At 54.8% G+C, this 56,695-nt stretch carries 52 protein-coding genes and 3 pseudogenes (2 of these 55 only partly in view); 33 read left to right on the forward strand and 22 right to left on the reverse strand.

The annotated features are described in order from the left end of the window. Positions 1 to 3,494, reverse strand: partial view of a pyruvate:ferredoxin (flavodoxin) oxidoreductase gene (gene nifJ, locus ABGB15_RS10130; RefSeq protein ID WP_215722136.1) — the 5' portion only. It extends 31 nt beyond the left edge of the window; the window shows 3,494 of its 3,525 coding nt (coding positions 1-3,494); the start codon lies at positions 3,492 to 3,494; its stop codon lies beyond the left edge, outside the window. 89 nt (positions 3,495 to 3,583) lie between these two features. Then, a pseudogene (locus ABGB15_RS10135) lies at positions 3,584 to 3,781 on the reverse strand (hypothetical protein); the annotation flags it as partial. A gap of 240 nt (positions 3,782 to 4,021) precedes the next feature. Here ABGB15_RS10135 and ABGB15_RS10140 point away from each other — a divergent pair. From ABGB15_RS10140 to ABGB15_RS10150, 3 genes are all read left to right on the forward strand, one after another. Further along, positions 4,022 to 4,390, forward strand: a complete 369-nt coding sequence (locus ABGB15_RS10140) for a hypothetical protein (RefSeq protein ID WP_215722135.1) — start codon at positions 4,022 to 4,024, stop codon at positions 4,388 to 4,390. Continuing rightward, complete coding sequence (locus ABGB15_RS10145; RefSeq protein ID WP_215722134.1) at positions 4,390 to 4,896, forward strand: YbjP/YqhG family protein; 507 nt, start codon at positions 4,390 to 4,392, stop codon at positions 4,894 to 4,896. The genes ABGB15_RS10140 and ABGB15_RS10145 overlap by 1 nt, the downstream gene beginning before the upstream one ends. A 362-nt stretch (positions 4,897 to 5,258) precedes the next feature. Beyond that, positions 5,259 to 5,525 carry a DUF333 domain-containing protein gene (locus ABGB15_RS10150; protein WP_215722133.1) on the forward strand — a complete coding sequence of 89 codons (267 nt, stop codon included), beginning with the start codon at positions 5,259 to 5,261 and terminating at the stop codon, positions 5,523 to 5,525. On the opposite strand, the pseudogene hslJ reads toward ABGB15_RS10150, so the two are convergent. The 4 genes and pseudogenes from hslJ to ABGB15_RS10170 form a co-directional block, all read right to left on the reverse strand. Beyond that, positions 5,526 to 5,962: pseudogene (hslJ, locus tag ABGB15_RS10155) on the reverse strand (heat shock protein HslJ). Between the two features lie 127 nt (positions 5,963 to 6,089). Beyond that, positions 6,090 to 6,218 carry a DUF2474 domain-containing protein gene (locus ABGB15_RS10160; RefSeq protein WP_152081209.1) on the reverse strand — a complete coding sequence of 43 codons (129 nt, stop codon included), beginning with the start codon at positions 6,216 to 6,218 and terminating at the stop codon, positions 6,090 to 6,092. Further along, positions 6,218 to 7,228 carry a cytochrome d ubiquinol oxidase subunit II gene (gene cydB / locus ABGB15_RS10165; RefSeq protein WP_215722132.1) on the reverse strand — a complete coding sequence of 337 codons (1,011 nt, stop codon included), beginning with the start codon at positions 7,226 to 7,228 and terminating at the stop codon, positions 6,218 to 6,220. Before cydB ends, ABGB15_RS10160 begins: the two co-directional genes overlap by 1 nt. Continuing rightward, positions 7,228 to 8,628, reverse strand: a complete 1,401-nt coding sequence (locus tag ABGB15_RS10170; RefSeq protein ID WP_215722131.1) for a cytochrome ubiquinol oxidase subunit I — start codon at positions 8,626 to 8,628, stop codon at positions 7,228 to 7,230. The genes cydB and ABGB15_RS10170 overlap by 1 nt, the downstream gene beginning before the upstream one ends. 409 nt (positions 8,629 to 9,037) lie before the next feature. Between ABGB15_RS10170 and ABGB15_RS10175 the strand changes: the two genes are divergently transcribed. The 7 genes from ABGB15_RS10175 (at position 9,038) to patD (ending at position 16,344) form a co-directional block, all read left to right on the forward strand. Beyond that, entirely contained in the window at positions 9,038 to 9,226 is a 189-nt protein-coding gene (locus ABGB15_RS10175; protein WP_152081206.1) for a cold-shock protein, read from the forward strand. 80 nt (positions 9,227 to 9,306) lie between these two features. Beyond that, the gene (locus tag ABGB15_RS10180; RefSeq protein WP_152081205.1) at positions 9,307 to 10,719 is read left to right on the forward strand and encodes a PLP-dependent aminotransferase family protein; all 1,413 of its coding nucleotides are present in this window, start codon (positions 9,307 to 9,309) and stop codon (positions 10,717 to 10,719) included. Between the two features lie 258 nt (positions 10,720 to 10,977). Further along, on the forward strand, positions 10,978 to 12,123 hold the full coding sequence (gene ydcS / locus ABGB15_RS10185; protein WP_215722130.1) for a putative ABC transporter substrate-binding protein YdcS: 1,146 nt from the start codon (positions 10,978 to 10,980) through the stop codon (positions 12,121 to 12,123). Between the two features lie 16 nt (positions 12,124 to 12,139). Next, positions 12,140 to 13,153, forward strand: coding sequence for an ABC transporter ATP-binding protein (locus tag ABGB15_RS10190; RefSeq protein ID WP_215722129.1), 1,014 nt, complete (start codon positions 12,140 to 12,142; stop codon positions 13,151 to 13,153). Between the two features lies 1 nt (position 13,154). Further along, positions 13,155 to 14,099 carry an ABC transporter permease gene (locus tag ABGB15_RS10195; RefSeq protein ID WP_215722128.1) on the forward strand — a complete coding sequence of 315 codons (945 nt, stop codon included), beginning with the start codon at positions 13,155 to 13,157 and terminating at the stop codon, positions 14,097 to 14,099. Next, positions 14,089 to 14,895, forward strand: a complete 807-nt coding sequence (locus ABGB15_RS10200; RefSeq protein WP_215722127.1) for an ABC transporter permease — start codon at positions 14,089 to 14,091, stop codon at positions 14,893 to 14,895. Before ABGB15_RS10195 ends, ABGB15_RS10200 begins: the two co-directional genes overlap by 11 nt. A 24-nt stretch (positions 14,896 to 14,919) precedes the next feature. Beyond that, positions 14,920 to 16,344 carry an aminobutyraldehyde dehydrogenase gene (gene patD / locus ABGB15_RS10205; RefSeq protein WP_215722126.1) on the forward strand — a complete coding sequence of 475 codons (1,425 nt, stop codon included), beginning with the start codon at positions 14,920 to 14,922 and terminating at the stop codon, positions 16,342 to 16,344. Between the two features lie 41 nt (positions 16,345 to 16,385). On the opposite strand, the gene ABGB15_RS10210 is transcribed toward patD, so the two are convergent. From ABGB15_RS10210 to ABGB15_RS10220, 3 genes are read right to left on the reverse strand one after another with little or no spacing between them, the layout of a single operon-like run. After that, positions 16,386 to 16,568: a DUF1869 domain-containing protein gene (locus ABGB15_RS10210; protein WP_063449914.1), complete on the reverse strand. Its 183-nt coding sequence runs from the start codon at positions 16,566 to 16,568 to the stop codon at positions 16,386 to 16,388. A 3-nt stretch (positions 16,569 to 16,571) separates the two neighbouring features. Then, the gene (locus ABGB15_RS10215) at positions 16,572 to 16,925 is read right to left on the reverse strand and encodes a DUF1971 domain-containing protein (protein WP_152081199.1); all 354 of its coding nucleotides are present in this window, start codon (positions 16,923 to 16,925) and stop codon (positions 16,572 to 16,574) included. Positions 16,926 to 16,952: 27 nt separating this feature from the next. Further along, positions 16,953 to 17,279 carry a DUF1971 domain-containing protein gene (locus ABGB15_RS10220; protein ID WP_152081198.1) on the reverse strand — a complete coding sequence of 109 codons (327 nt, stop codon included), beginning with the start codon at positions 17,277 to 17,279 and terminating at the stop codon, positions 16,953 to 16,955. A 243-nt stretch (positions 17,280 to 17,522) separates the two neighbouring features. Between ABGB15_RS10220 and ABGB15_RS10225 the strand changes: the two genes are divergently transcribed. Both ABGB15_RS10225 and ABGB15_RS10230 read left to right on the forward strand, forming a co-directional pair. Next, positions 17,523 to 17,696 (forward strand): GhoT/OrtT family toxin, encoded by a 174-nt coding sequence (locus ABGB15_RS10225; protein ID WP_152081197.1) that lies wholly within the window; start codon positions 17,523 to 17,525, stop codon positions 17,694 to 17,696. Between the two features lie 86 nt (positions 17,697 to 17,782). Beyond that, positions 17,783 to 18,541 carry an alpha/beta fold hydrolase gene (locus ABGB15_RS10230; protein WP_215722125.1) on the forward strand — a complete coding sequence of 253 codons (759 nt, stop codon included), beginning with the start codon at positions 17,783 to 17,785 and terminating at the stop codon, positions 18,539 to 18,541. A 29-nt stretch (positions 18,542 to 18,570) separates the two neighbouring features. Here the strand turns inward: ABGB15_RS10230 and ABGB15_RS10235 are convergent, their stop codons facing one another. From ABGB15_RS10235 to ABGB15_RS10245, 3 genes are read right to left on the reverse strand one after another with little or no spacing between them, the layout of a single operon-like run. Next, positions 18,571 to 20,742, reverse strand: a complete 2,172-nt coding sequence (locus tag ABGB15_RS10235; RefSeq protein WP_215722124.1) for a virulence factor SrfC family protein — start codon at positions 20,740 to 20,742, stop codon at positions 18,571 to 18,573. Further along, entirely contained in the window at positions 20,739 to 23,720 is a 2,982-nt protein-coding gene (locus ABGB15_RS10240) for a virulence factor SrfB (RefSeq protein ID WP_215722123.1), read from the reverse strand. Before ABGB15_RS10240 ends, ABGB15_RS10235 begins: the two co-directional genes overlap by 4 nt. A 4-nt stretch (positions 23,721 to 23,724) precedes the next feature. Then, positions 23,725 to 25,044: an SrfA family protein gene (locus tag ABGB15_RS10245; protein ID WP_215722122.1), complete on the reverse strand. Its 1,320-nt coding sequence runs from the start codon at positions 25,042 to 25,044 to the stop codon at positions 23,725 to 23,727. Positions 25,045 to 25,326: 282 nt separating this feature from the next. Here ABGB15_RS10245 and ABGB15_RS10250 point away from each other — a divergent pair, with 282 nt between their 5' ends. Together ABGB15_RS10250 and ABGB15_RS10255 are read left to right on the forward strand one after the other, a co-directional pair. Next, positions 25,327 to 26,925 carry an ABC transporter substrate-binding protein gene (locus ABGB15_RS10250; protein ID WP_215722121.1) on the forward strand — a complete coding sequence of 533 codons (1,599 nt, stop codon included), beginning with the start codon at positions 25,327 to 25,329 and terminating at the stop codon, positions 26,923 to 26,925. Positions 26,926 to 26,978: 53 nt separating this feature from the next. After that, a complete protein-coding gene (locus tag ABGB15_RS10255) occupies positions 26,979 to 27,212 on the forward strand; it encodes a YdcY family protein (RefSeq protein ID WP_152081191.1) in 234 nt (77 codons plus the stop codon). Between the two features lie 3 nt (positions 27,213 to 27,215). Here the strand turns inward: ABGB15_RS10255 and ABGB15_RS10260 are convergent, their stop codons facing one another. Beyond that, the gene (locus ABGB15_RS10260) at positions 27,216 to 27,665 is read right to left on the reverse strand and encodes a DMT family transporter (RefSeq protein WP_152081190.1); all 450 of its coding nucleotides are present in this window, start codon (positions 27,663 to 27,665) and stop codon (positions 27,216 to 27,218) included. Further along, positions 27,662 to 28,180: a GNAT family N-acetyltransferase gene (locus ABGB15_RS10265; protein ID WP_215722120.1), complete on the reverse strand. Its 519-nt coding sequence runs from the start codon at positions 28,178 to 28,180 to the stop codon at positions 27,662 to 27,664. Before ABGB15_RS10265 ends, ABGB15_RS10260 begins: the two co-directional genes overlap by 4 nt. Before the next feature lie 150 nt (positions 28,181 to 28,330). Here ABGB15_RS10265 and ABGB15_RS10270 point away from each other — a divergent pair, with 150 nt between their 5' ends. The 3 genes from ABGB15_RS10270 (at position 28,331) to ABGB15_RS10280 (ending at position 30,933) form a co-directional block, all read left to right on the forward strand. Further along, the gene (locus ABGB15_RS10270; protein WP_215722119.1) at positions 28,331 to 28,906 is read left to right on the forward strand and encodes an XRE family transcriptional regulator; all 576 of its coding nucleotides are present in this window, start codon (positions 28,331 to 28,333) and stop codon (positions 28,904 to 28,906) included. 66 nt (positions 28,907 to 28,972) lie between these two features. Next, positions 28,973 to 30,010, forward strand: coding sequence for an NADP-dependent oxidoreductase (locus ABGB15_RS10275; RefSeq protein WP_215722118.1), 1,038 nt, complete (start codon positions 28,973 to 28,975; stop codon positions 30,008 to 30,010). A gap of 254 nt (positions 30,011 to 30,264) precedes the next feature. After that, complete coding sequence (locus ABGB15_RS10280) at positions 30,265 to 30,933, forward strand: GntR family transcriptional regulator (protein WP_152081186.1); 669 nt, start codon at positions 30,265 to 30,267, stop codon at positions 30,931 to 30,933. Between the two features lie 131 nt (positions 30,934 to 31,064). Here ABGB15_RS10280 and pqqU read toward each other — a convergent pair whose 3' ends face one another. Further along, complete coding sequence (gene pqqU, locus ABGB15_RS10285; RefSeq protein WP_215722117.1) at positions 31,065 to 33,179, reverse strand: TonB-dependent receptor PqqU; 2,115 nt, start codon at positions 33,177 to 33,179, stop codon at positions 31,065 to 31,067. 243 nt (positions 33,180 to 33,422) lie between these two features. Here pqqU and ABGB15_RS10290 point away from each other — a divergent pair, with 243 nt between their 5' ends. Next, positions 33,423 to 34,484: a YncE family protein gene (locus ABGB15_RS10290; RefSeq protein WP_215722116.1), complete on the forward strand. Its 1,062-nt coding sequence runs from the start codon at positions 33,423 to 33,425 to the stop codon at positions 34,482 to 34,484. A gap of 93 nt (positions 34,485 to 34,577) precedes the next feature. Here the strand turns inward: ABGB15_RS10290 and ansP are convergent, their stop codons facing one another. Together ansP and ABGB15_RS10300 are read right to left on the reverse strand one after the other, a co-directional pair. After that, positions 34,578 to 36,074, reverse strand: coding sequence for an L-asparagine permease (ansP, locus tag ABGB15_RS10295; RefSeq protein ID WP_152081183.1), 1,497 nt, complete (start codon positions 36,072 to 36,074; stop codon positions 34,578 to 34,580). Positions 36,075 to 36,446: 372 nt separating this feature from the next. Beyond that, the gene (locus tag ABGB15_RS10300) at positions 36,447 to 37,337 is read right to left on the reverse strand and encodes a LysR family transcriptional regulator (protein ID WP_152081182.1); all 891 of its coding nucleotides are present in this window, start codon (positions 37,335 to 37,337) and stop codon (positions 36,447 to 36,449) included. A 113-nt stretch (positions 37,338 to 37,450) separates the two neighbouring features. On the opposite strand from ABGB15_RS10300, the gene ABGB15_RS10305 reads away from it, so the two are divergent. After that, positions 37,451 to 37,849: a cupin domain-containing protein gene (locus tag ABGB15_RS10305; protein WP_152081181.1), complete on the forward strand. Its 399-nt coding sequence runs from the start codon at positions 37,451 to 37,453 to the stop codon at positions 37,847 to 37,849. Here the strand turns inward: ABGB15_RS10305 and ABGB15_RS10310 are convergent. Beyond that, entirely contained in the window at positions 37,846 to 39,381 is a 1,536-nt protein-coding gene (locus tag ABGB15_RS10310) for a PAS domain-containing methyl-accepting chemotaxis protein (RefSeq protein WP_215722115.1), read from the reverse strand. The genes ABGB15_RS10305 and ABGB15_RS10310 overlap by 4 nt on opposite strands. Before the next feature lie 432 nt (positions 39,382 to 39,813). On the opposite strand from ABGB15_RS10310, the gene ABGB15_RS10315 reads away from it, so the two are divergent. The 9 genes and pseudogenes from ABGB15_RS10315 to pptA all read left to right on the forward strand — a co-directional run bounded on the left by ABGB15_RS10315 (position 39,814) and on the right by pptA (position 48,249). Beyond that, complete coding sequence (locus tag ABGB15_RS10315) at positions 39,814 to 40,815, forward strand: LLM class flavin-dependent oxidoreductase (protein ID WP_215722114.1); 1,002 nt, start codon at positions 39,814 to 39,816, stop codon at positions 40,813 to 40,815. Beyond that, complete coding sequence (locus tag ABGB15_RS10320) at positions 40,812 to 41,933, forward strand: amidohydrolase (RefSeq protein WP_215722113.1); 1,122 nt, start codon at positions 40,812 to 40,814, stop codon at positions 41,931 to 41,933. Before ABGB15_RS10315 ends, ABGB15_RS10320 begins: the two co-directional genes overlap by 4 nt. Before the next feature lie 16 nt (positions 41,934 to 41,949). Next, positions 41,950 to 44,213, forward strand: a pseudogene (locus ABGB15_RS10325) (NtaA/DmoA family FMN-dependent monooxygenase). A gap of 9 nt (positions 44,214 to 44,222) precedes the next feature. Continuing rightward, positions 44,223 to 44,732: a GNAT family N-acetyltransferase gene (locus tag ABGB15_RS10330; protein WP_215722110.1), complete on the forward strand. Its 510-nt coding sequence runs from the start codon at positions 44,223 to 44,225 to the stop codon at positions 44,730 to 44,732. A gap of 9 nt (positions 44,733 to 44,741) precedes the next feature. Beyond that, positions 44,742 to 45,668, forward strand: coding sequence for an amino acid ABC transporter permease (locus ABGB15_RS10335; protein ID WP_215722109.1), 927 nt, complete (start codon positions 44,742 to 44,744; stop codon positions 45,666 to 45,668). Further along, positions 45,652 to 46,425 (forward strand): amino acid ABC transporter ATP-binding protein, encoded by a 774-nt coding sequence (locus ABGB15_RS10340; protein ID WP_215722108.1) that lies wholly within the window; start codon positions 45,652 to 45,654, stop codon positions 46,423 to 46,425. Before ABGB15_RS10335 ends, ABGB15_RS10340 begins: the two co-directional genes overlap by 17 nt. A 9-nt stretch (positions 46,426 to 46,434) precedes the next feature. Further along, positions 46,435 to 47,322, forward strand: a complete 888-nt coding sequence (locus ABGB15_RS10345; RefSeq protein ID WP_152081172.1) for an ABC transporter substrate-binding protein — start codon at positions 46,435 to 46,437, stop codon at positions 47,320 to 47,322. Positions 47,323 to 47,363: 41 nt separating this feature from the next. Beyond that, complete coding sequence (locus ABGB15_RS10350; protein WP_215722107.1) at positions 47,364 to 47,981, forward strand: glutathione S-transferase family protein; 618 nt, start codon at positions 47,364 to 47,366, stop codon at positions 47,979 to 47,981. Between the two features lie 37 nt (positions 47,982 to 48,018). Further along, complete coding sequence (gene pptA / locus ABGB15_RS10355; protein WP_152081170.1) at positions 48,019 to 48,249, forward strand: tautomerase PptA; 231 nt, start codon at positions 48,019 to 48,021, stop codon at positions 48,247 to 48,249. Positions 48,250 to 48,291: 42 nt separating this feature from the next. On the opposite strand, the gene ABGB15_RS10360 is transcribed toward pptA, so the two are convergent. Next, positions 48,292 to 48,591: a helix-turn-helix transcriptional regulator gene (locus ABGB15_RS10360; protein ID WP_152081169.1), complete on the reverse strand. Its 300-nt coding sequence runs from the start codon at positions 48,589 to 48,591 to the stop codon at positions 48,292 to 48,294. Between the two features lie 160 nt (positions 48,592 to 48,751). On the opposite strand from ABGB15_RS10360, the gene fusA reads away from it, so the two are divergent. Then, positions 48,752 to 50,851: an elongation factor G gene (gene fusA / locus ABGB15_RS10365; RefSeq protein ID WP_215722106.1), complete on the forward strand. Its 2,100-nt coding sequence runs from the start codon at positions 48,752 to 48,754 to the stop codon at positions 50,849 to 50,851. 42 nt (positions 50,852 to 50,893) lie between these two features. On the opposite strand, the gene ABGB15_RS10370 is transcribed toward fusA, so the two are convergent. The 3 genes from ABGB15_RS10370 to ABGB15_RS10380 form a co-directional block, all read right to left on the reverse strand. After that, positions 50,894 to 51,346 carry a DUF3828 domain-containing protein gene (locus tag ABGB15_RS10370; protein ID WP_215722105.1) on the reverse strand — a complete coding sequence of 151 codons (453 nt, stop codon included), beginning with the start codon at positions 51,344 to 51,346 and terminating at the stop codon, positions 50,894 to 50,896. A gap of 1 nt (position 51,347) precedes the next feature. Next, positions 51,348 to 51,707 carry a CHAP domain-containing protein gene (locus ABGB15_RS10375; protein ID WP_215722104.1) on the reverse strand — a complete coding sequence of 120 codons (360 nt, stop codon included), beginning with the start codon at positions 51,705 to 51,707 and terminating at the stop codon, positions 51,348 to 51,350. A gap of 125 nt (positions 51,708 to 51,832) precedes the next feature. Then, on the reverse strand, positions 51,833 to 52,405 hold the full coding sequence (locus tag ABGB15_RS10380) for a flavin reductase family protein (protein WP_215722103.1): 573 nt from the start codon (positions 52,403 to 52,405) through the stop codon (positions 51,833 to 51,835). A 136-nt stretch (positions 52,406 to 52,541) separates the two neighbouring features. Here ABGB15_RS10380 and ABGB15_RS10385 point away from each other — a divergent pair, with 136 nt between their 5' ends. The 4 genes from ABGB15_RS10385 to nhoA form a co-directional block, all read left to right on the forward strand. Beyond that, positions 52,542 to 53,234, forward strand: coding sequence for an ABC transporter ATP-binding protein (locus ABGB15_RS10385; RefSeq protein WP_215722102.1), 693 nt, complete (start codon positions 52,542 to 52,544; stop codon positions 53,232 to 53,234). Beyond that, complete coding sequence (locus ABGB15_RS10390) at positions 53,231 to 54,199, forward strand: ABC transporter substrate-binding protein (protein WP_215722101.1); 969 nt, start codon at positions 53,231 to 53,233, stop codon at positions 54,197 to 54,199. Before ABGB15_RS10385 ends, ABGB15_RS10390 begins: the two co-directional genes overlap by 4 nt. Positions 54,200 to 54,238: 39 nt before the next feature. Beyond that, positions 54,239 to 55,894 (forward strand): iron ABC transporter permease, encoded by a 1,656-nt coding sequence (locus ABGB15_RS10395; RefSeq protein WP_215722100.1) that lies wholly within the window; start codon positions 54,239 to 54,241, stop codon positions 55,892 to 55,894. 72 nt (positions 55,895 to 55,966) lie between these two features. Next, positions 55,967 to 56,695 carry the 5' portion of an N-hydroxyarylamine O-acetyltransferase gene (gene nhoA, locus ABGB15_RS10400; RefSeq protein ID WP_152081161.1) on the forward strand. 117 nt of this gene lie beyond the right edge of the window, so only the first 729 of its 846 coding nucleotides appear in the window; its start codon is at positions 55,967 to 55,969; its stop codon lies off the right edge, out of view.

The following is a 56,695-nucleotide window of genomic DNA, read 5'->3' on the forward strand; positions in this document are numbered from 1 at the left end:
GCCAGCTGCGCCAGAAAGTCATAACGCTTTTGCAGGTCGGCTGCCGCATCTTTCCACAACTGTTCTGCCACCTCAGGCTGCTGAGCGTTGAGACGACGGAAGCGTTGCTCCTGCATCAACGTCTCGGCAAGCGCATCTGACGGCGGACGTGAATCCAGCGCAAGCGGCAATTTTCCTTCATCCGCACGACGTGGATCGAACCGGTAGAGAGGCCAGAAGCCGGTGGCGGTCAACTGACGCATCTGATCGTGGCTGAGGGCCAGGTCATAGCCGTGCTCCTCGCAAGGGCTGTAGGCGATGATCAGCGACGGGCCAGGATACGCCTCTGCTTCCTGAATCGCTTTCACCGTCTGGTTGAGCTGTGCCCCCAGTGAAATCTGAGCGACATACACGTGTCCATACATCATCATGCTGACACCGAGATCTTTACGTGCCTTGCGTTTACCGTGTTCACCAAATTTGGTGACAGCACCTAAAGGTGTCGCTTTCGATGCCTGGCCGCCCGTATTGGAATAACACTGCGTATCCAGCACCAGAATATTGACGTTTTCGGTCAGGCTCAGCACGTGATCCAGCCCGCCGAAACCAATATCGTAGGCCCAGCCATCACCCCCAATCAGCCAGATGGATTTCTCGACCAGCGCGTCGGCGTCTCTCAGCAGCTGTTCTGCACCGTCAACGCCCTGAAGGGCATTGCGCAGTTCAGCCACTTGCTCACGGCGAACATCCGGTGTTGCCTCTGCATGCAGCGCGTCATTCAGTTCAGCCGGGATCTTATCGACAAACTGTTCAAGAAGGCGCATCACGCGCGCGCGATGCTGATCGACGGTCAGGCGGAAGCCCAGACCAAACTCGGCATTATCTTCAAACAGCGAATTAGCCCACGCCGGACCGCGCCCGTTGGCGTCCGTCGTATAAGGGGTTGAAGGGAGGTTACCGCCATAAATAGACGAACAACCGGTCGCGTTCGCAATCAGCATACGGTCGCCGTAAAGCTGCGTCAGCAGTTTAATATACGGCGTTTCGCCACAGCCGGAGCAGGCACCAGAGTATTCAAACAGCGGCGTAATCAACTGTGATGTACGAATATCAATACGCTCCAGCTTGCTGCGGTCGATTTCCGGCAGGTTCAGGAAGAAGTCATAATTCACTTTCTCTTCTTCGACATGCTCCAGACGCGACATCATATTGATGGCTTTGATTTCCGGGTTCTGACGATCCTTCGCCGGGCAGACTTCAACACACAGATTACAGCCGGTACAGTCCTCTGGCGCGACCTGCAGAACATATTTCTGGCCGCGCATATCGCGGGATTTCACATCCAGTGAGTGCAGGCTGGCCGGTGCCGCTTCCATCTCTTCCGGCGAAACCACTTTGGCACGAATAGCCGAGTGAGGACAGGCCGCCACGCAGTGGTTGCACTGGGTACACAGCTCTTCTTTCCAGATGGGGATCGCTTCGGCGATGTTGCGTTTTTCCCAACGGGTCGTGCCCATTGGCCAGGTGCCGTCCGGCGGCAGCGCAGAGACGGGCAGGGCGTCACCCAGTCCGGCGAGCATGGCTGCCGTAACAGTTTTAACGAAATCAGGTGCCGCATCAGAAACAACAGGAGGACGGTTCGGGCTGGTGGCGTTAACCGGCTGCAGCGGAACGTTGAACAGCGATTCGCGAGCCAGCGCCAGCGCCTGCCAGTTACGCTCGACCAACTCCTGGCCTTTGCTGCTGTAGCTTTTTGCAATGGCACCTTGCAATTCCATTTGCGCGCTGTCGCCCGGCAGAATATTGGTCAGATGGAAGAAAGCCATCTGCATAACGGTATTGATACGCGCCGCCAGGCCACATTCACGGGCAATCTTCGCGGCATTGATCACAAAGAACCGTGCTTGTTTCTGGTTCAGCACCGCCTGTACTTCCTGCGGTAGCCGCGCCCACACTTCATCTGCACTGTATGGTGTGTTTAGCAGGAAAATACCACCAGGCTTCAGGCGCTCTGCCATCTGGTATTTATCGATAAACTGCAGCTGGTGACAGCCAACGAAATCCGCCTGTGAAATAAGATAGGCTGAGCGGATAGGCTGCTCGCTGACGCGCAGATGGGAAACGGTCAGTCCGCCTGCTTTTTTGGAGTCGTAGACGAAGTAACCCTGCGCATACCACGGCGTTGAGTTCCCGATGATCTTGATATTGTTCTTGGTTGCCGAGACGCTGCCGTCGCTGCCTAAACCATAGAAGAGCGCTTCTAGTTTTGCGTTCGATGGCAGGGTATTTTCCGGCAGGGCCAGGGAAAGATGGGTGACGTCATCATAAATGCCGACCGTAAAACGCGGCTTCGGTTTTGCTGCACTCAGCTCGTTAAATACGGCCAGCACGCAGTCCGGGCCAAATTCTTTAGAGGACAAACCATAGCGCCCGCCAATGACACGCGGCAGCGTTTCGCGCTCGCCGTTATTGAACGCTTCCGCCAGGGCGGTCATCACGTCCAGATAGAGCGGCTCGGCGTGAGCGCCGGGCTCTTTGGTACGATCGAGTACCGCCACGGTGCGCGCGCTTTCCGGCAGGGCAGAGAGTAAGTGCTTTGCGGAGAAGGGGCGGTAGAGACGGACTTTAAGCACGCCTACTTTTTCCCCGCGCGTCAGAAGTGCATCCACGACTTCCTCACAGGTGCCGATCGCGGAGCCCATCAGCACGATGACGCGCTCCGCCTGCGGATGACCGTAATATTCAAACGGCTTATATTCCCGGCCCGTCGCCGCCGCAAAATCGTTCATCGCCTGTTCGACGTGGTCATAAACCGCGTTATACCACGGGTTTGTCGCCTCGCGGGACTGGAAGTAGGTGTCAGGGTTAGCAGAGGTCCCGCGGATCACCGGGTGCTCCGGATTCAGCGCACGGGCACGATGGGCATCGATGTCCGCCTGGGGCAGCAAATTCAGAAGGGTGTCGTCTGCCAGCGGAACGATTTTATTGATCTCGTGAGAGGTGCGGAAACCATCAAAGAAATGAATAAACGGTACGCGACTCTTAAGGGTTGCGATGTGCGAAATCAGCGCGAAGTCTTGTGCTTCCTGTACGCTGCTGGCGCAGAGCATGGCGCAACCGGTCTGGCGCACGGCCATCACGTCGGAATGATCGCCAAAAATGGAGAGAGCGTGCGTGGCTACGGTACGGGCAGCAACGTGCAAAACAAAGGGCGTTAACTGACCTGCCAGTTTGTAGAGCGTCGGGATCATCAACAGTAATCCCTGAGAAGAGGTAAACGACGTTGATAATGCGCCAGTCTGCAGCGCGCCATGCACAGCGGCGATCGCCCCGGCCTCCGACTGCATTTCAACGACGCGGGGGACATCGCCCCAGACGTTTTTAAGCCCGTTCCCGGCCCAGGCATCCGCCTGTTCAGCCATCGTGGAACTTGGCGTGATCGGGTAGATGGCGATAACTTCGCTGGTTCGAAACGCGACAGACGCGACCGCACCATTACCGTCAATAGTTTGCATAGGACAACACCCTTACATTGCGCAAAAAAGAGGGACCCGTGAAACGGCGACGAGCCCTGATAATTATTCCCTTATTATAGGACGCGCCCCTATTCCATTGAAGTTATAAGGCTTTCGAGTGCACAAATTGATCCAGGGGGCAGAGCCTCAGGCAAGTTTTGGTTGATGATATCCACCTGATTTTTACCCATTTCTCCGATCCACTTGCTGTAGACCTCATAAATCATTTTCGCGGTTGCATGGCCCATCTGACCTGCAATAAACGATGGGTTCGCCCCGGCAGTGAGCGATCAGTAAACCGCGCACAGGCATGCTGGCGGTTCAAAAAGGTTGATGACGTGCTGGAGCGATTTATAGCATCAATGGAGCAGGCGCGAAAAGAAGGACATTGAGGGGAGCAGGCAATGAACCGGGCGCACGCAATTCTGTGGCCAGCGCCAGCGATATTTCAGCATTTTTTACCCCACAATTTATTGACGGGTAACGTAATAATTCTGTTCCTTATTACTTACTTAATGGAACTAAGAATGAGTTGGAATAAAGACCTTGCTGTTTCGTATCTCCGTTCACACGCTCTGGGGCACTCTCATAGTGAATGTGCTAAGTTTACCCGCCTGGCCATTCTGGCTGGCGGGGTTAAGGTACCGAACACAGATTACGCAAAAGATTATGGGGCGGAATTATTACGTGCTGGATTCAGTGAACTGCCGCCTGGTTCAACTTTAATTTCTGGCGATGTGGCTGTGATACAGCCTTACCCCGGTGGAAATGGCATAGGTCACATGACCATGTATGACGGCACGCAGTGGATTTCTGACTTTGTTCAAAAAAGCATGTATCCGGGTCCTGGATACCGCAAAATGCAACCATCCTTTAAAATTTACAGGATGCATTAATGAAAAGGATATTTTTATCAGTCGTTATGTTGCTGGTGGGATGTCGTTCGGCTGTCAATCAAGATCAGAGTGCGCAAGACGCTACCGAATCATTTTATAAATCCTATCTTTCCGCATTCAGCAGCGATGAAGCCAGGCCTTACCCTGCCGACGAACTGCGTAAATATGTTTCTGCTGATACTATTGCTCGCATTAGTGCCATTCAGGAAATCTATGAACAAGAGTTAATAGGGTCTGATTATTTTACGTATACCCAGGATTACTCTCGCGAATGGATACCTGCGTTACGAGTGGAAAACGCAAGACCATTTTTAAACGGTGAAGTAGTCCAGGTCATTGAGGGGGCAGGTGACGGTAGAAGCATACATCTTGAAGTATTTCTTCGTTGTGAAGATGGTGCATGGAAGATATACAGGGTTCGTGATGTAACCAATCACTACGAGCACCCTATATTCAATGCCGGAGCAATCGCCCAGGCAAAAGCCGCAGCAGAAAGCGGGCTGTAAACAGTCAACACTCATTAAGCCCTGGAAACCTCCGGGGCTTTTATTGATCTCAATCAGGCGTATGCTGCGCGAGCGGTTTTGCTCCAGGCACCATTCTCCGGAACTGAACGGCGCGGGCTGTAAAGTATGTGTCCGGCTACGATCCATTCATCGTTAATCCACTTCGTGACCTGCTGCGGGTTAACTTCAATGTTCGCTTTTGTCTCCTGGGTATTCTCGCCATCAATGAGTAGATCAAACTTTGAGTGGAAAAATTGCGAGAAATTGTTTCCGGAGCGCATAAATACGCACTTCCGCTCTCGACGACACGGGAGGTGATGCCTATTATGCATAGGTTTCGTATTCATTAGGGGGGTTAAAGCATGCGTTCAGCGTTTTGGGTAGGATGTGCCGCGTTATTGTTATCGGCCTGCAGCAATGAACCTGTTCAGCAGGCGACTGCTGCGCACGTTACGCCAGGTATGAAAGCGGCGATGTCCAGTTCAGGACAGGCCAACTGCGCGATGATTGGTGGTTCCCTGTCTGTCGCCCGTCAACTTGACGGCTCTGCCATCGGAATGTGCGCCTTACCCAATGGCAAACGGTGCAATGAGCAGTCGCTTGCCGTGGGTTCATGCGGTAGCTACTGATTACTTGACGCGCTTAAACATCAGCGTTTTCTCTGCTGTTGCCAGCGTTAACTGGTCTTCCGTCAGGTCGACCTGCGCGCCTTTGCGCAGCATGTCGCCGATGGTCTGATCCAGTTCGTTCAACTGTGGATCAGTACATAATTTTCGGGTCATCGTCAGCGTTTTGACCTTCAGCTCGCCTTCGGACAATTTCCCCTGTCCGTTAAAGCGGTTGCACATCATGCCTGAGACGGCGATGTTGTTAACCAGGCTAATATCGGGCTGAGCGCTAAACGAATCTCAGGCTGCGTTGTCACGGCCTTAACGGCTTTGCCGTCGACATTTTCCAGAACAAAGCGATGATTCTGTAACTGGTCAGGCTGAACAGAGGCCTTACCCGGATTGACGCAGCCAGTCAGTGCAAGGCTAATGAGACATAACGCAACATACTTTTTCATTTTTCTTCTCTAACTATCAATACTGTGAATCTATTTTCAGTGTAACGATACGCTCCGGTGAGTTAATGGGGTTTATCCGAAAGTGCGAGAAGAGACCGGGCTGCAGCGCTGCGCCCGGTACGCACGTTTAGTGAGATTTAAAGCCTGCCGCCGTCATTAGCATTCGGAAGAACATGCTCACGCAGGCCAGCGCCAGTACGCTCCCACCCCAGATGATGGCCAGCCACATCAGTCGTTTCCAGACAGGTTGTTGCATCAGTGATAACCCTCCCCATGCTGTACTTTTCCGCGAAATACGTAGTAGCTCCAGAAGGTGTAGACCAGAATCACGGGAATGATCAACAGCGCGCCCACCAGCATAAAGCCCTGGCTTTGTGCTGGTGCAGCCGCCTGCCAGAGGGTGATCGACGGCGGAATAATATGCGGCCAGATGCTGATCCCAAGCCCGCTGAAGCCAAGGAAAATCAACCCTAACGTGAGAAGGAAAGGCCGGTTATGGCTGTCGGCGCTGTTCAGGCAGCGCCACTGAAAGACGCTAAAAATGACGACGAACAGCGGGACGGGCAACAGGAAAAACAGATTTGGTAGCGTAAACCAGCGCGCGGCAATGGCTGCATGGGTCATCGGTGTCCAGGCGCTAATCACCGCGATGATGGCCAGCAGAACAATGAGCAGGCGTTTCGATACCTGACGCATACGCTGCTGCAGCGCGTTTTCGCTTTTCATCACCAGCCACGTCGCGCCTAATAGCGCATACGCTACGACAAGGCCGACGCCGCAAAAGAGATTAAACGGGGTAAACCAGTCAAATGGCTCACCACTATAATGGCGGCCAGTGACGGCGAATCCGTTAATCACTGCACCAACCGTTATGCCCTGAGTGAAGGTTGCCAGAATTGAACCGCCAGTAAAGGCCTTATCCCAGAATGGGCGATGAGCCGGGGTCGCTTTAAAACGAAATTCAAAGGCGACTCCGCGGAAAATAAGCCCGATCAGCATTAATGTCAGTGGGATGGTGAGCGCATCAATAATAACCGCATACGCCAGTGGAAAGGCACCGAACAGTGCCGCTCCGCCCAGCACCAGCCAGGTTTCGTTACCGTCCCAGACAGGCGCGACGCTGTTCACCATCACATCACGGTCGTCGGGGTTTTGCGTGGCCGGGAACAGAATGCCAATCCCCAGATCAAAACCATCCATCACGATATACATCAGCGTGGCGAAGACGATAATGACGAACCAGATAAGGGAAAGATCGATGCCCATTATGGCTGCTCCTTGTATTCAGTGGTGACGGCGGAAAGCGGGCGCGCCGGGCGGCCATCGGACTCCGTAGCGAAGGTTTCATGCGGCTGAGGACCTTTCCTGATGAGCCGCACCATATAGCTGTATCCCACACCGAATACCGAGGTGTAGACCACGAAGAAGGCCAGTAAACTCACGCTCATATGCAGATCGCCATGCGCGGAAACCGCGTCTTTTGTGCGCTGTAATCCATAAACCACCCACGGCTGGCGGCCCACTTCGGTTGTGATCCATCCGGCCAGAATGGCAATCAGCCCGGACGGCCCCATCACCAGGGCGAACCACAGGAAGGGGCGTGAGGAATACACCCGTTTTCTGTAGCGCAGCCAGACGCCCACTACGCCCAGCAACAGCATCAACATCCCTGAACCGGCCATAATGCGAAACGACCAGAAGACGATAGTGGCGTTAGGCCGATCTTCTTTCGGAAACGCTTTGAGTGCCGGAACCTGTTTTTCAAGGCTGTGGGTCAGGATCAGGCTACCCAGTGCGGGGATCTTCAGCCCAAAACGGGTACGCTCTTGTTCCATATCCGGCCAGCCAAACAGCAGCAGCGGCGTCGGTTCACCAGGTGGATTTTCCCAGTGACCTTCAATGGCGGCGATTTTTGCTGGCTGGTGTTTTAAGGTATTTAGCCCGTGCATGTCCCCGACCAGCGCCTGAATAGGGGCCACGATCAGGGTCATCCAGAGTGCCATGGAGAACATGGCACGAATGGCGGGTGTGTTGTTGCCACGCAGCAGGTGCCAGGCCGCCGATGCGCCGACAAACAACGCGCTGCTCAGGAATGCCGCGATCGACATATGCAGCAGACGATAGGGGAAGGAGGGATTAAACACCACGGCAAACCAGTCTACCGGGACAACCTGTCCGTTAACGATTTCATATCCCTGGGGAGTCTGCATCCAGCTGTTTGAAGAAAGTATCCAGAACGTTGAAATGATCGTCCCCAGCGCTACCATGCAGGTGGCAAAGAAGTGCAGCCCAGGCCCAACTTTATTCCAGCCAAACAGCATCACGCCGAGGAACCCTGCTTCAAGAAAAAAGGCGGTCAGCACTTCATAGGTGAGGAGCGGGCCAGTAATACTACCCGCGAACTGGGAAAATCCACTCCAGTTGGTTCCAAACTGGTACGCCATTACCAGCCCGGACACTACGCCCATACCAAAATTAACGGCAAAGATCTTCGACCAGAAGTGATACAGCGAGCGCCAGACCGGATTTTTGGTTTTCAGCCACAACCCTTCCAGCACGGCGAGATAGCTCGCCAGCCCGATGGTGATCGCCGGGAAAATAATGTGAAAGGAGACGGTAAATGCGAACTGTATTCTCGCAAGATGAAAAGCATCTAAACCAAACATGCAAAACTCCGCAGTGTTAATAAGTCGATGCAATTCTAAGCCGCGCCAGCGCTGGGTTGCAGAAACAGACCTGTGTTATTTACCTATAACAGTTTGCTCCTGCATGACCTTTCACAAATGGCTTTCAATAACCACTAATGCTCTGCCTATAGATGAATAAAAAAATTATTTTTATGAATTTTACGCATTAAACCGCTTGCTTTGTCGTCATCGAAGTGCGTTAATGGTTTTCTGGTTTTGAGTCCAAATAAATATCTGACGTAGGTTTATAAAGCAGTTCTCATCACGTTGTGCCTCTCCGCAGCCTCTCTTGGGTCTTTTTCTACACTCCGATTAGTTTTTGTTTCAAACCACTGTCGCCTGAAAGGCCCATTAGCACTTACGTTTTTTACGTTTACAGGAGAATCTTATGACTTCTTATATCCATTTCCGCTGCCCATGCTGTCATGGCTCGCAGTACCGTACCTCAGCTTTTGATGTGTCTGAGAAAAACCCTTACGGCGCGAAATGCATCTTTTGCAAATCGCCGATGGTAACGCTCGATCATTTAGCGGCCGCGCGTTTTGCACAGAGCAACGTCAGCGTGTTCCGTAAGTAATTAACAGCCAACCATAACAGTTAGCAAAATCTTCTCTTTTTCTCCTGCTGATATACACTGTCGGCCATAAGGAGAATCTGATGAAAAAATACCAGCGTCTGGCGCAACAAATTATCTCGCAGATTGAGCTTGGCGTATGGCTGCCCGGCGATAAACTGCCTTCGCTGCGGGAGCAGGTGGCGAGCAGCGGCATGAGTTTTATGACCGTGGGCCATGCGTATCAGATGCTGGAAAGCCAGGGGCGCATTGTCGCCAGGCCGCAGTCGGGCTACTACGTTGCCTCGCGCCCGACCGCACAACAGCCTGCACCCCCGGCTCAGGTGATGCGCGACGAAGTAGTAGATATCAACACCTATATCTTCGATGTGCTACAGGCCAGCCGCGATCCTTCCGTTGTGCCCTTTGCCTCTGCGTTTCCCGATCCCCGGCTTTTCCCGCTTCAGCAGCTTAACCGCTCGCTGGCAAATGTCAGTAAAACCGCCACCGCAATGAGCGTGATTGAAAACCTGCCGCCGGGTAACGTCGACTTACGCCACGCCATTGCCCGTCGCTATGCGCAGCAGGGGATGAATATCTCACCGGAGGAGATCGTCATCACCGCAGGCGCGCTTGAAGCGCTGAACCTCAGTTTGCAGGCGGTCACCGAACCAGGCGACTGGGTTATCGTTGAAAACCCCTGTTTCTACGGCGCGCTACAGGCGCTTGAACGCCTGAAACTGAAAGCCTTGTCGGTAGCGACGGATGTGCGGGAAGGCATTGACCTCAACGCGCTTGAGCAGGCGCTGAATGATTACCCGGTAAAAGCCTGCTGGCTAATGACTAACAGCCAAAACCCGCTTGGATTCACGCTCAGTGCAGAAAAAAAGGCACATGTAGTCGCTCTGCTGACAAAACACAACGTCACGCTGATTGAGGATGATGTCTACAGCGAGCTTTACTTTGGTCGTGAAAAACCGCTTCCGGCGAAAGCCTGGGATGAACAGGACATGACGTTGCACTGCTCCTCCTTTTCGAAATGCCTTGTCGCCGGTTTTCGCATCGGATGGGTAGCCGCCGGTAAACATGCGCGACGCATTCAGCAACTGCAACTGATGAGCACGTTATCGACCAGTTCCCCGATGCAGCTGGCGCTGGTGGATTATCTGGCGACCAAACGTTACGACGCTCATCTTCGCCGCCTGCGGCGTACCCTCGCCGAGCGCAAACAACAGGCCTGGCAGGCGCTGCTGCGCCACATGCCTGCAGATGTCAAAATTCATCATAATGACAGCGGCTACTTTTTATGGCTGGAACTGCCCGCGCGGCTGGATGCCGGGCTGTTAAGCGAGAAAGCCCTGAATCACCATATCAGCATTGCGCCTGGCAAGATGTTTTCTACCTCGGATGCCTGGACGCCATTCTTTCGTTTTAATACCTCATGGGCATGGGGCGAGCGGGAAGAGCAGGCCGTTATTCAACTGGGGAAATTAATTAACGAAATGCTGGAAGCATGATTTTCAATAATCTCGCCTTATCACAATAACGGTACGGCGAATCATTTGCGGTAGCGCATCATAGGAAATCTGCATACTGCCTCTCAACGCTAACTCCTTGTCTATAATCCAGTTAACGGGGAATGCGCCCTCGGTCACACCTTGATGAAATTTCCTTAAGCCGCACGGTGCGGCGCATTTGCGCGGTCTACGTTTAGTAAGGGAGATATTTTTACGGCACGGCTGCCGCTAAATTTCATTGCGACAGGAGTAAATCTAATGAGCAAAAAATTTGCCCGCAGCAGCCTGTGCGCGCTCGGCATGACGATCATGACAGCGCAAGCCGCCGAGCCACCAAAGGCTATCGGCGACGGGGAAGGACGACTGGATATTATTGCCTGGCCGGGTTACATCGAGCGTGGTCAAACCGATAAAAATTATGACTGGGTCACGCAGTTTGAAAAAGAGACCGGCTGCGCGGTCAACGTCAAAACCGCCGCCACCTCGGATGAGATGGTCAGCCTGATGGCGAAAGGGGGCTATGACCTGGTCACTGCGTCTGGTGATGCCTCGCTGCGCCTGATCATGGGTAAACGCGTACAGCCGATTAACCCAGACCTGATCCCGAACTGGAAAACTATCGATCCGCGCATCGTCAAAGGCGAGTGGTTTAACGTCGGTGGAAAGGTGTACGGCACGCCGTATCAGTGGGGGCCGAACCTGCTGATGTATAACACCAAAACTTTCCCGACGCCGCCTGACAGCTGGAAAGTGGTTTTCGTTAAACAAGACCTGCCGGACGGGAAAACCAACCAGGGCCGCGTTCAGGCCTATGATGGCCCGATTTATATCGCCGATGCCGCATTGTTCGTTAAAGCCACCCAGCCACAGCTTGGCATCACCGATCCCTATCAGTTGACGGAAAAACAGTATGCCGCCGTGCTTAAGGTCCTTCGCGACCAGCATGCCTTAATCCACCGCTACTGGCATGACACTACCGTCCAGATGAGCGATTTTAAAAACGAAGGTGTCGTCGCATCCAGCGCATGGCCGTATCAGGCCAATGCCCTGAAAGCGGACAACCAGCCTGTTGCGACCGTGTTCCCGAAAGAGGGCGTCACCGGCTGGGCGGACACCACCATGCTGCATTCGGACGCTAAACATCCGATGTGCGCCTATAAATGGATGAACTGGTCGCTAACGCCAAAAGTGCAGGGCGACCTGGCGGCATGGTTTGGCTCGCTCCCGGTGATTGCAGAAGGGTGCAAAGCCAGCACGCTTTTAGGCGATAAAGGCTGTGAAACAAACGGTTATAACTACTTTGACAAAATCATGTTCTGGAAAACGCCAATCGCCGAGGGGGGCAAGTATGTCCCTTACAGCCGCTGGACGCAGGATTACATCGCCATCATGGGCGGCCGTTAATCGCCGGGAGCAGAACATGACGTACGCGGTTGAGTTTAATGACGTATCCCGTCTGTACGGTGACGTGCGGGCGGTAGACGGCGTCACCATTGGTATTCGTGACGGGGAATTTTTCTCCATGCTGGGGCCTTCTGGCTCCGGCAAAACCACCTGCCTGCGCCTGATCGCCGGTTTTGAACAGCTCAGCGGCGGCGCGATAAAAATCTTCGGTAAAGAGGCCAGTGAACTCCCTCCGTGGGAACGCGATGTCAACACCGTGTTTCAGGATTACGCGCTGTTTCCGCATATGTCGATTCTCGATAACGTCGCATACGGCCTGATGGTGAAAGGCATCGACAAGAAAAAACGTCATGCTCAGGCACGCGAGGCGCTGGAAAAGGTCGGGCTGAGTTTTGCGGTTTCCCGTAAGCCGTCACAGCTCTCCGGCGGGCAGCGCCAGCGCGTGGCAATTGCGCGTGCGCTGGTCAACGAGCCCCGCGTGTTACTGCTGGATGAACCTCTGGGCGCGCTCGATCTGAAGCTGCGCGAGCAGATGCAGTTCGAGCTGAAAAAACTTCAGCAGGAGCTGGGGATCACGTTTATTTTCGTCACGCACGATCAGGGCGAAGCCCTGTCGATGTCAGACCGGGTGGCGGTGTTTAACAACGGCCGTATTGAGCAGGTTGATTCTCCGCGCGAGCTTTATATGCGCCCGCGCACCCCGTTTGTGGCGAGTTTTGTCGGTACGTCTAACGTGTTTGAGGCGGACGTAGCCCGTCACGTGTGCGGGATGGAGGGCATCTATTCGCTGCGCCCGGAACATATCCGCCTCAACGAAAGCGGAGAAGTGCAGGTTCAGGGTGTGGTTCAGGCCGTTCAGTATCAGGGGGCGGCGACGCGTTTTGAACTCCGGCTGGCAGATGGCGCAAAACTGCTGGTGAGCCAGGCCAACCTGAGTGGCGCAACGATACCGGCGGGTATAGAGCCAGGACAGCAGGTGTTGGCCTCCTGGTCACGCGAGGCCATGGTGCCGCTGCACGAGGAGAGGTGAAATGGAGATGAGCGTTTCACACACTCCCGCGCCGCACGGCAGGCTAAGCCGGATCGCTGCGCTGTTCTGGCGCAAACCGTCGCTCGGGCTGTTCCTGCTCCTGCTTGCGCCGCTGATGTGGTTTGGCATTGTCTATTTAGGATCGCTGCTCACGCTGTTGTGGCAGGGGTTCTATACCTTCGACGACTTCACCATGTCGGTCACGCCTGAGCTGACGTTTGCGAACATTCAGGCACTTTTTAATCCGGCCAACTATGACATTATCCTTCGCACGCTGGTCATGGCTATCGCCGTGACTGTCGCCAGCGCAATCCTTGCTTTTCCGATGGCCTGGTATATGGCGCGTTACACCCGCGGCAAATGGAAAGCGTTTTTTTATATCGCGGTGATGCTGCCCATGTGGGCGAGCTATATCGTCAAAGCCTATGCATGGACATTATTACTGGCGAAAGACGGTGTGGCGCAGTGGTTCCTGAACCATATGGGGCTGGAGCCGATCCTGACGTCACTGCTTACGGTTCCGGCAATAGGTGGCAACACGTTGTCTACCTCCGGCCTGGGGCGTTTTCTGGTGTTTGTCTATATCTGGCTGCCGTTTATGATCCTGCCTGTCCAGGCGGCGCTGGAGCGGTTGCCTGCCTCGTTGTTGCAGGCATCAGCCGATCTCGGCGCGCGTCCGCGTCAGACCTTCCGCTACGTGGTGCTTCCGCTGGCCATTCCTGGCATTGCGGCGGGATCGATATTTACGTTCTCGCTGACGCTGGGAGACTTTATCGTTCCGCAACTGGTGGGGCCGCCGGGGTATTTCATTGGCAACATGGTTTACTCCCAGCAGGGTGCTATCGGCAATATGCCAATGGCGGCGGCGTTCACGCTGGTGCCAATTGTGCTTATCTCCCTCTATCTGGCGTTCGTGAAACGTCTGGGAGCATTCGATGCACTCTGAACGCGCACCGTTGTTCCTGAAAGTGGCTGCCTGGGGCGGGGTTATCTTCCTGCATTTTCCACTGCTGATTATCGCAACCTATGCCTTTAACACAGAAGATGCCGCCTTTAGCTTCCCGCCGCAGGGGCTGACGCTGAAGTGGTTTAGCGTGGCGGCCGCGCGTGGAGATATCATCGATTCCGTGACGTTGTCACTTAAGATTGCGGCATTGTCTACTACGATTGCGCTGGTACTTGGCACACTTGCTGCAGCCGCACTGTGGCGCAGTGAGTTTTTTGGCAAAAACGCCATTTCGCTGTTGTTGCTGTTGCCGATCGCCTTGCCTGGCATTATCACCGGGCTGGCGCTGCTGACAGCATTCAAAACCATCAACCTTGAACCCGGCTTTTTCACTATCGTGGTCGGGCACGCCACCTTCTGTGTGGTCGTGGTGTTTAACAATGTGATCGCCCGGTTCCGGCGTACCTCATGGAGCCTGGTCGAGGCGTCGATGGATTTAGGTGCAGATGGCTGGCAAACCTTCCGCTATGTGGTGCTGCCGAATCTTGGCTCGGCGCTGCTGGCGGGGGGCATGCTGGCGTTTGCGCTGTCATTTGACGAAATAATCGTCACGACATTTACGGCGGGACACGAACGCACGTTACCGCTGTGGTTGCTTAACCAGCTTGGACGCCCGCGCGACGTACCGGTCACCAATGTGGTGGCTCTGCTGGTGATGCTGGTCACCACTATCCCCATTCTGGGAGCCTGGTGGCTAACCCGCGACGGCGAAAATATCGCTGGCAGCGGAAAATAACATCGATTTCAACAGGACAATGCTATGCAAAATCTACTGCTGATCAATGGTGAACTCATTCCCGGCGACGGGGAAAAACAGCCGGTCTATAACCCTGCCACCGGAGAAGTATTGCTGGAGATCGCTGAGGCGTCTGCGGCTCAGGTCGATGCCGCGGTGCTGGCAGCCGACCGCGCTTTTGTCGAATGGGGGCAAACAACGCCAAAAAGCCGTTCAGAGTGTTTGCTGAAGCTGGCCGATGTCATTGAAGCGCATGCTGATGAGTTTGCTCGTCTGGAATCCCTTAACTGCGGTAAACCGCTGCACTGTGCGCTGGGGGATGAAATTCCGGCTGTGGTGGATGTGTTTCGCTTCTTTGCCGGCGCGGCGCGCTGCCTGAACGGGCTGGCAGCCGGAGAGTACCTTGAGGGGCATACGTCTATGATCCGCCGCGATCCGGTAGGCGTTGTGGCGTCAATCGCCCCGTGGAACTATCCGCTGATGATGGCTGCGTGGAAGCTGGCACCCGCCCTGGCAGCCGGAAACTGTGTGGTGATCAAACCCTCTGAAATCACACCGCTGACGGCGTTAAAACTGGCTGAACTGGCGAAAGATATCTTCCCGCCAGGCGTGCTGAACGTCCTGTTTGGACGCGGTAAGACCGTGGGCGACCCGCTGACCGGGCACGAGAAAGTGCGGATGGTCTCGCTCACCGGTTCAATTGCCACCGGGGAGCGTATTATCAGCCACACGGCCTCCTCCGTGAAACGCACGCATATGGAACTGGGGGGCAAAGCGCCGGTCATTGTCTTTGATGATGCGGATCTGGATGCCGTGGTGGAAGGCGTGCGTACTTTTGGCTTCTACAATGCCGGGCAGGATTGTACGGCAGCCTGCCGCATCTATGCCCAGAAAGGCATTTACGCTGCGCTGGTGGAAAAACTGGGGGCTGCCGTTGCCTCCTTGAAGATGGGCGCGCCGGAAGAGGCATCAACTGAGCTTGGGCCGCTCAGCTCCGCTGCACACTTATCTCGCGTCAGTCACGCGGTTGAAGAGGCGAAAGCGCTAAGCCATATCCGTGTGGTGACAGGCGGCAGCAAGCAGGAGGGGGCGGGCTATTATTTCCAGCCAACGCTGCTTGCCGGGGCAAAACAGGAAGATGCGATTGTGCAACGCGAAGTGTTTGGTCCGGTAGTCAGCATTACGGAATTTGACGACGAAGCGCAGGTCCTCGCCTGGGCGAATGATTCGCAGTATGGCCTTGCTTCGTCCGTATGGACAAAAGATGTGGGCCGTGCTCATCGGCTCAGCGCCCGGCTGCAGTACGGCTGCACCTGGGTTAATACCCATTTTATGCTGGTCAGTGAAATGCCGCATGGCGGGATGAAGCTGTCAGGTTACGGCAAAGATATGTCGGTGTACGGGCTTGAGGATTATACGGTCGTGCGCCATGTGATGATTAAGCACTAAGTGAAATTGCCCGGCGGCGAGCGCGCCGCCGGGCTTGTTTACTACCAGCCACACACGTCGTGTTCATTCTCCGTATCGTACGCACGAACGGTATTCACCAGATCTTTCACCACGTCCGCAGCAACATCCGGGATCAACAGCTCCATCGGGGCTTCTGTTTCATAATCCACCGAGACACCGTTACTGTTATTGGTGACGGTTACGGTGTAAGTTGCCTTGCCCATGGGTTACTCCTTATGTGTGTTAACCACTTTACCAATGCCAGCGCCGGTGAGCGTGACGTCAGGATCGGCGAAAAAATCGATATTAAAGTAGGTATCGTCGGTCAACAGCTCAATGCGGTGCCATTTCTGTGGCGGGGAAATACCAAATGAACCGGCTTCAATCACCAGCTCAAGATCCGGCTCGGTCGCGGTCGCGTCCGGAAAGCCAAAGTAACGTACAGCCCCCTGCATCACGGACAGGCGGCCATAAACACCCGCTTTGGTATTGTGATGCGTAAAGAGCGCTTTCGGTGCGGTCTCTTTATTCCAGAACGGAGTGGAACGGGTATGAACAAAATTTTCAGGAATACGTAGCATAATGGTTTCCTTCTCAGCGTCAGCCGCTTAAAGAGACTTCAGAACATCAGGTTCGACAAAGAAGTCGATATTAAACAGCGTGTCGTCGGTCATGACCTCGATGTGGTGCCATCTCTCCGGCGGGAAAACGCCGAAATGACCCGCTTCGATAATCAGCTCGCTGTCTGGCTCAGGCGTAAATTCATCAGCATAGCCTAAGTAACGGACTGTGCCCTGCATCACCGAAAGGCGAGGATAAACGCCTGGGCGGGTGCCTTTGTCGAGGTGTCGCTGAAAAATCCCGGCGGGGGCGGTCTCTTTGTTCCAGAAAGGGGTGGAACGGGTGTGAATACAACTCTGCGGAATGCGTAGCATGTTTCCTCCCATGAAAGCCTGCCTTTATTAGACTGCTTTCTGCAGAGGGGAATTTAGCAAAATGTGCATTTAAAATGCGTGTTATTAAAACGGATAACTGCGGTTGCCTCGGGTTTGTTATACAACGTACTCAGTTGTTATTATCCTTAATATTTAAGTGGTTATGATGTAACGAAAAAACTTGATCTGTGTCAACGTATGACGCATATTGCGTGCGGTTATTTTTTGGCTCAGGTAAACAGAATGACGTTGTATCAAAAGATGTTGGTTTTTTACGCAATTATGGCGTCCATTTGCGCACTTATTACCTGGTTCCTGTCAAAAGATAAAAAACGTATCCGCCTGCTGAGCGCGTTCCTGGTGGGTTCAACCTGGCCAATGAGCTTTCCTGTCGCGCTGCTGATCTCGCTTTTCTGAAGCGAGCTTCCCGTTTTGAAAGATGAACATAGCATTCCTGATGTAATGACTGTATAAATAAACAGTTCATCATTAATGGAGTGCTTATGAACAGTTTTTATTCGCAGGTAGCCGGTTGTATCGTGCGCTGGCAAAATCTGCCAGGCGTCGGCGATCCCGTTGTGTTTATTCACGGCCTTGGCTGCGCCTCTTCTTATGAATACCCCCGAGTCGTATACGAGCCCAATTTTGGCGCACGTAGGGCCATTCTTATCGATCTCCCCGGCAGCGGTTACAGCGATAAACCCTCTGATTACAGTTATCGCACCAGCAAGCAGGCTGAGGTGATAGCAGAGTTGTTGACGCATCTTAACCTCGAGTCTTTCTGGCTATACGGACACAGCATGGGCGGCAGTATCGCCATTGAAACCGCAGGTTTACTGCGAACGCGTGTTAAGGGGCTGATAGTATCTGAACCTAATTTCCATGCAGGTGGAGGTATGTTCAGCCGCACAATAGCCGCACAGCCAGAACGCCGTTTTGTTGAACAAGGTTATAGAGCGTTACTTGAGGCCGAGAAATCTGCATGGGCGGGAAGTTTGCAAAGCAACGCCCCACATGCAGTATGGCGTGGTGCTGCGAGCCTGGTAGCGGGTGTTGAGCCCGAATGGGCAGAACAATTCCTGGCGCTCACCTGCCCGGTTACGCTTATTTTTGGAGAATGGTCACTGCCTGATTCTGATGTTAATGAGCTTCAGCAGAAGGGCGTGGAGGTAAAAATCATACCTGATGCCGGACATTCGATGTCCTGGGAAAACCCTTCAGCTCTGGCAAAGGTGTTGGCGGAGTGCCTGGAGAAAAGGTAATAGCCCGCATTACTGCGGGCTGAAATGTCTTAACTCAAAATATCATGAAGGGCTTTGCGGGCGGCAGGCTGCACGTCGTGCGGGTGCTGGTAATCTATGTTCTCGATTGCCCGGCTGTAGAGAGCCACCAGCCAGTCATAAACATAGACCGTTGCCGCATGGACAGGCTGCTCACCCAGGCGCGTCAGGCGCGGTGTGGCGCTATTGACCACGGGCGTGACAAAAATCGGCTGGCCTTTACGCACGCGGCTTGCCGGGCGTTCAGCAACAGGTGTGCGTTCATAACCGAGCCAGCCAACGAAATTACCCAACACGGCATGGAGTTGTGCTGCGCTGCTTTTATCCGTCTCGACAATATGTTGCAACTGTTGAGGAAGGTTCAGGCGGTAACTGGTCACAATCAGGACATCGGTGATTTGCTGTAACACCGCGGGCTCCAGACCCAAGCGGCTGGCGGCATCGCTGCGGCTCCACTGGCGCAGGTGGTTGATCCACACTTTGTGCGCGAGACGGGCTTTGTCTTTGGTCTGGAATGCGGCGGTACTCTCCGGCGCATTTTCCGCGAACAGGTCGATCACATCGGTAAACAGCCCGTTGACCTGCTCCTCGCGAGGTTGCTGTACCGCCAGAAGCGCTTCAAACGCTTTTAACGGGGGCAGCAACCCTTCAAGCAACTCACCGTGACGTGCAGCGCTTCCCTGAAGCATTCGCACCATCTTTTCGGCCTGAGAACGTCTGGCTCCCGCAGCCTGAGCGATCGGTGCCAGATATGTATGCATCAACGCCGACACCTCATGTGCCAGGAGCGTTCGCAACGCGTGAAGGCGCTTCTGGCGTTGTGCGGGCAGCGTGGCCTGCGACAACCATTCGATCACGCGCTGCATGCTATGGCTGTCCAGTGCCTGCAGAGTGCCCCAGCGCTGGCCCGGTTTTCCCAGAAGTTGCTGTACGGCTTCGTCGAGATTCTGTTTCGTGGTAAACCGCGCATCGTGTGGCGTAATAGCCCAGACCAGCCCCGGCAGGGCAGATTCTTCGGCAGGCTGTGTCTCTTTAACCCAGTTCAGAAGCACTTTCGCGGTTTTTGCCGTTTGCTCGTGCTGCGCGGTGGCGTTACAGATCACCAGAACATCCGGCTGGAGCTGCTGACGATAATGTTCAGGCAACCATAAACATTTGGCCTGGGTCAGCAGCGGAGCGTTTTTATCGTTCAACGCGGGGATATCAATAATATCGACGTTATCCAGTACGCAATTCTCAACCGGCAGCACCAGTTCTCGGGTCAGAAATGCCAGTACGTCGAGCGGTATGCTGATCGCGTTAAGCATCTCGCCGTTGTTCAACGGATGGAGCAGGGTTTCCTGTGTTTCAGGAGACGTCAATGCACCGTGCGTGAGGAACCCTTCACCCGGCAGGCCAAAGTTATCCACCAGCAGGCTGAGTGGTGCAGCGATCGCGCTCGCGTGGCTGGTCTGATGCAGAACGTGTGCGAGCTTAAGCCACTGCTGGGTTAGCTCCTGCTGCTCACCCCACAGCAGTGACCAGACGCTGGCACGGGTGCTGAGATCAAGCGACGGAACCAGCAACGCAAACTGATGCCACAGCGCATCATCAATTTGCTGTTTCGCGCCCGGTACGGTGCTTTGCCAGAAACGCGCGATTGCACCCACGTCCTGTGCGGTGATCCCCGGCACACCCTGCGGCTGGCGCAACGCACGCCATTTTTCAAGCCGGGTTTCGATAACCGATTTTTCCACCGGGCGGATTTGCGGATGCAGGGTCGTGCGCGTAATAAACAGTTGCACCAGTTCGGCTTCTGTCACCAGGCTCAGACGCAGCGGAAACGCCTCATCGATAATGTCCTGGCGCTCTCCGGAGAAGCGAACAGCCATGTTGGTTAGCGCGTGTCCGGGGTTAATATGCGAAAAATAGTCGAACGTGCGTTGACCTGGTGTGACGTTGAGGCGGCCATTTCCACTGCCGCACAGTGAAGAGAGCAGGTGCGCTTTCGCCGCCTGAGAATGGCCGTACAGACCAATACTGCCAGGGCCTGCAAGGGCGCGGTCAATAGCCTGCTCACGTGCCTGTGCTGCATTCAGCCTCGCCAGCAGGGCATCGGCTTCGTTATCCAGCATCGGGGCGTGCAGGCGCGTCTCGTTAATCCACCCGATTAAAGCCTGAGTGGTGGCCGTCGTCGCAGTCATTTCAGGTATACGCTCCCGCTGTCGATCCAGTAATGGCTACCGCTATGACGGCGATCGGCCAGTGTATTCAGTTTAAAGGTCAGGGCGTCGGGTGGAACTGGCGTACCATCCTGCAGCCAGGCATCGCTCAGTTCAAAGGATTCCGGGCCTTCCTGTTTATTTCCACCACACAGTTTCAGGCGCACATTCAGCACGCCATCGCCCGCAATGGCTTTTGCCAGCTCGGCGGAGTTGATGCTGAGGGTATACAGCGGCGTTGCGGGCCAACGGGCATTTGCCAGCTGACGGAAGCCGAGCGTGACGTTTCCGCGCAGCGGGAAATGCAGGCGGGCATCCAGTTTTGCGCCGGGTTTATCAAGATCAATATCCTGATACCAGACGTTCTCCTCACGCAGGGTATTAATGGTGTTATCCAGCACACCCAGATAACGCACCGTTGAGTACGCGCCGATATCGGCCGCTTTAAAGTTAAAGCGTGGGAGGCGCAAATCGAGTGCCAGGCTGCACAGCATCGCCCCCACCGCCGCGGTGGATTTTGGATTGCCGATGCGTCCCTGCTGACTGAACGGATACCATTCATGAACCTGATATTTATCCAGCCAGACGATGCGATTGACCGGAACAGGCTGCAGATGACGAATCAGGGCCTGGACACCCGGCAGACAACCCGGACGGCCGGTGATCAGCAAAATATCGCAGCTGTAATGTGAAATGGCTTCGCACACCGCGTGAAGCGGTGAGGCCAGCGTGAACTGACCTGCCAGCATTGCATCCTGCATCTCACGGAAATTGACATGCAGCGGTACGGCAAACAGATCGAAGTTTTCTGAACCGGCAGGCAAGGCGTGATCAATCGCCTGCTGGAGATAATTCATCACATTGCGCGTCGGTTTTTGCGTAAGGAGATCGCCAAATGTGGCGTGGAGGCCAGCCAGCGGATCGTCAATGTCGCTGGATTCCCACGCCGCCAGGATCGCATGACCGATCGGCATAAAGAGCTGAAGCGCCGTCTGCTGACGCAAAACGGCCTGGGTATCAATGCGCCCGGAGTCACCAAACAGCGATGCCATCAGCAGGGAGGCGTCCGCAATCCCTGATTTCTGCAGCTGAGTTTGTAGCGCAGGCAGTACGTAACGCTGGATCACGTCCAGCAGGGTATCGTCGCCAGCCACTTTAAACCCTTCGCGGAACAGGAGCTGTGGCGTGATTTTGACGTTATTACCGGAGCCATCGTCCAGTTGATAATGCGTAATCGCCATATCCGTTGTACCACCGCCGATGTCGATAGAGGCAACGCGCAGCGAGCGCCCTGGCTGAACCCCCGTTTCTGGCTCACGGTCCGGGCGGGCGAGGGAGGCGAAGAAGGCTTCCGTCTGACCGCCAAAATGGGAAATGGCTTCGTTGTACAGCCACACCAGTTGGCCGCAGCTGGCTTCGTCCCACTCCATCTGAATCTCAGGAACCGGCACCACGCTTTTTTCCTGCTGCTTGCGGCTGGAGAAATCTTCATCCTGCGGGTGCCAGCCCATCGCTTTCCAGACAATAGCAATGGCTTCAAACATGCGACGGCGGAAGATCTCACGTTCCTGTTTCGGCATGGCTGAAGGCAGGGTGAGAATGAGTGTGCGTAACTGGCGCGGAGACGCCGGGAAGCCCAGACGCAAGCGCGTGGCAACGCTGTTGATCTGCCCCAGTGCCTGCGCCAGCAGTTCACACAACATGTGTGTCATCAGGGTGCTTCGGCTGTACTGCGGCGAAAAGACTGGCAGGCGCTCGTCCTGAGGCAAGGTAAAGAGCGGCTCACCGTCATCATTCATCAGATTCATGAGCGGGAAGGCTGTCGCCAGCGGTTCACGCTGGGTTTTGCTGTTCATCTGGCTGAAACGCCAGTCCTGCACCACCGGAGTTTCATCCCACAGGTAGCGCCGGGGGCTGGAGATCCCACTGTTGCCTTCGGTCCCGAGACGCTGCATTGCCAGTTTACGCGCCTCATCGCCCACACGGACGATAGAGGGCCAGACAAAAGCATCTTCGCGGCCGCTTTCAACCGAGAAGTGCTGCTTGCCAAAACGCGCTTCCGAGAACTCCAGGCGGCTGGTGAAGAGAGGCTCATTCAGGAACTGTGGCTCGCTTAAGGAGCGCACCTGCAGCTCGGCAGTCTGGCGCAACCCATCGTTCGCATCACCATGATCTTCAATAATCACGCCGCAGGTATGGGTGTTACCCACGTCGAGGATCAGGTCGACCGGAATAGCAGGCGTGCTGAGCGTGTGGGTGACAAATTTCACTTCAGGCACGGTGAGTTGCTCACCGAGCATGGACAGCAGGTTGAGCCAGTGCGCCTGGTACTCAAAACTGCGCATAGCCTGATGGAGATCGCGTTCGGAACGGTTTTCAACGCCCGTTGCAAACTGGGTAAAAGCCTCGCGCAACCAGCCGTCAATCCACGTCTGGTCCAGGAAGTTTTCCACTTCGTCATCGCGCCAGGCGAGCGCAAAGCGTGTTCCGTTCAGAATATCGTTTTCGACTGGCGACAGCGCAGAGGTTGCATGCTCCGCAATCTGGCTGTCGAGCGCGAGGGTGACGCGGTGCGTATTGCCCGCTGTGTCAGGCGCGTCCAGTTTACGCACCTGAACGCGTGCCCAGTTATCCGGGCCATCAACAAAGGTGCGCGGCGGATTAAAGCGCAGGAACGGGATCGGAAGCCAGACACCGTCCAGCACCGTCAGGGACTGGTGCAGCGGAATTGTGCTTTCCGGCTTCACCACTTCCGGCTGACCGCCTCCCGTTGCGGGGAGCGTGTAACGGCCATTGATCAGATCGAAATCCAGACGCAGCAGCGGGCCATTGGCAGTTTTACGCACGAAACGCCCGTTGCTGGCGGTATCCTGCGGCGTCAGGCCAAAATCAAGGAACTGCACGCCGCTGTTGGCAATAAGCGTGACGCTCTGTTTGTAGTCGCAAAGATTTACCAGCATAAGGTCAGGCACCTGCTTTCTTAAACGTCAAAGGAACAACGGTTTTGGCATCATAACGTGCGCTACATTCCGACACATCGCTGGTGCCTGCTTTGCAGGAGATCTCCGGCATCGGATAACGTGAACCGTCCGTGCAGCGTGCATTACCGCGGCTTTTAATCATCAACTCACCGTTGCTGTGCAGCCCGGAGAATACATCGACGCGGCAGATGATATTGTCACCGTGAACCACGCGGGCAGTGCCCTTGTTATTCTGGATCTGATAACGCAGTGACGGCGGCTTGCCGGTCACCGGATCTTTCACGTCAAGGATGGCGCGCCAGGTTCCGTTAAGGAAACGGGTTGAACCGGCTTTTACCTGGTTTGCTTCCATCACCATGGCATCTTTCGGGATCGCAGCAATCACCACCGTTGCTGGAGCAGGCGCGGGCTCTTTTACTTTTGGCTCCAGAACTTCGGCCTGATGCAATGGCAGATTCATCACCAGTTTTTCCACCGTTTTGACCGGTGCAGGGGCAATGACAACCGGCGCGGGAGCAGACCCGGCGGAGGGTGCCGGTTTTGGCCACAGCAGGGGTGTGGCAATGGCGGCGACGATCACTGCGACGGCAGGCAGTGACCACAGCGGCACGCGACGTTTCTTACTTATAACCACAGGTGCTGGCGCTTCTGCCACAGGCTCAACAATGACCGGAGCAGGCTCTGGCGCATAGAGGTCATCCTCGGTGATGTGTACTGTGGTCACGGGCGTAATCAGCGGTTCATCGGCCTGTTCAAAGGTGATAACTGGCGTCGGTTCCGGTTCTGGTTCGGGATCGTCAATAACAACAGGCTCTGGGATGAGTGATTCGCGCAGGCAGTCGAGTACGTCGTCACGTGCATTCGCATTGAGGTTCACAAACCCCCAGAAGCAAATCACGGGTTTGCCCTCAATCAGAAACAGGAAGTTCTCATTCGGGAACTGAAATGCTTTTGAAAGCAGGGAACCAAACAGCTGCTGCGCGGTTTTAGGTGACTGGAGACACTTTTTACTCAGCGACTCAACGCTGGCGACGGTATTTTCCAGATAGCGCAGGGCACGAAACCGGGCGTCTTCATCGGCGGTTTTCCAGCTTACGACCTGCCCGTCGACGGGAGAATACCAGTCGACGCGATCGCCGCCGTCGTTAACCTGAGGAATGGCCAGACAATCGACGATCGCCTGCTGTTTGCGTAACCGGAGCGCTTCACGGATTTGCAACGCTGATTCAAACACGGCTTGTCCGCCGCCGCCAACGGCCTGAAAATCATCCAGATTACCGCTGCGTAAAAGTGTTTTTGCCACGATTTGATCCCATAGACTTCTTCACGCCATTACTTTAACGAAACCGGAAAGCAAGCAAACGGCGGAAGAGACGCCAAAAGGACCGATTTCTTGCGGCATTGATCCTGACGTTTGGGCTTGACGAATAATGGCACTTAAGGCAAATCAACGTTCGGGCACGGGTGATAAAACCAGCGAAAAAAACGGGATTAGAATAACCTGATAGTGTTTCGTTATTTGCCAGGCTATAGCGGCTGTGCTGTTATTACTGTCCACAATAATAAAACCGAAAGGGTTATAACCATGTCTACAGGGAAAACGCTGCTCGCCCTCGCGCTGAGCGCTCTTATACCGGCAGGTGCTGCATGGGCGGCAAATACTGACACCATTATTTACTGCTCGGAGGCTTCACCCGAGTCGTTTAACCCACAAATTGCCAGCTCCGGCCCGTCTTTTGTCGCCAGCTCTCAGGTGCTTTATAACCGCCTGATCAATTTTGACCCGGTGAAAAATACGCCGGTTCCATCGCTGGCGGAATCATGGACGATTTCACCAGACGGCAAGACCTATACTTTCACGCTGCGTAAAGGCGTGAAGTTCAACAGCAATAAATACTTCAAGCCGACCCGTGATTTTAATGCCGACGATGTGATTTTTTCCGTCATGCGTCAGAAAGACCCTAAGCACCCGTATCACAATGTCTCGCAGGGTAATTACGAATACTTTAACGACGTGGGGCTAGATAAGCTGATTCAGGATGTTAAAAAGGTCGATGATTATCATGTCCAGTTCACCCTGAGCGAACCTAATGCGGCGTTCCTGGCTGACTGGGGCATGGACTTTGCGTCAATTCTTTCAGCGGAATACGCAGATGCAATGCTGAAAAAGGGCACGCCAGAAAACGTCGATACCTGGCCGATCGGTACGGGCCCGTATGTGCTGCAGCAGTATAAAGTGGACTCACTGATCCGCTACGTCGCTAACCCAAACTACTGGGATGGCGCAGTGCCGACCAAACACCTGATCTTCTCCATTACGCCGAATGTGGAAACCCGGCTGGCGAAGCTGCAGACCAACGAATGCCAGATCATTCCTGCGCCGTCGCCGGTGCAGTTTGATGTGATTAAGAACAACAAAGACCTGACGCTGCACTCTGTCGATGCCCTGAACGTGGGGTATCTGGCGTTTAACACCGAGAAAAAACCGTTTGATAACGTGCTGGTGCGCCAGGCATTGAACTATGCCACGGATAAAAAAGCCATCGTAAATGCGGTCTTTATGGGCTCCGGTACGGTGGCGAAATCACCGATTCCGCCTAATATGCTCGGTTTCAACAAAGCGCTGAAGGATTACAGCTACGATCCTGAAAAAGCCAAAGCGCTGCTGAAACAGGCCGGGCTGGAAAACGGCGCGGAAGTGACGTTGTGGTCGATGCCGGTGCAGCGTCCGTATAACCCGAACTCACGTCGTATCGCGGAGATGATCCAGAGCGACTGGGCGAAAGTGGGCGTGAAGGCGAAGATTGTCTCTTACGAGTGGGGCGAATACCTCTCTGGTATGCGTAAAGGCGAGCATGACTCGGCGCTGTTTGGCTGGATGTCTGACAATGGTGACCCGGATAACTTTGCCGATGTGCTGCTGGGCTGCAACAGCATCAAAACTGGCTCAAATGCCGCGCGCTGGTGCGATAAGGGTTATGATGAGCTGGTGCAAAAAGCTAAACTGACCAGCAACCCGGCTGACCGTGCGAAGCTGTACAGCCAGGCGCAGGAGATTTTCTACCAGCAAGCACCGTGGATTGCGCTGGCAAATGGCAAAACGTTTTACGCCACCCGCAGCAACGTGACGGGCTATAGCGTAAGCCTGATGGGCAGTGATTTCTCAAAAGCGAAGCTGAACTAAGCATTTAATGCCCGGTAAGCGCAGTGCCACCGGGCAGTTGAAAAGGAGTGACAATGTCACATTTAAACGAGGTTATCGGCCGTGTGGATGCCGCCATTGAAGAGAGCGTGATCGCCCACATGAACGAACTGCTGATTGAACTGAGTGATGATAGCGAGCTGAGCCGGGAAGATCGCTACACACAGCAGCAGCGTCTGCGTACCGCGATTTCGCATCACGGCAAACAGCATAAAGAGGAGATGGAAGCGCGCCACGAGCATTTGACGAAGGGCGGCACCATCCTTTAGGCCTTAAAACTGGCGTCTTGCGACCAGCCAGGCACCCACCACCAGCATCACTGCGCCGCACACCGGCCCAACCAGCGCGCGCAGGGGGATGCCGTTGCTTTTCAACACGTCTATCACCAGCCCGCCAATTAGCTGGCTTGCCACCAGTACGGCAATTGTCGTTGCCGCTCCTACATTCTGATAACCGCTAATACTGGCAAAAACGAAAAACGACCCCAACAGGCCGGGGATCAACGTCCACCAGCGTACCGTCGAGACCAGTTCGCTGACTCCCGCAGTACCCTGTTTAATCAGCAGTATGCTGACAAACAGGACAATACCAACCAGCGAATTCAGGAGCATGGCGATAAGAATGGTCGAAGAGGACTGGGTGATACGCACCATCAGTGTGTTTTGCACGACCAGGCCAATACCTGCGGCGACCAGAAAAGCCAGCGTTAATGACTGATTCATGAAATAGCGTCCGGATCGCTGCGCTCATCAAGCTGCAGCTGCATAAAGGTTAAATCCAGCCAGCGGCCAAACTTGGTTCCCACCTGCGGCATTTGGCCGGTGATGACGAAGCCCAGAGTCTCGTGCAGATGAATCGATGCATGGTTTTGCGCCTCGATCCCGGCCACCATGACATGTTTCCCGATCTTACGGGCTTCGACGATCAACGCGTTCATCAGCAGGCGGCCAATGCCTTTGCCCTGGTGATCCGGGTGAACGTAGACCGAATGTTCCACCGTATGGCGAAAACCATCAAAGGCGCGCCAGTCGCCAAAGGAGGCGTAACCCGTCACCACGCCGTCCTCTTCGCTGATCAGCACCGGGTAGCCCATCAGTGTGCGTGCTTCAAACCATGCGATGCGGTTATCGGTATCGACGGTTTTATCGTTCCAGATCGCCGCAGTATGTAATACCGCGTGGTTGTATATTTCACCGATAGCGGCGCAATCTTCTTTGCTGGCATGACGAACAATCATGACTGATCCCCTGAATATGTTGTTCACTATAGTGTTACGAAACTGACACTATATTACAGAGTATTGGAATTACTCTGCTACGGCATAATCCATATTTTTTTGTTATGAAAACGCCATTGAAATGCCGTTCATACACTATAGTATGACGTCATGAACACTATGACAGACAATATGAATCAACGGATTAGTGCGCGAATTCGCCTTGAGCGCGAGTCGCGCGGGTGGTCATTAAGCGAACTTGCCGATCGGGCGGGGGTTTCACGCGCCATGATCCATAAAATTGAACGTGGAGACAGCAGCCCGACGGCGACGCTGCTCGCACGTTTATCCGGTGCTTTTGGTATCAGCATGTCTACGTTGATTGCGCGGGCAGAAATGCAGGAGGGCAAACTGCTGCGCCTGGCTAACCAGCCCGTCTGGCGCGATCCACAGACGCACTACCTGCGTCGCCATGTATCGCCGCGTACCGATCTCCCGATTGACCTTGTGCAGGTAGAGCTTCCGCCACGTAGCGATGTGCCGATGCCCGCCTCGTCTTACGCGCTTGCGCGTCAGCTGATCTGGCTGCAGTCCGGTGAACTGGTGTTTCAGGAAGGGGATACCCGCCATGAAATGAAGGCCGGAGATTGTCTGGAGCTGGGGCCGCCGAATGACTGCCGTTTTATTAATGAAACGAATGAATCGTGCGTGTATCTGGTCGTGCGGCTTAACCAGTCTGGCTCGTAATGATAAAGCGGCCTGCCGGATCAAGGACTAGTCTCTAATGACATTTGCACAAGTAAGGAGCGATCTATGAGTCAATCTGTAGCGCAAAATCGTCGCTGGGTGCTGGCCTCACGCCCACAGGGTGCACCAGTGGCAGAAAATTTCCGCTTTGAAGAACAGCCGATCCCCGCGCCCGCAGAGGGACAGGTGCTGTTACGCACGGTGTGGCTGTCGCTGGACCCGTACATGCGTGGCCGAATGAGCGATGCGCCATCCTACTCACCGCCGGTTGAGATTGACGCGGTGATGGTGGGCGGGACGGTCAGCCGTGTCGAAAAATCACGTCACCCTGATTATAAAGAGGGGGAATGGGTGCTTGGTTATAGCGGCTGGCAGACATACGAACTGTCTGACGGTAAAGGGCTGGTGAAGCTGGGCGAAAATCCGTCTCACCCTTCGTGGTCGCTGGGCATTCTGGGGATGCCGGGCTTTACGGCCTATATGGGGCTGCTGGATATCGGGCAACCGAAAGCCGGTGAGACGCTGGTTGTCGCGGCGGCGACCGGGCCGGTTGGGGCAACGGTGGGGCAAATCGGCAAAATTAAAGGCTGTCGGGTCATTGGCGTTGCCGGTGGCGCAGAAAAATGCCGCCATGCGGTTGAGGTACTGGGATTTGACCAGTGTCTGGATCACCATGCGGCTGATTTCGCACAACAGCTGGCGAAAGCCTGTCCGCAAGGTATTGATGTGTATTATGAAAACGTCGGCGGGAAAGTGTTTGATGCCGTGTTGCCGTTACTGAACACCTCCGCGCGCGTGCCGGTGTGTGGCCTGGTCAGTGGCTACAACGCGACGGGGCTACCGGATGGCCCGGACCGTTTACCGCTGTTGATGGCGACAATCCTGAAGAAACGTATCCGGATGCAAGGTTTTATTATCGGGCAGGACTACGGCCACAGAATCAGTGAGTTTCAGGAGCAAATGGGCCGTTGGGTACAGGAGGGCAAAATCCATTATCGTGAGCAGGTTACGGATGGGCTGGAAAATGCGCCACAGGCACTCATCGGGCTGCTGGAAGGGAAAAATTTTGGCAAAGTGGTGATACGCGTCGCGACAGATAACTGATTAAACGGATATGGCGGGTTCTCCGCCATAATTATTTGTGAAGATACGATATATTGTCTTTAATTAAATCAGCTAAACTTTACGCACCCTCAGCACAGATGGGCCGAAGAGTAAAAGAAAAATAAAATGTGCAGCATTTGCGTTTTATGCGAACTCCTCATCACCAGGCATGACGATACAGGATATATCGAACCGGCGTCGTTTTTTAAACTGACGCTGTAAATAGCATTTTGTTTTGGCTACGGGAATTAAACATGCTTGATTTGGATCATTTAGAAAAAGCTCAAAGGGTCAGCCTCACCATGCAAGTGGAGATCAGTTTGAAGGGCGCGTTAATTACGGGCTCGCTTAAACCGGGGGCCCGGCTGATCACCAAAGAGATTGCAGATAAATTAGGCACCAGCATCACACCTGTCCGGGAGGCGCTTTTACGTCTGGTGTCTGCTGGCGCTCTGCATGCCACACCGGCCCAGGCTTTCCTGGTGCCTGAGGTGACACTGGATCGCTATAACGAGATCAATGCCATCAGAAAGCAGCTTGAACCGATGGCCGTCGCCGCGGCCTGCGAGCATATGTCGGAGAGCAAACTGGCGACGCTGCGCGAACTGTCGGATATTTTCCATGAGGCCATGCGTCAGGGAAATGTACAGAAAGCGTTGCACGCCAACCGTGTGTTTCGGTTTACGCTTTATCAATATGCTGAAATGCCCACCCTCAGTGCATTAATTGAACAACTGTGGGTGCGGATTGGTCCGTGCATTAACTATCTGCATGAAGAGCTGAAAGACGTACCCGCCGCGACTTATCATTATGCGGATTTGCTCTCCGCGCTTGAGCGAAGGGATGTGGCAGCCAGCCAAAAGGCGATAGATAAAGCCATTGATGAAGCGAATCTACTTTTACAACGGCAATATTTTAGTTAAGGAATTATTTAGCAAGGCGCGTATTTATATTTTTAATATAATCTGGTGGCTAATTCCCGGCGCATTTTTTCCGGGGGGAATTATTATTTTCACCATAAAAAAACCGGCCACTTCCGTAGCCGGTTTTTAACTCACTCAAAGCGGTAAGACACTGACACGCCAACGCCGTAGTTACGACCAGGGGCCGGTTCGTAATAACGTCCGTTGGATTCATTTACGATGACAGAGCCAACATACTCTTTGTCAAACAGGTTATCGACGCGACCAAAGATATCCATGCCCCAGTTGCCATAGTTAAACTTATACCCGCTGTTCAGGCCGACGACGGTGTAAGAGGGCGCTTTCGCCGTGTTCTCGTCATCCGCCATGATATCGCTCAGGTAGCGCACGTCAGTTCCCGCATACCAGCCTTCTTCAGGCTGCCAGCCAAACGAGGCATAACCCATGTTGCGGGCAATACCTGGCATCCGGTTACCGTTACAGTCTGCATCGCTGCACACATTGGTGCGGTAGGTGGCGTCAAGGTAAGTCCAGGCCATTTTCAGCTTCCAGTTCTCTGCAAACTGCTGATCCAGAGACACTTCAACGCCCTGGCGGCGCGTTTTACCGGCATTTTTGTAGCTGGTACGGCCGCCGGAACTGGCATCCACGACGATCTCATCGTCAGTATCAGTGCGGAACAGCGCCGCCGTCAGCAGACCATTACCGATGCGGGTTTTACTGCCCACTTCATACGTGTTGTTGGTGGATGGTTTAAGACCAATGTTCAGTCCGCCCTGGTTGTCAGAACGGTAGGAGAGTTCGTTGATGGTCGGCGTTTCAAAACCGCGTCCTGCGGCAGCATACAGATTCCAGCCGTCAGTGACCGCATATTTCACCGAGCCTGCCGGGAGCCATTTATGGTAGCTCGCGTCTCCACTATCATCGCCATTACCTGGCGTTATGTAATGATCGTTGGAATCGAACCAGACCGAGCTGTAACGCACGCCCGCATCCACCGACAGTTTTTGTGTGAGCTGCCAGCTTGTTTGCAGATAAGGATCGACGTTCCACATCAGGTTACGTTCGTTACGGCGTTTGTCGCCCTTGACGCCATAATCGGGTGCGCCGTTGTCCATCACGAAGTTCTCGTAGCCGCGACGATCTTCGCTCATGTTTTCGTAGTTCAGACCGGTGGTAAATGTCACAGGAACCAGCAACTCACCACGGTGTGTCCAGCGGGTATCAATGCCCTGATAGTGGCGCTGCATATCAATCACGCCGCCGGAGTGGGTCGGCTTCAGCTGCGGCTGATAAGGAATCGACTGGTACTGCGTCATTTCGCGCTCACCGGCGTACATCATCACGCTGAGATCGTCTTGCTCGCTCAACTGTCGGTCATAGCGCAGTCCGGCCTGCGTCTGCTTGATGGTCTTGCGGGTGTTGTACTGATCGCCGCGCGGAGACTGGCGCGGGTTATCCCGCCACTCCTGATAATCCAGCCCGCCCGGATCGTTGGCTTTCATGTCCACGCTGTTGAAGATCAGCGTCAGCTTGCTGGCGTCATCAATGCGAACGCCCAGCTTCGCGTTGGCAAGATTTTTACGTGCGCCACTGTGATCGCGGTAGCCTTTGGTGGTGAAGCGGGTGGTGGAAACGGTGTAATCCACATCTCCCGCGTGTGTGCCATCGCCCATTGCACCGGTCGCTTTCATACCGTAACGCCAGGTGCCGTAGCTGCCATAGTAGCTGCTGGCTTCAAGGGTTGGCGGCTGTTGTCCGGTCTGCGTGTTGATGTTAATCACGCCGCCTGATGCATTGCCGTAGAGGGCAGAGAAGGGGCCGCGCAGCACTTCAACGCTCTCTACGCTGCTGAGGTCAATGTTGGACGTCTGCCCCTGGCCGTCCGGCATGGTCGCCGGAATGCCGTCCACATACATGCGGATGCCGCGCACGCCAAAGGTCGAGCGCGCACCGAATCCGCGCATTGAGAGCTGCAGATCTTGTGCATAGTTCTGGCGGTTCTGAATTTGCAGGCCAGGGACGCTGCCGAGGGATTCAGAAAGGTTAATACGCGGTGCAGCCTGACGCATATCGTCGCCATTCACCACGCTGACCGCTGCGGGGGTATCCAGCTCCGAGACGGGTTGCGGCGTGGCGCTGACGATCATGGTCTGTTCTTCTGCGGCCATCGCACTCAGAGGGCCAAAAATGACAGGAACCAGCAACAGCGGGAGAGTTGCCTTATGGGCAGAAATGATTTTCATGAAGTAAACCGGTTAAGGAAAAGAAACGAACCAAATGGAACATGTGCATACATGTTAAATCTTTTGTAAATCTTTTGAAAACTATAACCGCACATTGCGTTAATGAAAGGTGTTCAGGGAAAGAAAAACTCCACATTCATGCGATTAATGATTACTATTCTCATTAAAATAACGGCGAAGCCATGACTTTGCCTGCCGGAAGCAATGTCAGTAGTACACCCCCTCTTTTAAAAAGGAATTGTTATGTCTTTACGTCATCTGTGCTCGCCGCGCCTGCGTGGCTCTCTGCTGGTAGGCTCTTTATTGTTTGCCGGATCGTTCCAGGTTCATGCTGCCGAAGACATGCTGCGCAAAGCGGTAGGAAAAGGCGCTTATGAGATGGCCGTGAGCCAGCAGGAAAATGCGCTGTGGGTCGCGACATCGCAAAGCCGCAAAACCGACAAGGGCGGTATTGTCTATCGTCTCGATCCGGTCACGCTGGAAGTGACGCAGGCCATTCATAACGATCTCAAACCGTTTGGTGCCACGATCGACAAAGCGACGCAGACGCTGTGGTTTGGTAACACCACTAACAGCGCCGTGACCGCCATTGATGCCAAAACGGGTGATGTGAAAGGGCGTCTGGTGCTGGATGACCGCAAACGCAGTGACACAGTCAAACCCCTGCATCCACGCGAGCTGGTGGCGGATGACACCACCAATACCGTTTACATCACCGGTATCGGTAACGAGAGCGTGATTTGGGTGGTTGATGGCGCAACGCTGAAGCTGAAGGACACGATTGCCAATACCGGTAAATACAGCACCGGTCTGGCGCTGGATGCGCAGGCAAAACGCCTCTACACCACCAATGCGGACGGCGAGCTGGTAACGATTGATACAGCGACCAATAAAATTCTGAGCCGTAAAAAAGTGCAGGATGACGGGAAAGAGCACTTCTACCTGAACCTGAGCCTGGATACCGCCGGACAGCGTGCGTTTATTACCGATTCAAAACAGCCGGAAGTGCTGGTGGTCAGCCTGAAAGATGGCAGCGTCATCGAGAAAATCGCTGCGCCAGAATCGCTGGCGGTGCTGTTTAATCCGGTACGTAACGAAGCCTATGTGACGCACCGCGAAGCGGGCAAGGTGAGCGTGATTGACGCAAAAACCTATAAAGTGACGAAAACCTACGATACGCCGGTCTACCCGAACAGCCTGGCGCTCTCTGCCGATGGTAAAACCCTGTACGTGACGGTGAAGCAGAAATCCACCCGTCAGCAGGAAGCCACTCAGCCTGACGATGTGATTCGTATCGTGCTCTAATGTGGGGATTGCCCGGTAACGCTGCGCTTACCGGGCCTACAAAAACCATGAGTAGCAGGCCGGGTAAGGCGAAGCCGCCACCCGGCTTTTTTATTAACGCGAGGTCTCTTCAATCAGCGGACCGTCCTGTTTTTCATCATCAGGATGAACAGGCGCGGTGCTGTGGATCTCATAGACGCGTTTGCGCACACCAAACCAGCCAGCAACCAGCAGAACAGCCAGCAGTGGAATGGTTGCGATAGTGTAGGTGCCGTTCGGGTAGTCGAACGCCATCAGCACCAGTACGCTGAACAGGAACAGCAGGGTCAGCCATGACGTGACGGGCGCGCCTGGCAGTTTGAAGCTCACATCCGCCGCTTTCCCTTCTTTAATCGCTTTACGCAGGCGCATCTGGCAGACCACGATAAAGGCCCAGGAAGCAATAATGCCCAGCGCGGCAACGTTCAGCACGATCTCAAACACCTGAGAAGGCACCAGATAGTTCAGGAACACACCGAAAACGTACACCACCAGCGTGGCGAGGATACCGGCGTAAGGCACCTGCTGCTTGCTCATCTTCGACATGAATTTCGGTGCGGAGCCGCCCATCGACATGGAGCGCAGAATACGGCCGGTAGAGTAGAGGCCGGAGTTCAGGCTGGAGAGCGCAGCGGTCAGCACCACGATATTCATGATACTGCCCACGTAAGGCACACCCAGTTTAGAGAAGAAGGTGACAAACGGGCTTTGTCCTGCCTGGTAGGCGTTCCACGGCAGGAGCAGCACCAGCAGCACCACGGAGCCAACGTAGAACAGGCCGATACGCCAGATCACGCTGTTGATCGCTTTTGGCACCATGGTCTGGGGATCTTTACATTCACCTGCAGCCGTACCAACCAGTTCGATCGACGCAAAGGCAAACACCACGCCCTGAACCAGTACCAGCGCAGGCAGCAGGCCGTGCGGGAAGAAACCGCCATTATCGGTTATCAAATGGAAGCCTGTGGTATTGCCATCCAGCGGTTTACCGCTGCCGAGGAATACCGTACCGACCACCAGAAACACCACGATCGCCAGCACTTTCACCAGCGCAAACCAGAACTCCATCTCAGCGAACCACTTCACGCCAATCATGTTCATGGTCCCGACGATTGCCAGCGCACCGAGGGCAAACACCCACTGTGGCACATCGCCAAACGCGCCCCAGTAATGCATATACAGCGCAACGGCGGTGATGTCGACGATACCGGTCATCGCCCAGTTGACGAAGTACATCCAGCCCGCCACGTAAGCGGCTTTCTCACCGAGGAATTCGCGGGCGTAAGAGACAAAGCTGCCGCTGGAAGGGCGGTGAAGAACCAGTTCGCCCAACGCACGAAGAATGAAGAAAGAGAAAATCCCGCACACCAGATAAACCAGGGCGAGAGCAGGGCCTGCCATCTGCAGGCGTGCGCCTGCACCTAAAAACAGACCCGTACCGATAGCGCCGCCGATGGCGATCATTTGAACCTGACGGTTGCCCATCGCTTTGTGATAACCCTCTTCGTGAGAGTTCAACCAGCGACGTTTCGCAGCATGATGATCGGCTGCGCTTTTATTGCTTGTTTTCATTGAGTTACCTGTCTGAACCATAGTCATGATAGTCGTCCCTGGCAGGGGCGAAACAAACGATTGCCTCTGCGCAGACACATGCTGCCTTTCCAGTCATTCTGCGTATGGATAAGGCGAAACATGGCGAGGCATCCTACCCGCAATCGATAAGCGACGCAAAATATAACCGTGCCGAAAGTGATGCATGTCGAAGGAAATTGTGTGGTCAGAGCAGACGGGGATCACAATGCGCTGAATCGTGGCGTTTTTTTAGGCAAAACGGCGAGAAAGGTGCTGCTTTAATCATCAGCTTTGCTTAATGATCACACGGTGGAATCAAGCAACGGGAGGCGATTAACGTGACGTTGTCACAAATAACGTTCAGTATCCCGATTACGGTTTGCGCAGTGCGTCAACCAGCAAAGCAAACGCAGTGGTGTGCTGGCGGCGGCTTGGGTAGTAAAGATGATAGCCGTCAAATGCCGGGCACCACGCTTCCAGCACGCGGATTAACCGCCCCTTCGCAATCGCGTCCTGGACAGTGTCTTCCGGTACATAGGCCAGCCCCAGACCATTTTCTGCGGCGTCAATGCGCTGTGGCAGGCTGTTCAGCGTGAGCTGACCCTCAACCCGTACACGCAGTTCGCGGCCGTCACGTTCAAATTCCCAGGCGTACAGTCCCCCGCGCGTTGGCAGGCGCATATTAATGCAGCGGTGCGCGTTAAGCTGCTCGGGAGTCTCGGGCACGCCGAAACGGGCAAGATAATCCGCCGAGCCCACTACCGCCATACGCATATCCGGCGCGATCCGCACGGCAATCATATCTTTCGCCACCTGTTCACCCAGACGCACGCCGGCGTCGAAACGCCCATCGACGATGTCCGTCAGACCGTTATCCACCGTGACTTCGACGTTGATGTCGGGATAGCGCGCCATAAACGGCTTGAGCACGGGCCACAGCACGGCGGACATCGCATGCTCGCCTGCGGTGATGCGGATGTTTCCCGCCGGTCGATCGCGCGTATCACGCAGGGCCGTCAGTTCCTGCTCGATTTCCAGCAGATGTGGGCTTAAGCGCATGAAAAGTTGTTCACCAGCCTCGGTGGGCGCAACGCTGCGGGTGGTGCGGGTCAGCAGACGGACATCCAGCCGGGCTTCCAGATTGCGCATGGCATGGCTCAACGCAGATTGCGACACGCCGAGCTGCGCAGCCGCACGCGTAAAACTTCGCTCGCGGGCAACCACCATAAAAGAGAGCAGGTCGTTAAAATTGTCTTTTAGCATCGTGGATTCACCCATTCATGAATTGTATTCATGGTTCCTTTCTGATTATGCAGTCTAATGCTTACGGCACCTTTGCGCTACTGTTAGCGCAACAGCAAACGAAGGAGTACACCATGAAAATTATCCGTAGCGGTTCATTACCTTCAGTTAAGGGACCGGAAGCCTGGTTCACCGGTGCCGTGCGTATTGATGCGCCGTTTCAGGCGACAGAGCCTGCAAAAGTGGGGGGCGCAACGGTGACGTTTGAACCGGCTGCACGTACCGCGTGGCACACGCATCCTCTCGGACAAACGCTGATCGTTACCCAGGGGCGCGGCTGGTTACAGGAGTGGGGCAAAGAGGCGGAACCGCTGAATCAGGGCGATATCGCGTGGATACCGCCTGGCGTTAAACACTGGCACGGGGCGAGCGCCGAAACGGCGATGACGCATATTGCCATCGCCGAAGCGGTAAACGGCAGCCCGGTTGAATGGCTGGAAAAAGTGACTGACGAGCAGTATCCGAACCGCTAACCGCCAAAGACCGAAATGGCCTGTTTCAGACGCGTGGTGCGCTGCGTCAGGTGATTGGCGGCGCTGGTGACGCTATCTACCATCCCCGTATTGTTATGCGTCATCATGCCGATGCGGGAGATGGATGCGTTGATGAGCGTTAAGGCCTGCGTCTGCTCCTGCGTGGCATGGCCGATCTCTTTAATCAGGGAAGACATCTGCAGGACGTTGCCAATCATCACCGTCAACTGCGTTTCGGTTTGTTCCACCATTTCCACGCCGGAATTAACGCTGGAGACATTCTTCTCGATAAGCGTTTTGATCTCTTTTGCCGCTGTTGCGGAGTGCTGCGCGAGGTTACGTACTTCTGCCGCCACAACGGCGAAACCTCGTCCGGCGTCACCTGCGCGTGCGGCTTCAACGGCGGCATTTAGCGCCAGAATATTGGTCTGGAAGGCGATACGGTCAATCACGCCGATGATATCGACAATCTGGCTGTTATCCCGCGACACCGACTGCATCATGCCAATAGTCTCTTTCATCATCGCTTCGCCGCTGTGGGCGCTGGCGCGGGTGCGATCCGCCATCTGCATTGCTTCCCTGGCTGTTTCTGCCGTCTGCTGCACGGCGCTGGCAATTTCTTCAACCGCCGCTGCGGTTTGCCGGAGATCATCGGCAGTCTCTTCAGAGCGTGCCTGTAATGCGGCACCTTCTTTCGCCACCTGCTGACTAATGGTTCCAATACCGCTGATTTGCGTGCCGACATCGTCTACCAGTGAGCTAAGATTTAACCCGGACTGATTCACCAGCCGCATCATCAGGCCAATATCATCGACCCGGTTAAAATGAACGTAGTCCGTTTTACGGCCAGAAACGATGCGCTGCATCTGGCAAACAATAGTGTTAAGTGGGCCTGAGATTTGAACGTGCAAATAAAACGCCAGCGCAATAAAAAGAGCGACCAGCCCACACATTTGAGTTATTCCTGCAGGCAATAAATAAATCAGTGAGCCGAAGAGAAGGGCGGTAACCACGATGCCATAATTGATCCGTTTGCGGGTGCTGAGACGTTTAAACAGTGACAGAAAGGAAAATATCCCCTTACGCACCAATAATCCTTTATAAAAGCGATACTGCTTTAATTCGTTGTTGCGAATTTTCTCGTAGAGTTTTTCACTGGCATCGATCTCTTCACGGGCAGGAATATTACGTACTGAAATATAGCCAGTTAATGCATCATGTTGATACACCGGCGTGACGTTGGCCCGCACCCAGTAGTGATCCCCATTCTGGCGACGGTTTTTGACCAACCCCGTCCAGCTCTCGCCTTGCTGAAGAGTAAACCACATATCGCCAAAGGCCCCGGCAGGCATGTCAGGATGGCGGATAACATTATGAGGCTCACCCAGAAGATCGTCCTCATTATATCCACTGGCTTTAATAAAGGCTGAATTTGCGTAGGTAATATGGCTTTGCGTATTGGTTGTCGACATTAACGTCGTACCTTCGTTAAGCAAATACTCGTTTTGTGTAACGGGGGTGTTACGCCTCATGAGTAACTCCATGGTGATGTATAAGTAAAAAGAAGCCGCCAATAAAAATTCAGGCAAGATTAAAACGTTATTCTTTTGTTTTACCGCGGGCATATTCTCTCTGAATATTATGTTGTGTGAAATACCCTGAATTAAATAATTTTTAGCGGTTTAATTAAGTCAGTGTAATAAAATTGAAAATAAACAAGGTGAGACATTTTTAACGTCAACGAAAATAAATCACTTAAGTGAAATAAAAAGTGAGAAATGCACTTTTCAGGCAAACTGGCAAACCGACGTATGGTTTCATTAACAGGGTTGAAACCACTCTCTTTTGAAGCCACCCGGCTTTGCATTTCTGATTTCTGGCAAACCAAATGTAAATTAATTGTTTCTCAGAGGTGAAATCCACCTTTAATAATGACGACATGTTAAGTCAAACGAGAAAGCAACATGTCCTGGCGAATCAGCATTCTGGATAAAAGCCCTATAGCTGAAAACGAAACGGCGACCGATGCGCTGGCGCGAACCTTAAGCCTGGCGCAACAGGCGGAAACACTGGGCTATCACCGCTTCTGGATTGCCGAACACCACAACACCCCGCAACTGGCCAGCCCCTCGCCGGAACTGTTGATTGCCTGGGTTCTGGGTAAAACCAGGCGTATCCGCGTGGGATCGGGCGGCGTCATGCTCCAGCACTACAGCCCCTACAAAGTGGCTGAAAACTTCAACGTGCTGGCTGCGCTGGCACCGGGTCGCGTGGATCTGGGTGTCGGGAAAGCCCCAGGCGGATTGCCGCTCTCTACCCGCGCACTACAACTTGGACTGAATCAGCAGGAAAAGGGCAGTTTTGCCGAACAACTGGCACAACTGAATCGCTGGCTGCGACCTGGAAATCACTCAGCGGAGGAGATCGCGCGCGCCACGCCGCTGCCGCCCGAACCTGCGCAGGGTTTTCTGCTGGGCGCGAGCACCGAAAGCGCGCTGCTGGCCGCAAAGCTCAACTGGCACTTTGTCTTTGCCGCTCACCTGAATGGCGATCCGGATCTGCTGCGCGAGGTTATCGCCACCTGGCGTGAAAACAGTGTCCACGACGTCATCGTGGCGGTGCAGGTTATCGTCGCCGCGACACAGGCTCAGGCGGATGCGCTTGCACAAAAGGTGGAAGTATGGGGCGTGGAACTGGCAAACGGACAGCGCGTCACCGTGGCAAGCGAAGAACAAGCCTACGCCTTTGCGCGTCAGGCTGGCAGTGAGCCGGTACGCATTGCCCGCCGGGCGCAATCTTTACTGGCCGGGACGGCGGAGTCGGTGCTGGCGCAACTCGATGCCCTGCATCAACAGTGGGGTATCGACGAATTTATTATTGATACACCAGTGTCGGAGGGGGCGACGCGCGTACAGTCACTGCGTCTGCTGGCGCAGGCACGTCTCAGCAAGGAGGTTTCTGCATGAGTTTTGCTGAGCAACTGATCGCCTGGCGTCGCGAGCTGCACCAGAACCCTGAGCTGTCTGGTCAGGAAGTCGAAACCACTGCGCGTCTGCGCGACTGGCTGACAAACGCGGGTATCACGCCGCTGCCTTACGAACTCTCTACCGGTCTGGTGGTGGAAATCGGGAGCGGTAAAAAGCTGATTGCGCTACGGGCAGATATTGACGCCTTGCCGATTGAGGAGCGCAGCGGTGTGCCATTTAGCTCGCAGCGGCCCGGCGTAATGCATGCCTGCGGACATGATATCCACACCAGCGTGATCCTCGGTGCGGCGCTGAAGCTGAAAGCGCGCGCCGCCTCGCTTAACGGACGCGTGCGCATTCTGTTCCAGCCCGCGGAAGAGAACTTTGGTGGTGCGAAAAGCATGGTACGGGCCGGTGCGTTACATGACGTTCGCGCAATCTTCGGGATGCATAACGAGCCGTCGCTGCCGGTAGGCGAGTTTGCCACCCGCGGCGGTCCCTTTTATGCCAACGTCGACCGGTTTGTGTTCCGCATCACCGGCAAAGGTGCTCACGCGGCGCGTCCACACGAAGGCAACGACGCGATTGTCCTGGCGAGTCAGCTGGTGACGGCGCTGCAAAGTGTGGCCAGCCGCAACGTCAATACGCTGGATTCTGTGGTGCTGAGCGTAACGCGTATTGCCGGTGGTAATACCTGGAATGTCCTGCCCGAAAGCGTTGAGCTGGAAGGCACGCTGCGCACGCACCGCACGGAAGTGCAGCAGAACGTAAAAGTGCGAGTGGGGGAAATTGCTGCCGGGTTTGCCAGCGCCTTTAACGCTCAGATTGATATTACCTGGTACGCCGGGCCAACCGCCCTGGTGAATGACGAGCGCTGGGCGGAGTTCGCCACGTCGGTGGCGCGTGAAGCGGGATATGAAACCCGGCACGCCGAACTGCATATGGGCGGGGAAGATTTCGCGGTCTATCTGCAAAATATCCCCGGAGCCTTTGTCAGCATTGGCAGCAATAGCCCGTTTGGTTTACATCATCCGGCCTTTAACCCGGACGAAGCATTAATTGAACCCGCTGCCCGCTATTTTGCACAGCTCGCGGAAAAAGCACTGCAACACGTTTAATTCATAAGAGGTGAATATGTCTGCAACCCGACAATTGCGGCTGGGAACCATTTTGCATGGTGCATCCGGAAATATGTCTGCCTGGCGTCATCCGGCGGCCGTCGCAGATGCCAGTATCAATTTTGATTTCGTCAAAGAGACGGCGTTAAAAGCGGAAGAGGGAAAACTCGATTTTTTATTTGTAGCCGATGGTCTCTATATTAATGAGAAATCCATACCGCATTTTTTAAACCGCTTTGAGCCGCTGACGGTATTATCCGCGCTGGCCAGTATTACCTCGCGTCTGGGTTTAGTCGGGACGCTCTCCACCTCCTACAGCGAGCCGTTTACCGTGGCACGCCAGTTTGCCAGCCTTGATCACCTGAGCAACGGGCGGGCTGGCTGGAATGTGGTGACTTCGCCGCTGGAAGGATCAGCGAAAAACTTCTCGCGCGATAAACACCCGGAGCACGCGCTGCGCTACCGCATTGCGGATGAGTATCTGGAAGTGGTGAAAGGGCTGTGGGATTCCTGGGAGGGCGATGCCTTTGTGCGAAATAAGGAGAGTGGTCAGTTTTTTGATCCTGCAAAACTGCACACTCTCAATCACCACGGTGATTTCTTCCAGGTCGCCGGGCCGCTGAATATTGGCCGTACCCCGCAAGGACGCCCGATTGTATTTCAGGCTGGCGCGTCGGATGACGGGAAAAAGCTGGCCGCGAAACACGCCGACGCCATATTTACCCATCATGAAACGTTAGACGAGGCAAAAGCCTTTTATCGCGATGTGAAACAGCAACTGGAAATCAATGGCCGTCGCGCGTCTGATTTGCATATTTTCCAGGGCGTGAGCGTGATTGTGGGTAAAGACGCCGATGACGTGGAAAACCAGTATCAAACCACGGCGGCGCTGGTGTCGATTAATGATGCCCTCAATTATCTGGGCCGTTATTTTGAACATCATGATTTCAGTCAGTATCCGCTCGACGAACCGTTCCCGGACATCGGCGATTTGGGTAAAAACAGCTTCCGCAGCACTACCGATGAAATTAAGCGCAATGCCCGTGAGCGCCGCTTAACTCTGCGCCAGGTCGCGCTTGAAGCGGCATCACCGCGCCCGCGGTTTTCCGGCACGCCAGAGCAGGTGGCGGATGGGCTGCAGGCCTGGTTTGAGCACTATGCGGCTGACGGTTTCATCATTCAGGGCGGCACGCCGGATACTTTCCCGCGCTTTGTTGAGCAGGTGGTGCCTGTTCTGCAGTCCCGTGGCCTGTTCCGCACCGAATACCCCGGCACCACGCTGCGCGAAAGCCTGGGCTTAGACGAACCGAAAAATCAGTTCACACAACAATAAAAGAGAACACCGCTATGCAGAAAACCTCGCTTATTCTGGCGCTCGCGCTGGCCTTTACGCCTGCCGTCTGGGCAGAGAATGTGAATATTAACGGAACGGGTGTGAGCATTGAGGCGAATAAAACGCCGGTCAATACCGCCAAAAATAACGATGCGGTCGCGCAGTTGCCGAAAGATTATCGCTTTGCCGTACCGGGGAAATTTACCGTCGCGGTGGCGGGTCTGAATCAACCGCCGCTGACGGTTTTCTCCGATGACAACAAAACGCTGCTGGGGAGTGAAGTCGACATCGCCCGCCTGGTGGCCGACAGCCTGGGGCTGGAGCTGAACGTGGTGCCAACCTCCTGGGAGGACTGGCCGCTGGGCGTGGCATCCGGCAAATATGACGCGGCCATCAGCAACATCACCGTCACCAAAGAGCGTAAAGCGAAGTTTGACTTCGCCACCTACCGTAAAGACTCCCTCGGTTTCTACGTGAAATCGACCAGCCCGATCGCGTCGCTTCAGAAGGCAGAAGACATCGCCGGGCTGCGGATTATCGTCGGCTCCGGCACCAACCAGGAAGCGATCCTGCTGGCGTGGAATGACGAGAACCTCAAAAAAGGTCTCAAAGCCTTTACCCCTGTCTACACCAAAGACGATGCGGCACAAACGCTGGCGCTTCAGTCAGGCCGTGCGGATGCGTACTTTGGTCCGAACGTGATTGGCGCATGGAAAGCAGCATTAACCGGGAAAACCAAACTGGTCGGCAGCGTTGACGGCGGCTGGCCGAAAGCGGCGCATATCGCGGTGACGCTGAAAAAGGGCAGCGGACTGGTTGAGCCGGTACAAACCGCGCTTAACGGGGTGATCAAAAACGGGGATTACGACAAAGTGCTGAACCGCTGGGGGGAAGGCGTTGAGCGCATTCCTCAATCAGAAGTGAACCCGGCGGGCCTGGGAGACTAAGGAGGCACCATGAGTGAACAATTTCGCGATGTTTCACCGGAAGATGCCGAACTCCAGCCCATTATTGAGGGGCTGTTCGGTGAATATGCGGCTCGCTACGGAGACTACTTCTCTAAAGACGCGGAAGTGGAACTCACCGAGTGGTATTTAGCGCCGCAGGGGCTGTTTATCGTGCTGGAGCGCGACGGGAAAATTATCGCCACTGGCGCATACAAACCCTTTGATGAACAGACAGCCGAAATTAAACGCATCTGGACGGATAAATCCCTGCGTCAGCAGGGGCTTGCTGCCCGCGTGGTGCAGGAGCTGGAGCGCAGGGCGGTGCTGGCAGGGTATAGCAAAATCTACCTCACCACCGGTTTTCGTCAGCCGGAAGCGGTCAGGCTCTATATCAGCCAGGGGTATCAGCCGCAGTTCGATCTTGAGCGCGATCCGGAAGAGTACAGCCTGCCGCCGTTTGACGGTCGGCTGCGTTTCACCAAAACGCTGGTACGCGAAGCGTTCAGCAAAACCGCATGAGGAACGACGATGAGCAACGTTGAAACCATTAAGGTGGTCCCGGCGCGTTATCCGCTGCGAACCGTTGGTGCAGTGGTGGCGCTGTTTGTGCTGGCGGTCGTGACTCAGTCCGTGGCCTTTAACCCACGCTGGGAGTGGGCGGTGTTTGCCCGCTGGTTCTTTGACCCGGTGATCCTGGAGGGCGTGGGGCAGACGCTGCTGTTAACGCTGATTGGCACCGTGCTGAGCGTGGCGTTCGGCGGCATGCTGGCGCTGGCAAGATTATCCTCATCGTGGCTGTTGAGCAGCCTGGCCTGGGGTTACATCTGGCTGTTTCGTTCGCTGCCGCTGATTGTGGTGTTGATCATCCTTTACAACTTTTCCTATCTCTACGACACGCTCTCCCTCGGCGTGCCGTTTACGGGTATTACCTGGGGCAGTTTTGAAACCATCAACGTGCTGGGGCAGTTTTCCACGGCAGTCGTAGGGCTGACGCTGGTGCAGAGCGCTTATACCGCAGAAATCATCCGCGGCGGTTTTCTCGGCGTCGATCACGGTCAGTATGAAGCCGCCGCCGCGCTCGGGCTGCCTGCCTGGCGTCGCACCGTGCGCATCATTTTACCGCAGGCGCTGCGCACCATTCTGCCGTCCGGTTTTAATGAGATTATCAGCCTCGCAAAAGGCACGGCGATGGTGTACGTGCTGGCGATGCCGGAGCTGTTCTATACCATTCAGATGATCTACAACCGCACCCAGGAGGTGATCCCGCTGCTGATGGTCGGTGCCGTGTGGTATCTGGTCATTACCACCGTATTGTCTGCCATTCAGCATGTTGTCGAGCGCGGGCTCGCCCGCAGTGAACGCCGTTCGGCGGTGAACCAGAGCCGTTCGCCCAGCCGTACCCGCACCGTCCCGAACACGCAAACACAGGAGCCCGTCCATGCAAGCCTCTCCTGAAGGACACATTTCCATTACCGGGGTCAGTAAATTTTTTGGCCGTCACAAAGCACTTGATAACGTTTCGCTTGAGATCCCGCCGGGATCGGTCACGGTGATCCTCGGGCCTTCCGGTTCGGGAAAATCGACGCTGCTGCGCACCATCAACCATCTGGAGCGCGTCGATGAAGGGTTTATCCAGATAGACGGGGATTACATCGGCTATCGCCGTCAGGGTGACAAACTCTACGAGCTGAAAGAGAAAGAGATCCTCAAACAGCGCGTCAATGTGGGCTACGTGTTCCAGAACTTTAATCTTTTTCCGCACCTCACGGTGCTGGAAAACCTGATTGAAGCGCCTGTCGCGCATAAGAAACTCAGCAAAAAAGAGGCGGTGGAAAGGGCATACAGTCTGCTGGATGTGGTGGGATTGCGCGATAAGGCCGACGCCTGGTCGCGCCATCTTTCCGGTGGTCAACAGCAGCGTATCGCCATTGCCCGCGCGCTGGCGCTGCGTCCCCGCGTAATGCTGTTTGATGAGCCGACTTCCGCACTCGACCCGGAACTGGTTGGTGAAGTGCTGGACGTGATTAAAACGCTCGCCCGCTCCGGCACCACGCTGGTGGTAGTCACCCATGAGATCGGCTTTGCCCGTGAAGTGGCGGATCAGGTGGTGTTTATGGTCGACGGTAAAATTGTTGAACAGGGGAGCAGCGACGAGGTGTTGAACCGTCCGTCACACGCGCGAACGCGCCAGTTCCTCTCTAAAGTGCTGTAAGGAGTGCAGATGAAATATGGACTTCTGGCTGGTCTGGTGTTTACCACAGCGAGCTATGCCAGTATCGATTTGAATGCCAACGAACGGCCGCTGCCGGTAACGGTCGATCCGCAGGCGGTGGCGAAGATCCCGGCGAACTACAAATTTGTTGAGCCGGGCACGCTCACGGTCGCCATTTCAGCGCTTAACTCACCGCCGCTGGCGCTGCTCGCCAGCGATAACCGCACGCGCATCGGCAGCGATCCGGATATCGCCCGTTTACTGGCGGGCAGTTTAGGGCTGAAACTGAAACTGGTGCCAACGGCGTGGGAGGACTGGCCGCTGGGAATAACATCCGGACGCTATGACGTGGCGCTGGTGAACATTGCCGTCACCGAACAGCGCAAAGAGAAATTTGATTTTGCGACCTACCGCGTCGATTCGCTGGCGTTTTCGGTGAAATCCACCAGCGATGTCCGGTCAATCAAGAGCGCTGAAGATCTGGCGGGTAAAAAGGTGATTGTCGGCTCCGGCACTAATCAGGAGCGCATTCTGCTGGGCTGGAACGAAGAGAACAAAAAGGCCGGGCGTGAGCCTGCGTTGCCGGTCTATCTTACCGATGATGCCTCAGGCAATTTGTACATTCAGTCCGGCAGGGCGGATGTTTTCTTCGGGCCGCAGTCGGTCTCCGCCTATAAAGCGGCACTGACCGGTAAAACCCGCGTGGTGGGCTTAGGGCCGAAGAAAGCGTATGTCGCCACGACAACCAAAAAAGGCAACGGGCTGGTATATGCATTGCAGGCCGCGCTGGATGGTGCGATTCAGCGTGGAGAGTACCAGAAGGTGCTGGCGCGCTGGGGCGAGCAGGGCGAAGCGGTGGCCACATCGGACGTAAACCCGCCAGGGATAACCTACTAATCGTGCTCTACACTTAGGGTTTTCAACCCTGAGGGGGCAACATGATTAAACTCTATGGCGTACCCGGCTGGGGCTCGGCAATCAGTGAAGTGATGCTGACCCAGGCAGACATTCCTTACCAGTTTATCAACGTGGACGGGTTTGATCAGCCCGGCCCACAGCGTGAGCTGCTGCAAAAACTCAATCCGCTGTGTCAGGTGCCGACGCTGGAGCTGGAGAACGGGGCGATCGTGACCGAAACAGCGGCGATTGCCCTGATGGTGCTCGACCGCTGTCCCGATCTTGCCCCGCCCGTAGGGCAGGCCGAGCGCCAGCAGTTTCAGCGTTTGCTCATCTGGTTTGTGGCGAACGTCTATCCCACCTTTACCTATGCCGATTACCCGGAACGCTGGGTGCCCGATGCGCCGGAACAGCTACAGAAAAACTGCATTGAGTACCGGAAGTCACTCTATCTCTGGTTTGACAGTCAGCTGAAAGCCTCGCCCTTTGCGTTTGGCGAACGGTTGACCCTGCTTGACGTCTATATCGCAGTGGCGCGCACCTGGGGGCCGCGGCATGAATGGTTTGCGGCAAATACACCGAAGATAACGGCCATTGCGGACACGGTTTGCCAGCTTCCTGAACTGCACAAGGTGTTAAAAGCCAACGAGATAATCTGATAACGTGGAACGCTCACTCACAACAGGAAGCCTGCACATGCCACACGTTGATATTAAATGTTTCCCCCGCGATCTGAATGACCAACAAAAAACCGCGCTGGCGGAAGATATCGCGAAGGTGATTATTCGCCATTTCGACAGCAAAGACAGTTCCGTGTCTGTTGCCCTGAATCAGGTGCAGCCGGAAGACTGGAAAGCGCAGGTCTGGGATACGGAGATTGGACCCAAACTGGATGAGCTGATTAAAAAGCCTGGGTATTCGATGTAAGGCGTTTTATGCCGGGTACGCCAGAATGATCGCCCGGCATGATCACCGAACCTTCAGCAGTATCGCCATTAGCCCTGGAAAACGGGCATCCAGATCGTCTCTGCGCAGTGAAATCATATTCTCTCGCCCCTGCGGGCGCTGCCAGATCACGCCGCTGTCACGCAATACGCGCCAGTGGTGAGTCATGGTGGATTTCACCACATCGTCCGGGCGTAGCGCGTTGCAGCTTAGCTCACTGCCATCGGCGAGCCTGCGGATAATCGAGAGGCGGAGCGGGTTACCGAGCGCGAAAAGCACATTTTCCAGCAGTATTTGTTCAGGTTCCGGGTGGTTTGGGGTCATCGTTTTCCTGCGTTAAAAGTCAGATTGAGCTATATCAACAATAGGCATGGTGTTAAAAAATAGTTCGATAATACTCGTACAATGGGACTATTATAGCAAACGAACGAACACGCGACCATCCCGGTCGTCACACAGATGTCTTAATGACTAAGGATCTATTATGCCCCGACCCATCCCTCTCGAACGTTATCGCAACATCGGTATCTCCGCGCATATCGATGCCGGTAAAACAACCACCACTGAGCGCATCCTGTTTTACACCGGGATGAGCCACAAGCTGGGTGAAGTACACGATGGCGCGGCAACTACCGACTGGATGGCGCAGGAGCAGGAGCGTGGGATCACCATCACCTCTGCGGCTGTCAGCTGCTTCTGGCCAGGTATGGACAGAGGTTTTGAACCGCACCGGATCAACATTATCGACACGCCAGGGCACGTGGATTTCACCATTGAGGTGGAACGTTCTATGCGTGTGCTCGACGGTGCCGTGATGGTGTATGACTCCGTGGGTGGCGTGCAGCCGCAATCCGAAACCGTCTGGCGTCAGGCGAACAAATACCACGTTCCGCGGCTGGCGTTTGTGAATAAAATGGACCGTCCGGGAGCCGATTTTTACCGCGTCGTGCGGATGATGCAGGAGCGTCTGAAAGCCAATCCGGTGCCGATTGTGATCCCGGTGGGCGCAGAAGATCACTTCTCCGGCGTGGTGGATCTGATCAAGATGCGATCTATCGTGTGGGACGACGCGACGCAGGGCATGGTGTTTAGCTATGCTCCTGTGCCAGACGCGCTGCTCAGCACCGCCCAGGAATGGCGGGAAAAAATGGTCTCTGCCGCAGCAGAAGCCAGTGAGGCGCTGATGGATAAATATCTGGAGACGGGCGATCTCGACGAGTCTGAAATTATCCAGGGGCTGCGTATTCGGACCATTTCCGGTGAAATCCAGCCGATGCTGTGCGGCAGTGCCTTTAAAAACAAAGGGGTACAGCGGATGCTCGACGCGGTTGTTGAGCTGATGCCGTCGCCGCTGGATGTGCCTGCTATTGATGGTGTGGATGAAAAAGGGGAGCACGCAGAGCGTCACCCGTCTGATGACGAGCCGTTCTCGGCGCTGGCCTTCAAACTGATGAGCGATCCTTACGTCGGGCAGTTGACCTTTATCCGCGTCTACTCCGGCGTGCTGAGAAAAGGCGACGCGGTGTATAACCCGGTGAAAGGGAAGAAAGAGCGCATCGGACGCATTGTGCTTATGCACGCTAACGATCGTCATGAAGTGGATGAACTGCGAACGGGCGACATCGCGGCCTGCGTGGGGCTGAAAGATGTCACCACGGGGGATACCCTGACCGACCCGAATGCCGTGATCACCCTTGAACGGATGGAGTTCCCGGACCCGGTCATCTCCCTGGCGATCGAGCCAAAAACGAAGGCCGACCAGGAAAAAATGGGTATCGCGTTGCAGCGTCTGGCGGCGGAAGATCCGTCGTTCCGTCTCCATACTGACGAGGAATCCGGACAGACGATTATTTCCGGGATGGGGGAACTGCATCTGGAAATTATCGTCGACCGCATGAAGCGTGAGTTTGGCGTTGAGGCGAATATTGGTCGTCCACAGGTGACCTACCGTGAAACGCTGCGTAAAGCGGTGAAGGATATTGAAGGCAAATTTGTCCGCCAGTCCGGTGGTAAAGGGCAGTACGGTCATGTGGTACTGAGCCTTGAACCGACAGTACCCGGCAGTGGCTTTACGTTTGAAGATGCCACCAAAGGCGGCGTGGTACCGCGTGAGTATATTCCATCCGTAGAAAAAGGATTGCGCGAAGCCATGAATACCGGCGTGCTGGCGGGATATCCGGTTGTTGATGTGAAAGCTACCCTGACGTTTGGTTCGTATCATGACGTGGACTCCTCAGAGATGGCCTTCCGCATGGCGGCGATCCTCGGGTTTAAAGAGGGTGCGCGCAAAGCGGACCCGGTTATTCTTGAGCCGGTAATGCACGTTGAGGTCGAAACGCCGGAAGAGTACGCCGGGAATATTATGGGCGATCTCTCCTCCCGCCGCGGCATGGTGCAGGGGATGGCAGAGCAGTACGGCAGCCAGATTATTCGTGCGGACGTGCCGCTGGCGGAGATGTTTGGCTATGCCACCACGCTGCGCTCGATGTCGCAGGGGCGCGCGACGTATACGATGGAGTTCCATCATTTCGCGGAAGCACCGCGTAATGTTGCGGATGAGATTATTGCGCGGCGTGCGAAGTAGTTAATTCCACAGGGCAGCTATAGGGCTGCCCTGTGGTTTTTGTTATTTCAGATTTTCGTTACGCAGTATTTCTTGACGTGATACGGATTGAACCTTCCAGATACCTTCTTCTTTGACCATACAATCGATGACCGTGTACTCCTGGTTTTTACCAAACGACACGTAAATATTCGTACAAACCGGATCGTAATCGGATGAAACCACCGTCACATTCTCTGCCCAATCTTCCTCAATATCCTGCGACTTAAGAAAGAAATCAGCATCATAAAACTCGTCGTCAGCGAAACGAGGGTCCTGCGCATGCCTTAATTTCTTCATGGTATCTGCAGTGACGTATTCTTCTATTTTCGCATTGTCCATAATTGGGAATTTATTAGCAGCATATTGACTGATGTACCACTTATTAAACCTTAACGCGGTTTTAGCTGCGTTATCACTGTCTTCGGCATGCGCAGCGCTGGTTAATAACAGAATAAAAATTAAGACGGCTTTCATATTAATAGTGCCTGTAAAGCTGATACGCTGGGTGAGCTTTTCTGTATGCGGATCCAGGATACATAGTGCGCTGAGCGAAATCGCTTAGCCATTGATGACCATCATAAATACAAACATGACCATCAGGATGATTTTCTATGGACTGTATAACAACCACATCGCCTAACTGTGGGGCACCAGTGATTTTTTGAAACCCAACCTGGGACAGCGTAAGCCCCATATTTTTTGCTGACCCGGTTCCATGTATAGGTAAGCCGCCAGCAATGATGGCATTTTTCACAAAGAGCTCACATTTTCGATGGCTTTCGTGATAAACATGATTTTTTGCATACTCGACTGCAGCATATTTATTCCATGACATAGATATTTCCTTATCGATAGGTCCAACTTCAATCGCATCAGAAATATCCTCCGTTTCCCTTCATCCTGGTAAACATTAAATGCTATAGAAAATCTATATATATCAGCAATATATAATCATAAAAATCAATCCAGCGCCTTAACCATCTTTCCGCTCGCGACAAATGTTCCGGCTCCCAGATGATGCAGTGTATTCAGCTTATCCCCGTCAAACTGCCAGCGTCCTTCGACAAACGCGCGTTCATCGGCTGCCGCAGAAACCACTTCACCAAACAGCGTGTCATATTTCTCTGCCGCAGAGGTTACTGGCAGTAAACGGCACTCCATCCACGCCAGACATTTCTCTTCAATCACCGGCAAGCCGAGGACTGGACCATTCACTACCGGAATGCCGTAGCAGTTGAATTTGTCTTCATCGCGTCCGCTGATGCTGCCCACCGCCCAGGTCCAGTTGGCCGCCGCCACGCCGGGAATGACGATACCAAACTTCCCGCTGCGTTCGATCAGCTCACGAGTCCAGGTACTTTTATCCACCACGATCGCGATACGCGGCGGTTCAAATTCAACCGGCATTGACCAGGCTGCCGCCATCACATTACGGCGATCAATGGATTCATCGCGGCTGGTAATCAGAACAGTAGGGCCATGGTTCAACAAACGGCTGGCATGCTTTAACTCGACGGGGCGAAACGGATGCATAGACATTCCTCTTTGCAGGGTTTACGGCATTAAACGACTGAAGGGCGGGTGAAATCAAGACGCAACAGTAGCGTCATGTGTTCGTCATACAGTCTCCCTACAGTGGCGGACAGTAAATCCCAAAGAGGATAACAATATGCTGACCTCCATTACGCTCAAAGGCGTCTCGTACGCGTTTGGGACGAATACCGTTTTGAATCAAATCGATCTGCACATTGATGCGGGCAGCGTGGTTGCGCTGCTGGGGCCATCAGGCTGCGGGAAAAGTACGCTGCTTCGGCTGCTGGCGGGGTTAACGCAGCCAGCCGCGGGAGAAATCCACTTTGGCGAACGTCAGGTCGCAAAAGCGGGCTGGTCGCTGCCGCCGGAAGCGCGGGATATCGGCATGGTCTTTCAGGACTATGCGCTGTGGCCGCATATGACGGTGGCACAGAATGTGGCCTTTCCCCTGAAGATGCGCAATATCCCTCGTCAGGAGCGCGATACCCGCGTTGCTCAGGCGCTTTCACGTGTCGGGTTAAGCGATTTTACTGACCGCAAACCTGCCGGGCTATCCGGCGGGCAGCAGCAGCGCGTGGCGCTGGCTCGGGCGATCGTCGCTGAACCTCGCGTGCTGCTTTTTGACGAGCCGCTCTCTAATCTCGACAGCGAACTGCGCGAATCACTGTGTCAGGAGATAACCACGCTGCTGCGTCAGCTCGGGACAACCGCTGTGTATGTTACCCACGACCGCCGGGAGGCTGAAATCCTGGCCGATCGCATCGTGCATTTGTCTGCAGGCAGCGTTGCTGCCGATCGTTTGATTTCATCCTCAGGGGAGTTTGCATGAAAGCCACCATGTCTGTGAAAAAAGGAGTTCTGCTCGCCATGGCGTTATCGTCTGTCATGATCACCAGTGCCCATGCGCTGACGGTGTACACCGCCGGGCCGGGATCGCTTGCCAAAAATCTGGCGACCGGCTTTGAAAAGAAAACCGGTGTGAAAGTTGATATCTTCCAGGCAACGACCGGGAAGGTGATGGCGCGCCTGGAGGCGGAACAAGCCAACCCGCAGGCGGATGTTCTGATCTCCGCCTCCTGGGACACGGCTGAAGATCTGCACGCACGCGGCTGGCTGCTGCCGTTCCAGAGTGCTAACGCTGAAAAAGTTCCGGCCGACCTGAAATCTGCGGATTATGTGGCGCAGGGCGTCTCGGCGTTGGGGATCGTCTGGAATACCAAAAGCGGTACGCCGGAGCCGAAAGAGTGGCAGGATCTGACGACCGATGCGTTTAAAGACAAAGTGACCACGCCGGACCCGTCGCTGTCGGGTGCGTCACTGGATTTGTTGATCGGTCTGCAAAACGGCATGGGTGACAACGCCTGGACGCTGTTTGATGCACTGAAAAAGAACGGCATGGTGGTAAGCGGTCCGAACGCACAAGCGGTGACGCCAGTGATGCAGGGGGCAAAAGCAGCCGTGTTTGGTGCGGTGGATTATGTTTCTTACGGCAACATCAGCCAGGGCGAATCCCTGAAGGTGATCTTCCCGGCGAGCGGCACGGTAATTGCCCCGCGTCCGATGATGATCCTGAAAACAACCCGGCATCCGGATGATGCGAAGGCCTTTATCGATTATGTGCTTTCCCCGGAAGGTCAGGCGATGGTGGCCGACGCGTGGCTGATGCCTGCACGTGGTGACGTCAAGGCGAAGCGTCCGCTGCTGAACGAGCTTAATATCCTGCCGACCAAAAGCGATGGCACTCACGCACGCAGCGATATTCTTAAGCGCTTCAACACGCTTTTCTCCCTGTAATTCACCCGGCGGGGGCAACCCCGTCTTCAGGATTGCCTTGTGAATCAACGAACGTTGTCGGTTATGACGCTGGCGCTGCTGATTATTCTGGTGGCGTTTCCGTTGTCCTTTATTGCTCTGCAGGCGGTATTTCCGCAGTTCAGCGCAGGCGAGTTGACGGGGGCATTTAGCGGTATTCAGGCGTTACTGGCTGAGCCACACTTGCCCGGTATGCTGGGAGGAACGCTTCAGGTCGGTATCGGTGTTGCGCTGGTCAGCGCCCTGATCGGTTTTCCTCTCGGCGTGGCGCGAGGTTTGCTGAACCTGCCGCTGCCACGCCTGTGGGATCTGCTGTTCCTGATCCCATTTTTAACGCCGCCCTACATTGCTGCGCTGTCGTGGATGCTGGTGCTGCAAACCAATGGTTACTTGCAGCAGTTAACGGGTATCAACCTGAATGATGTGTTGTTCAGCAAAACCGGCATTGTGCTGGTGATGGCGCTGAACATTTTTCCGGTGATCTATTTTGCTGTCTCGCGCAGTTTACTGGCGAGTGGACAACGTCTGGGGCTGGTTGCCCGTGTACACGGCGCGAGCGCGGGAAGGGCGTTCTGGCACATTACGCTGCCGATGCTATCGCCGTCGCTGGCGGCGGGGATGCTGCTGGCATTCACGCTGGCGATTGAGGAGTTCGGTGTGCCTGCCGCACTGGGAACGCGAGCAGGTGTATTGATGCTGACTACCGACATCGAAAAGAAGCTGGCAGACTGGCCGGTCGATCTGTCCGGGGCTTCAATGCTTTCTGTGGTACTGGTGATGATTGCGCTCAGCGCCTGGGGAGTACAGAAAAAACTGACCGGACATCATGATGTCACCAGCATTACCGGTAAACCGATGCAGAATACGGGGGCAGAGGCGGGCGTATTCACGCTGCCGATTGTGCTCCTGATGGCATCCGCAGGAATCATCGCGGTGATCCTGCCAGGGCTGTCGATGGCGTTGTCGGGTGTGTTAAGAACCCTGTCCGGCGGTGTGGCAATATCTAACGTGACGTTGTCACATTACGCTGCGTTGTTTAATCAACAGGGCGATGCATTGTCGGCGCTGGGCACCAGCTTATCACTGGCGCTGGCTACGGCGTGCATAACCGGCGTGTCAGGGTTATTGGTCTCATGGCTGACGGTAGTGCAAAAGATAAAAGGGCGCAGCATACTGGACGCGCTCTCGCTGATGCCAGCCGCACTACCGGGTATCGTAGTCGGTGTCGGGTTAATCCTGCTCTGGAACCGTCCTTTCTGGCCGCTCTCGCCCTACAATACCTGGGTTATTCTGTTACTTTCCTATTGCTGTCTTTTACTGCCGTGGCCGGTGCGTTACGTCGGCAGTGCGCTGCGTCAACTGGGGAGTAATCTGGAACCTGCCGCGCGCGTACACGGGGCATCCGCGTTCCAGGTGCTGCGGTTTATCGTGATGCCGCTGGTTTCCCCTGCGCTGCTGGCGGCGATGCTGATGGTGTTCGCGATTGCCTCGCGTGAGCTGGTGACATCTCTGTTACTGGCACCCGCGGGGACTCAGACGGTGTCGGTCTTTATCTGGCGTCAGTTCGAGCAAGGCTCTGTTGGACAAGGAATGGCGATGGCGACACTGACGCTCATCACCGGGTTGGTGTTAATGCTGAGCGCATTCGGTATCCTGCAGCGCAACGCCCGGCCTTAAAAAGCACTTTTGCGCATCTCAGTACGACAAAATAGTTTATAAACAAGGAATATCACCTCAAGGAAGCGAATCATGTCCCCATTTCTGAGTGCCTATTTTTCCCGTACGGGCTGGACACAGCCCGCATCGGTTGATATCGATACCCTGCGAGCGCTGCATCTACACCACAACTGTGCGATCCCCTTCGAGAATATCGACGTCGTTCTGCCGCGTGAGATCCACCTTGAAGATCAGTGTCTGGTCGACAAACTGGTGACGGCGCGCCGTGGCGGGTATTGTTTCGAGCAAAACGGCCTGTTTGAGCGGGTGCTGCGCGAGGTCGGCTTCACGGTACGCAGCGTGCTGGGTCGTGTGGTTCTGGCGAATCCGCCGCAAATGCCGCCGCGCACGCACCGGCTGCTGCTGGTTGAGCTTAACGGCGAGCGCTGGATTGCTGACGTTGGCTTTGGCGGGCAGACGCTGACGGCACCGATACGCTTAATCGCAAACGAAGAACAGGCCACGCCGCACGGACATTATCGCCTCCTGAGCGAGGGTAACGACTGGGTACTGCAGTTCCGCCACCATGAGCACTGGCAGTCGATGTATCATTTTGACCTGGCGACGCAGTATTTTACCGATTATGTGATGGGGAACTTCTGGTCGGCCCACTGGCCGCAGTCGCATTTTCGTCACCATTTGCTGATGTGTCGTCATCTGCCGGACGGTGGCAAGCTGACGCTGACCAACTTCAACTTTACCCACTGGCAAAATGGCCATGTGGAGGAGCAGATCCATCTGCCGGATGCAGAGGCGCTGTAT

It is taken from the genome of Enterobacter sp. MALB-1 (assembly GCF_041021625.1).
Taxonomy (GTDB): Bacteria; Pseudomonadota; Gammaproteobacteria; order Enterobacterales; family Enterobacteriaceae; genus Enterobacter; species Enterobacter oligotrophicus.

Excerpts from the sequence above, each read along its gene's own strand:
- ABGB15_RS10140 (WP_215722135.1), top strand. The coding sequence starts at position 4,022 with ATGAGTTGGAATAAAGACCTTGCTGTTTCGTATCTCCGTTCACACGCT.
- ABGB15_RS10145 (WP_215722134.1), top strand. The coding sequence starts at position 4,390 with ATGAAAAGGATATTTTTATCAGTCGTTATGTTGCTGGTGGGATGTCGT.
- ABGB15_RS10150 (WP_215722133.1), top strand. The coding sequence starts at position 5,259 with ATGCGTTCAGCGTTTTGGGTAGGATGTGCCGCGTTATTGTTATCGGCC.
- ABGB15_RS10160 (WP_152081209.1), bottom strand. The coding sequence starts at position 6,218 with ATGCAACAACCTGTCTGGAAACGACTGATGTGGCTGGCCATCATCTGG.
- cydB (WP_215722132.1), bottom strand. The coding sequence starts at position 7,228 with ATGGGCATCGATCTTTCCCTTATCTGGTTCGTCATTATCGTCTTCGCC.
- ABGB15_RS10170 (WP_215722131.1), bottom strand. The coding sequence starts at position 8,628 with ATGTTTGGTTTAGATGCTTTTCATCTTGCGAGAATACAGTTCGCATTT.
- ABGB15_RS10175 (WP_152081206.1), top strand. The coding sequence starts at position 9,038 with ATGACTTCTTATATCCATTTCCGCTGCCCATGCTGTCATGGCTCGCAG.
- ABGB15_RS10180 (WP_152081205.1), top strand. The coding sequence starts at position 9,307 with ATGAAAAAATACCAGCGTCTGGCGCAACAAATTATCTCGCAGATTGAG.
- ydcS (WP_215722130.1), top strand. The coding sequence starts at position 10,978 with ATGAGCAAAAAATTTGCCCGCAGCAGCCTGTGCGCGCTCGGCATGACG.
- ABGB15_RS10190 (WP_215722129.1), top strand. The coding sequence starts at position 12,140 with ATGACGTACGCGGTTGAGTTTAATGACGTATCCCGTCTGTACGGTGAC.
- ABGB15_RS10195 (WP_215722128.1), top strand. The coding sequence starts at position 13,155 with ATGGAGATGAGCGTTTCACACACTCCCGCGCCGCACGGCAGGCTAAGC.
- ABGB15_RS10200 (WP_215722127.1), top strand. The coding sequence starts at position 14,089 with ATGCACTCTGAACGCGCACCGTTGTTCCTGAAAGTGGCTGCCTGGGGC.
- patD (WP_215722126.1), top strand. The coding sequence starts at position 14,920 with ATGCAAAATCTACTGCTGATCAATGGTGAACTCATTCCCGGCGACGGG.
- ABGB15_RS10210 (WP_063449914.1), bottom strand. The coding sequence starts at position 16,568 with ATGGGCAAGGCAACTTACACCGTAACCGTCACCAATAACAGTAACGGT.
- ABGB15_RS10215 (WP_152081199.1), bottom strand. The coding sequence starts at position 16,925 with ATGCTACGTATTCCTGAAAATTTTGTTCATACCCGTTCCACTCCGTTC.
- ABGB15_RS10220 (WP_152081198.1), bottom strand. The coding sequence starts at position 17,279 with ATGCTACGCATTCCGCAGAGTTGTATTCACACCCGTTCCACCCCTTTC.
- ABGB15_RS10225 (WP_152081197.1), top strand. The coding sequence starts at position 17,523 with ATGACGTTGTATCAAAAGATGTTGGTTTTTTACGCAATTATGGCGTCC.
- ABGB15_RS10230 (WP_215722125.1), top strand. The coding sequence starts at position 17,783 with ATGAACAGTTTTTATTCGCAGGTAGCCGGTTGTATCGTGCGCTGGCAA.
- ABGB15_RS10235 (WP_215722124.1), bottom strand. The coding sequence starts at position 20,742 with ATGACTGCGACGACGGCCACCACTCAGGCTTTAATCGGGTGGATTAAC.
- ABGB15_RS10240 (WP_215722123.1), bottom strand. The coding sequence starts at position 23,720 with ATGCTGGTAAATCTTTGCGACTACAAACAGAGCGTCACGCTTATTGCC.
- ABGB15_RS10250 (WP_215722121.1), top strand. The coding sequence starts at position 25,327 with ATGTCTACAGGGAAAACGCTGCTCGCCCTCGCGCTGAGCGCTCTTATA.
- ABGB15_RS10255 (WP_152081191.1), top strand. The coding sequence starts at position 26,979 with ATGTCACATTTAAACGAGGTTATCGGCCGTGTGGATGCCGCCATTGAA.
- ABGB15_RS10260 (WP_152081190.1), bottom strand. The coding sequence starts at position 27,665 with ATGAATCAGTCATTAACGCTGGCTTTTCTGGTCGCCGCAGGTATTGGC.
- ABGB15_RS10265 (WP_215722120.1), bottom strand. The coding sequence starts at position 28,180 with ATGATTGTTCGTCATGCCAGCAAAGAAGATTGCGCCGCTATCGGTGAA.
- ABGB15_RS10270 (WP_215722119.1), top strand. The coding sequence starts at position 28,331 with ATGAACACTATGACAGACAATATGAATCAACGGATTAGTGCGCGAATT.
- ABGB15_RS10275 (WP_215722118.1), top strand. The coding sequence starts at position 28,973 with ATGAGTCAATCTGTAGCGCAAAATCGTCGCTGGGTGCTGGCCTCACGC.
- ABGB15_RS10280 (WP_152081186.1), top strand. The coding sequence starts at position 30,265 with ATGCTTGATTTGGATCATTTAGAAAAAGCTCAAAGGGTCAGCCTCACC.
- pqqU (WP_215722117.1), bottom strand. The coding sequence starts at position 33,179 with ATGAAAATCATTTCTGCCCATAAGGCAACTCTCCCGCTGTTGCTGGTT.
- ABGB15_RS10290 (WP_215722116.1), top strand. The coding sequence starts at position 33,423 with ATGTCTTTACGTCATCTGTGCTCGCCGCGCCTGCGTGGCTCTCTGCTG.
- ansP (WP_152081183.1), bottom strand. The coding sequence starts at position 36,074 with ATGAAAACAAGCAATAAAAGCGCAGCCGATCATCATGCTGCGAAACGT.
- ABGB15_RS10300 (WP_152081182.1), bottom strand. The coding sequence starts at position 37,337 with ATGCTAAAAGACAATTTTAACGACCTGCTCTCTTTTATGGTGGTTGCC.
- ABGB15_RS10305 (WP_152081181.1), top strand. The coding sequence starts at position 37,451 with ATGAAAATTATCCGTAGCGGTTCATTACCTTCAGTTAAGGGACCGGAA.
- ABGB15_RS10310 (WP_215722115.1), bottom strand. The coding sequence starts at position 39,381 with ATGAGGCGTAACACCCCCGTTACACAAAACGAGTATTTGCTTAACGAA.
- ABGB15_RS10315 (WP_215722114.1), top strand. The coding sequence starts at position 39,814 with ATGTCCTGGCGAATCAGCATTCTGGATAAAAGCCCTATAGCTGAAAAC.
- ABGB15_RS10320 (WP_215722113.1), top strand. The coding sequence starts at position 40,812 with ATGAGTTTTGCTGAGCAACTGATCGCCTGGCGTCGCGAGCTGCACCAG.
- ABGB15_RS10330 (WP_215722110.1), top strand. The coding sequence starts at position 44,223 with ATGAGTGAACAATTTCGCGATGTTTCACCGGAAGATGCCGAACTCCAG.
- ABGB15_RS10335 (WP_215722109.1), top strand. The coding sequence starts at position 44,742 with ATGAGCAACGTTGAAACCATTAAGGTGGTCCCGGCGCGTTATCCGCTG.
- ABGB15_RS10340 (WP_215722108.1), top strand. The coding sequence starts at position 45,652 with ATGCAAGCCTCTCCTGAAGGACACATTTCCATTACCGGGGTCAGTAAA.
- ABGB15_RS10345 (WP_152081172.1), top strand. The coding sequence starts at position 46,435 with ATGAAATATGGACTTCTGGCTGGTCTGGTGTTTACCACAGCGAGCTAT.
- ABGB15_RS10350 (WP_215722107.1), top strand. The coding sequence starts at position 47,364 with ATGATTAAACTCTATGGCGTACCCGGCTGGGGCTCGGCAATCAGTGAA.
- pptA (WP_152081170.1), top strand. The coding sequence starts at position 48,019 with ATGCCACACGTTGATATTAAATGTTTCCCCCGCGATCTGAATGACCAA.
- ABGB15_RS10360 (WP_152081169.1), bottom strand. The coding sequence starts at position 48,591 with ATGACCCCAAACCACCCGGAACCTGAACAAATACTGCTGGAAAATGTG.
- fusA (WP_215722106.1), top strand. The coding sequence starts at position 48,752 with ATGCCCCGACCCATCCCTCTCGAACGTTATCGCAACATCGGTATCTCC.
- ABGB15_RS10370 (WP_215722105.1), bottom strand. The coding sequence starts at position 51,346 with ATGAAAGCCGTCTTAATTTTTATTCTGTTATTAACCAGCGCTGCGCAT.
- ABGB15_RS10375 (WP_215722104.1), bottom strand. The coding sequence starts at position 51,707 with ATGTCATGGAATAAATATGCTGCAGTCGAGTATGCAAAAAATCATGTT.
- ABGB15_RS10380 (WP_215722103.1), bottom strand. The coding sequence starts at position 52,405 with ATGCATCCGTTTCGCCCCGTCGAGTTAAAGCATGCCAGCCGTTTGTTG.
- ABGB15_RS10385 (WP_215722102.1), top strand. The coding sequence starts at position 52,542 with ATGCTGACCTCCATTACGCTCAAAGGCGTCTCGTACGCGTTTGGGACG.
- ABGB15_RS10390 (WP_215722101.1), top strand. The coding sequence starts at position 53,231 with ATGAAAGCCACCATGTCTGTGAAAAAAGGAGTTCTGCTCGCCATGGCG.